Source organism: Peribacillus sp. NPDC097675 (genome assembly GCF_050277655.1).
In the GTDB taxonomy this organism is placed as follows: domain Bacteria; phylum Bacillota; class Bacilli; order Bacillales; family DSM-1321; genus Peribacillus.
Window position 1 is genome coordinate 171,120 of the sequence record NZ_JBNNSK010000004.1, and the last position, 57,671, is coordinate 228,790.

Genomic DNA, 57,671 nt, shown 5'->3' on the forward strand with positions numbered 1-57,671 from the left:
TTTTGAGGTTTGTTAACAGATTGGGAAGACGAAAGTGGATTTCCTTTTACTAATGGACTTAAAAATTATAAAAGCCATCATTTTGATAAAAATTTGGAAGAGTTTTTGAAGTATTCCTCAGAAATAAAAGAACAATTCCCTCATATTTACAGAGTTATTATTCATTCATTAATGCTACTAGATAAAAGAGATGGTTTTGAGGAGACTCTCCCAACTATCAATATTGAATTTTTTAAGATTATAAGAAAACAACTGTTTGGTAGTGAAATACAATGGTCAGACGATTTATATATAATTGCCTTTAGAGAAAAAAATATTGCTATTCTTTAGCTAAGTATCTGATATTAGTCTGTGAAGAATCATACTTAAACTAACGGGTGCGTTACTTCAACAACAGGGACAGCTAAACTATCGCTGTCCCTGTTTTATATAGCTGATAACAACAATCTTTACGAACAGAGCTATTTATTTTCAAGCAAGAAGAAAAGTTCTTGTCTATTAATAGATTCTTACTCTCTTTTATCCTTTTCAAGCAGCTCAATGATCTTATCAAGTTTTTGTTCTATGGAATTAGATTGGCGAGGTCTTGAAACGAGTGCCTGAACAAAAAAGTAAATGGCAAAAATCATCCCGAACAATAAAATAAAACTAGTTAGTTGAAAGAGTATATCTCCCAAAAAAATCCACCTTTCCTTTTGGAATCAACTGTAATACAGGATGTATAGCTGTACCGATAGCGCTTCTGTGCTTGACTCTTGGCACCAAGGTATATATTTACCCTATGTATTAAAGAATACGAGTTATCCGCGCTACCTGTTATAAAATTTTTGCCATATAGTACTCATTATAAGATTTTCCTTGGATGACAAGTGAGTTTCTTTTCGTTCCTTCTATATCAAAACCATACTTCTTATATAAAGCTACAGCTGTCTCATTTTGAGTCACTGCCGTTAATTCCAGCCGTGAAATTTGGTGTTGTGGAGCCCACTTCATCACGTTTTGGAATAAACTGTTCCCGATTCCTTTTCCTCTATGTTCCTTTAAAATGCCTATAACAAGATAAGCTGAATGAATTGTTTTCTTCGCTCTACCGCCCATAGCAATCAAGTAACCAATTAATTTCCCTTCTTCTTCGGCAACAAAAATCGTTGAATTCTCATGGTGTTCCATCGCTTCTAACTGCTTTCTTTGTTGTTCAGGTGTTGTCTGTCTTTCCCCTGGCTCCATAAGCATAAATTCAGATGTATTTTCAACATCCTTTACTAGACTTATAAAGTGCTCGGCATCTTCCACCCTTATTTCTCTTATTACCATGCTGATCCCCCTCTCCATTCCCCAATTGCTGATTCAGTGTAAAAGGCCTCACGTTTGGATAACCCTAATTTTAACATTTTTTCTAAATAAGGTATCATTTGAACGCAAAATAAAAAGAAACCATAAAAGTTTATGGTTTCTGCATCTTTACATTCATATATTTAGCTCGTAAGAAAGTCACACTCTATCGTCGACAGCCTGTGCCTCCTAAAAAAGGAATCCAAATATGTCTTTAACCATTACAATTAATACATACATTAAACCAAAGAGACTCAAAGCGGACCACACGATCCTACCTAAAAGTTTTATATGGCTAAAAATCACTTTTTTAAGTACTACTTTTAAATCATTTTCCACTATCATTCATTCAAAATGCTGCCTAATAATCCAAAAGATAAGGTAAAGTTAGAATAACCAACGCACTATTAAAACTAACCCTAATACTGCACCGGCAAAGTGAATTACCTTTTTCCCGACTTCTTTTATTGACTCTAAGAGTATGGCAACCTTTTCCAAGAAACTTTGCAAATCTCTTATCCATCTATTAAAAGATTTTATCTTTTGATGCATTTTATCCCCTTTTTCGTTTTTACTTATTTATACACGATAATTATACTACGATAGTAAGGGTTTTTATAGAGAAATTGCCAAAATAGTACTCTTATATGTATTACAACTCAGAAATTACAAATGCGTACGCAACAAAACTTTTCCACAAAAATATATCTACAAGACTGTAATTCAATTCAAAAAAACGGCAATTTCCACATCAGTGAATAGTGCCGCTCCTATCTATTTATTTTTTATCGACTACAATATAAGGTTGCAATTGGAATGGTTTTGGTGCGATGTTACGGTCATTCCATTGTCCAAACCAACGCTCTAATGGATAGAAGTAATAGCCATCTTGAGAGTGATCTGATGTATCGTATGGGTCAGCGAAGATCAATGTATCATCGCCAATGCCTGGTGTGCCGTTATTGTCATAACCGATAATCGATTGCCAGTGGCCATCCCAGTCTCCCCATTCAACCATGATGGGACGATCGTTTTTCAAATGATTCGTCAGCCATTTCACGAAATAGCTATCTTTCGCATCTTCTACAAAAGCTTCTGTCGTTTCACTGTTTTCTGAAGCATACAAGCTGTTCCAAGTGAAGGTGGCAGGCAGGTTGCCTACGTTGTTTTCCGTTACCTCTTTACTCGCTTGGATTAAATCTTCGTCCTTGTAATCTTCGCGATAGCTTGATTCGACAACCTCAAACCCTTTCAAGTTCTTGAAGAAATCATAAATTTGAGAAACATTCGTACCATATTCCGGGAAATTATTCGCGGTTCCTGGCAATGCGCCCTCAACATCTAAGTCTGTCATCGACTTCATCTTCTTCGCAATATCCATCTCCGTAAGCTCCGTGTACCCAAAATGATTCGCCACCATCAATGCTGTGGCAGGCCCACAAGACCATTCCGTAGTTTGTTGCATCGTTTGATAGTTTTCAATCAATACTACCTGATCATCTGACTTCATATGAAAGAAATCAGGTGCTTTATAATAACGAGAATCGGCATGATCTCCCTTGGATGCATAGGCATCCGCTCCGCCGTTTTCATCGTAATCTTTTCCTTTAATCGTAGCTGCTGCATCCGTTTCAGCTGACACTTTAGTATCAGTCTTAATAACTTCCGCTTCTTTTGAATTCGTCTCATCTGAGCACGCAGATAATAATAGCATTGAGGATGCCAAAGCTGCCATAAGAATCTTTTTCATTTATCCCCATCCTTTTCCTGGTTTTTTTCACAAGATTTGATTATAGTGGATGGAATTGTTGACGTCAAGAAGTTTTATAGTTTACTAAACCATCACAGAGTTAGATTGGAAAATAAAACTATGCGACGGCCGGATATCTCTAGTATTTGCTAATGTCCTGACAACATTACTTACTAGTATCTGATTTCAAAAATACTTAGTGAACTAAGCATCTGATCGTTCATTAATGACTTATTTAAGTGATCGTTTTTTGCGGTTTTTCACTAGTAAAATGATCGAACATAGCAGACTACCAATGAAACTGACCATTACATTGATTTGTACCTCTAACATCACAATTCCGTATGTTTCCGCATCAGGATGTAGAAGGACATTACCACCAAGATCATTTTGAAGAGTATAACCCCCAGCATCGAGTCCCCAGTTTAAGAAACCCAGCCCTATTCCAAGCACGCTACTAATCAGAATAAGGAAAAAATTAGGCGTAAAATAGGTTTTATCTTTTTTTACAGCCATCTTGTAATTCATTATCAATAGTAGGAAGGGGGTACATAGTTCAAATAACAATTGAATAAATGAAATATTACCAGAATCATTTAGTCTTGTATTTTGTGTGAAGAGAAAAAATAAAAAATGGATAATTACGACTGGAAGTAAATTAATCGATACGAGTTTAAGCATTTTCTTTGCATCGCCTCTGAGTTGTTTATTTTATATCTTCAGTAAAACACATTAGTTGATTAAATTATTCAGTGCTCCTACGATAATACATACTATGAGGATAGTCGGCCAGCCTACTTTTTTTGATACCGATTTCTGAAGAAATTTGATTTTAGACAAAATAGGATTCAAGCTAATAACTAGCACGGCCATAAACAACATAGAGATCCATATAGGAATTCTATCAAGATACGGACTAAGAAACAGGATTACCGTGAACATCGTAATACTATACGCAACATCTTCCAACTTCATTTTTTTACCACCTTATGTCATACAGCCTTATTGTTATATCTATTATAAACAAGTATCTTATTCACCCATATAGAATTTTTTCGTCTTATCTCCTTTTATCCTTTGAAAAATCACCTTTTCCCGTGAGTTTCATGAGAAAAAGAGCTGCGAAGGCAACTCTCTTTTTGAAATAAAGTACCAGTTGAAGAAATTCGAAATAAGAATTACTTTATCATCTTAATAAAGTATTTTGGTGATTCAGAATAGCCTTGGTGGGAATAAAATCTATGTGCATCGATTCTTTTTGAATGACAGTGAACCTCAAGTCTGTCACAGTTTCGCTTCTTAGCTAACTCAGTACAAAACTCTTCAATCTCATGTCCAATTCCCTTACCTCTACTTATTGAATCTACTGCAAAATAACTTATTCTAGCAAAATCACCTATCAACGCTATTTGGGGTATGTAATGCATTGAAATAAAAGCAATTACTCTTTCATTATCCTCATAAACCAATAATTCCTCATCAGGATGAGTGATGAGTCTTTCTATTTTATCTTTAATGAAGGTTTCAGTATCTAAATAATCCAACTGGCCTAGCAAATCCGTTATTGCCTTCCAATCTTTTATATTTGCTAATCTGATCCCCACTTAACTTCACTCCCTTAGAAAAATTTATATAGTATATTCATCATCTTTATTGAACTATCCTGTCCCATTAGCTCATAGTCTGAATAAAATTCGCCCGTCTCTGCTTTTTTATATGTATCGGGTCTTCCATTCGGCAATGTGACCGTTATTTCGGTATGATTATTATTCCATTCTAGCGTCAGAATAGATGTCTTGTTTGATTTCTTTTTAAATAGTATGCCGGTTAATTTAGATCCAGTAGATTCCGCTAACTAGAAGTGCTTTATCTTCTTATCTTTTCCCGCTTTAGTGAATTTTTTCTCCAGCCGTTGCCAACGCCATCCCAACCTCTCAGTATTCTATCCTGACCACAGTGGTAAACTATTTAGAACATTCAAAAATATTATTCAAACCATATTGTTTTTTTTCATCACTAATGTTATTTTATAAGTAATATTCCATATTGATCACATGTTACTGATTCGCTCAGGCAGGGTGGTACAGTTGAAAGAATTTTTGATTCTTTTGATTGGTTACTTCCGTGCCTTTTTTGTGTTTATCTAAAGTTAATTATTAGTAAACGAACTAAAATTAGGAACAAGGAGTGCCTCTAATGTTTTCAAAATTATTTAGGAAAAACCAAAAAACATCACCGTTTATTTATGCACCGATAAATGGAGAGATTCTTTCCATAGAAGATGTACCAGATCCAGTTTTCAATCAAAAAATGATGGGGGAAGGAGTGGCTATTATTCCGATTGATGGAAATGTAGCATCACCTATTGATGGAAAGGTTATACAAGTAGCTCCTACAAAGCATGCCATTGGTATAGAGACTGATGATGGAACTGAAATATTGATTCATATTGGTCTTGAAACAGTTGCTCTAAAAGGTGAGGGATTTGATGTAAAGGTAAACGTCGGAGATTCCATAAGTGTCGGGCAGTTATTACTGACATATAATTTACAGCTTATTAAAGAACAGGCAAAAAGCGATATGTTGATTATGGTTATTACCAACAGTCAAACGGATACACATAAATATGAAATGTCTTTGGATAAAGTTGCAAGAATGGGTGAAACGGTTGTTATGAAGGTGACGACTAAGTAAAAATTTCCTATGCCACCTGTTCGAGGAGGAATATTTAGGTGAAAATCAAAAAAATCTTGAATAATAACGCGGTAGTGGTTGAAGACGGTCAAACGGAGAAAATAGCCATTGGCACAGGCATTGCCTTTAATAAGCGAAGAAATGATCTTGTCAAAGCACAAAATGTTGAAAAGCTTTTTGTTATGGAGGAGACGGATAAGTTCCAGCAACTTATATTGAGAATTCCCGAAAAACATTTCGAAATATCAGAAGAAGTCATTTCCTATGCAGAAGAAAAGTTAGGTGTGAAATTAAGTGACCATATCCATATTGCCCTAACAGACCATCTGTCCTTTGCAATTGAAAGAGAACAAGAAGGCATTCACTTACAGAATAAGCTTCTTCAAGAAATTAAAGTGCTCTACAAAACTGAATATGATATCGGGATGTGGGCATTACAGCACATTGCAGAGAGGTTTCAAATTCAAATGCCAATAGATGAAGCTGGCTATATTGCACTTCATATCCATACGGCGAAACCAAAAAATGGAGATATGAAGGAAACCGTTAGACAGACAGCCATTATCAGTGATTTGATCCAAACGATTACTGAATATTTGGATATCAAGATCGATCATGATGATATTTCTTACCACCGATTAATTACACATCTTCGTCATTCCATCTCTAGAGTAAAGCATTTTGAACTTCATACCATGGATGAGGAAATGCTAGAAATGATAAAAAAGAAGTTTCCGGTTTCCTATAATTGCTCAAAGGAAGTAGCTAAAGTATTGCTGAACACTTATGAAATGGAACTTCCGGAATGTGAACTAGGCTACATCTCCCTCCATATAGAGAGATTAAAGCAGCGTTGGAGTGTAGAAGAGAAAATGTAAAGAATTATAGTGTTATAGAATTCATAAAAAATCGTTAGGGGGTCTTTTACATGAAGAAATATCTACAGAAAATCGGTCGCTCATTGATGTTACCAGTAGCAGTGTTGCCAGCTGCAGCCATTTTGATGGGGATCGGTTATTGGATAGATCCTTCGGGTTGGGGAGCAGATAATCCGATAGCAGCGTTCTTAATTAAAGCTGGATCATCCATTATTGATAACATGTCAATCTTATTTGCAGTCGGGGTAGCACTAGGTATGTCTAAAAACAAAGACGGATCAGCTGCATTGAGTGGGTTGGTCGCCTACCTAGTCGTTACCACTTTGCTTTCGACAGATTCAGTAGCTATGCTCCAAGGCATTGATGCAGATCATGTAAACCCTGCCTTTGAGAAAATAGAAAATCAATTTGTTGGGATACTTTCCGGAATAGTAGCCTCCATCATGTACAATCGTTTTAGTCATGTTCAATTGCCAGCTGCGCTATCCTTCTTTAGTGGAAAACGTTTGGTGCCCATCATGACAGCCGTTTCCATGCTGTTGGTTTCCGCGATATTATTCATTGCATGGCCAGTAATCTTTACAGGACTAGTATCTTTCGGTACAGCCATCAGTAAGTTAGATTTTGTTGGTGCAGGGTTATACGGATTCTTTAACAGACTTTTAATTCCAACAGGATTGCATCATGCCTTAAACTCCGTTTTTTGGTTTGATGTAGCTGGAATTAATGATATCGGAAATTTCTGGGCAGGAACCGGAACAAAGGGAACTACAGGGATGTATCAAGCAGGCTACTTCCCAATCATGATGTTCGGTCTACCAGCCGCTGCTTTAGCCATGTATCATACTGCTAAAACGAAAAGAAAAAAACAAGCGGCATCATTAATGTTAGCAGCAGGGTTTGCTTCTTTCTTTACAGGGGTTACAGAACCACTTGAATTTTCATTTATGTTTTTAGCTCCGGCCCTTTATGTAGTTCATGCAGCCTTAACAGGTATTTCTTTAGCCATTGCAGCATTTTTCCATTGGACAGCAGGATTTGGTTTTAGTGCAGGATTTGTCGACTTCGTGTTAAGTTCAAGACTACCACTGGCTAATCAGCCATATATGCTACTACTTCAAGGGTTAGTCTTTGCGGTGATTTACTATGTATTATTCCGTTTCTTAATTACGAAGTTCAACTTAGCCACTCCTGGTAGGGAAGCAGATACAGATGACGGTGTGGAGGTAGATGCAAGCCCTTCACCGGCCGAAAATAAATTCGCAGTCATGGCGTCCACAATTTACGATGGTCTAGGTGGAGACGCTAATGTGACGTCTATTGATAATTGTATTACACGCTTAAGAATTGAGGTCAAAAACATGGATGCGGTTGACCAAGATAAGATTAAATCAACAGGAATTCCAGGAATCAATATTGTTGGGCCACAAAGCATTCAAGTGATTGTTGGAACGCAGGTACAATTTGTAGCTGATGAAATGGAAAAAATCCGAAAATGAAGAAATGGGCCATCGAATAGCCGGGTCAATTAGAACTTAATAGATGAATAAAAAGTAGCTGTGAATCTGTTATAGGTCCACGGCTTTTTGTTTGCTTCTGTCATGTCCCTCCTCCCTATCATTTTTAAATTTTCAATGTACTCGATAAGAGATAAAATCCTTTCAACTCCCTTTCATCCTAAGTGGTGACAAGAATCTACTTCCTAGCTGCTCGTTTCTCCCCCACCGCTCCGTTTCAATATTTTACTAAGCCTCGATAAATCATTCATCTTCTAGAACATGGTCTTATCTTTATATCTTAAACTGACACACCCGCTAGTTTAGGCTTTAAATATGGTAGGTGAATTCTCACCATTTTGTTGATAATTCTTCTTCATCTCTTGATTTCTGTAGACTTTCTAATAAAGTAATTCCTATTTTTTCATCGTCATTCATACCTAATCTATAGTTAGCCAAAACTACCGAGGCAACTTTCTTTTCTTTATCAATCCCTAAAAAAGAACTAAAACAGCCTGTTCCACCACCATGCACAATAACATGATTATTTTTCTTTAAAAGCCACCATCCAAGGCCCATATCATACTTCTTATTTCCATTTCCATGCTTTTTATGACCTAGATACAAATATGGTTTCTCTTCTTCAATATTTATTTTCGCATATTCAAGTAAATCATAAGCAGTTGAACTTATTGCACCTGCAGGTGACATAAGATTGTCTTTTTTCCATTCCCAGTTTCCACAATCATTATTTTTTCTATCATAACCATGTAGATTATTATTTGATGCTCCTAAATAGGTATCGCTTAATCCAAGTTCACTTTGCACAAACTCATTCATCGTTTCCCAATAGCCCCTGCCTGATACATTTCCCAACACGTTTCCAATTAGTGCCATACCAAAATTCGAGTATTTCCATGAATACTCCTTATCTTTTAATTTATTTTTTTCCAATAGCATTTTCATTTTATTTAATTCCATTGTTATCGGGTTATTCTTACTCATATCACCACCGCCACTTATCAAACCCAAAATCAGGTTAAAATATTCCCGCTTATTTAATGGCAGTCTTGCTAAATATCCAGAAGAGTGAGTAGCAAGACGGAGCAATGTAGGATAATATTCGTCTTCCCTAAGTTCTTCAATATATCTTTGGATTGAATCGTTTAAGGACAACTTATTCTCAAATACATATTTTGATAGCAAAGATGCGGTAAAGGTCTTTGTAATAGAGCCAACTTCATAATGATATTTTGTAGTTGCATCAAGTTCGCCGTTTTCATTATAAATTTTCACTACGGAATTATTATCCGTTAAATAGCCAATCGTTAATTTTAAATGTTTTTTTCCTTTGCATGTCTTTTTAATTAATCTTAATGTCTTATCACTAATTTCAAACATAATATTTACTCTCCCATAGGTTATCCATTATTAATTCACCATCTATATTGATTTTTCAGTTTGGGAACTATTCATAAATTAACTCAAACAAAAGGATAAAACGCACAAAAGGACTGACTTTTTATTAAACGATGCATCCATATAACTTCAAGACTAAAAAGAATAATGCACTTCTGGACTTCACATGAAGCTAAAGCATCCGTTAAACATTGTCCATTACCAAATAAAGATTATAGATTTGTTTTATTTCAGAAACCTCAAGAAAAAAGAAAGACAATAATTATTATCATTCTTGTATTTCTTTTTCAATTCTCGTTGCATACATGTATATAAAGGTAATTCCTAATAGAAGTATAAAAACTGATAACATAATTGCTATTGTGATAGGGATTAAGGAGGTTAGTGCAATAAGTACACCAACTATAAGAAAGACAAAACCGGAATACCTCTGTGTTCTTTTCCAGATTGTTTCTTTGCTTAGGGTTGCAGCTATTCTCACGCCAATAAAATAGTTTTTCTTTATCTGGGGTAAATAATTACCAATCAGTACAAAAAACAAACCAATTAGAACGAATAAAAATCTTCCTGTTTGCAGAGATTCATCTTTAATGTTCAGCAAGAATAAAACGTTTAGAGCGCAACTGAAGATAATCATAAAAGTGGTAATTGGGGTATTAACTTTCTGTTTATTCTGATTATTTTTATCATAAACAACGAATAAATATGTTATCAATAAGAGAACGAAGCTTAATAACAAGAACATCGCCATTATGAAAAGTCTTCCTCCATATTGATCCGGATTACCATTAGAATCAAAGTGCATTGCTACTTCATTCGGTAAATAGTTATATGAAAATACCCATAGAAGTATTATTGAAATAAAAGAACTAAGCAAAGCCCAGAAATGTCTCATTTTCCATCCTCCTTGATATTAGTAAAATTAAAAACCCACCCTAATATTTCTTGGAAAACTGTTAAATTCAATGAGTAAATTACATATTTACCTTTTTTATATGAGCTGATTAAATTGGCACTTTTCAATATAGCAAGATGTTGAGAGATACTTGGTTGAGAAATTGTAAAAAATCCTGCAATTTCGCTTACAGTCATATCTTTTTCTTTTAAGAGATCTAATATTTTTCTTCGAGTTTCATCAGCTATCGCTTTATACACATCAAACAATCGCACGCCTCCCTTTCTAAATATCAACATATAGCTATATAACTATATGTTACCATTTTAATACATTTATGTAAATTTATAATGAACTTTCTAATATGTGATTATTGTAAGTAAAATCATCCATTAAAAGGCTACCAATTGGCAGCCTTTAATGGAGTTAACGCCCCGTATATTAGACAATAAATTTAGTAAACCACGCAATATACCCTGCCCCTGGAATAAAAAATACTTGGGCCAGAATCGTTCCTAATAAACGAGAAGTAACCATCATAAGGGAGACACCCTTGAGATTAAGATAACTTCCCTTTTGATTTATTACGTCATCAGCAAGAATAGATATTTTAGGGTCAATAAAAATGATAAGTAAAATGGTAGCTATTCCATTTATAAGACCCGATGCCATAATAGCTGTTGTTGCCCTTTCTGGAGCTATTAAAGCAGCATATAACGCAGATAGCACTCCGATTGTATAGATCGCAGTAATTACCATATTAATTAAAAACAATCTTATGGGAATATCTTTCAAGCTAATATCCTTTAAGTAAGAAAACTTTGGTAAATGAATGTGCTTTATCCCACGCTTAATGTATTCGAAAGTTATCCCCTTTTTAATCAAAGCTGGTATAGAACCTCTTTCTTCAGCTAAATGAACAATGGCTCTTGAAAAAATAGCAATAAAAGTAGGAAGTAAAAGAATACCCATTATGGTTCCTAACGTTGATGAACCAATAATGATCCTGTATTGGTGTTCAACAAACTCTAGTGTATTTACTTTTGGAGCATTATCAACCAGGCTCCCAGTAAATGGTTGCTGCATCATATTCGCTAATCGAGAAATCATAACCATCAAGTTAAATAAGGATAGAGCTGAAGCCAACAATCTTACTCTTGCACCAGATAATCTGACTGCATATGCAAGCGTTTCGATAGAATGGATAATAAATATAAATAGAGATATAAGAATTAATCTTTCTGTTAAGAGTTCCAATACAAATTACCCACTTCAATATTTTTCTTCCTATATTACCACAAATATTACAAGTTTGTATTTTAGAACCATCTTGTCCCTTTAGTTGAATAAGAATTTTTTTTATCAGGCTTTTGAACGTATGATTATACTAAGCTTCGTACATTCAAAATGGCTGCCAATTGGCAGCCATTCTCTTTTTTTCAGTTCACATAGCCCCTAATCTAGAAAGTTGACCATTTGTCGTTTTTTTAGTTGAATGGATAATTTGTGTAAGAATTATCCATTAAGAAGGCTCTCGTTAATACAATAATAATGATTAAAATTGCACACTAAATCCTTTGAATTTATGAATTCCAGTTCCGAATCTTACCTGATCTTTTTCTTTAAGCTCTTCAACTGCATTGTTCACTTCTTGTAAAAGACTTGCATCAAGACCAATTGTATTATGTCCACCATAAATCTTCGTTACATTGGGAATGTTGGATATTTTTTTTAATGATTTCGCTAAATCCACAGGATTGGTCGTTGGGAAAAAAGCATACACTGGAGTCCCGTCATAAAGCAAATCACCTGTAAATAGATAACCTTTACTATTATCTAAAATTGAAATATGACCCGGAGAATGTCCTGGAGTATGGTAGATAGTCAATTTTCTATCGCCTATATCTATTTCATCCCGATCATTTAACAAACCTGTAGGATTACCTTGAAAGGGTTTGTAAGTGTCTGGATTAAAGGTTTCCGGCGTGGGTATTGTAATATCACGACTTACATCTTTTCTGATTTGTTCGATAGAAAGTTTCTTAATACCACTGACTAGCCAATCTTCTTCATCTTTATGTACATAAATATTATTAAACTCACCGTGACTTCCAATATGATCCCAATGGACGTGTGTTGTTAGAACAATAATCGGTAAGTTTGTCAGCTGGTCTGTAATCCTCTTTATGTTATCAATCCCTAGACCCGTATCAATTAGTGCAGCTTTCTCTTCGCCAATTAATAAATAAGAGTGAACTTTTTCCCAATGTCCATACTCGCTAATAACGAAAGTTGTATTATCTATTTGATTTACTGTAAACCATGAGTCTTTAATTTTAACCAATATATTTAGTTCCCCTTTCTAAACTCTTATATTAGTAGTATTTCTCCCTTAATTTACTTAAAACCTCTTATAGTCACTCCTCAACTATCCCGCTAGTTTAACAAGGCTAATTTTTCACCTGAATTTGAATGTATGATTTTTTTAAGGATCATACATTGAAAAGACCGCCAATTGGCGGCCTTCTTATGGCGCTAACATTCCTGTTTGTTAAAGAATTACACTTATTTTTTCTCTTTTTCGAAATAGAAACCTGTCCCATTTTCTTGTGAAACAAACCCTTGTTGAGTTGAACTATTTTCTACCATATTTTGCTCTTCTACTGTTATAACCGTGTAAGCATCTTTTCCTTCAACTAACATACCTTCTCTACGTTCTTGTTCCTCTCTAGTAACATGTTTGTTTGTATCTGTTTGTTTTGAGGAAACTTCCGATGCTTCTGTCTTTTGCAGGTCTTTCGTAAAACCGATTGATACTGCTAAAACTCCCGCAAAACCAAGGGTTAAAATTAATTTTCCTTTCATCTAAAAACCTCCCAATAATTTAGCTGTCCTAATAACATATTTTACCACAATCAAAACTTATGTTATTTAAAATTTATTCCTTCAATTAAAGAGCCTATAGTTGAACAAGTGTATTTTTTCATTTGAATTGAATATATGATTGTGAGAATTCATTAATACCTTTCAATGAAGATTCTGTATATTTTTCTCAAGTTCAATTGTTGATAGGATTGAACCCCAATTATCATCCAAAATATCTTTTCTAATATTATTTACAAAGGCAATGGGTTTGATAGAATACTGCATTGGTTCCTTTTCCTCCTATACATAATTCTTTTACAAAAAACATTATTTCTCATAAGAAGCAGATTACCCAAAGGTAAATACAAGTCAATTATAAATATCCATAATTTTATCTCATTGAACTAACTTGCCCCGTTAATTCAATAAACAAAAAAGCCACCAAAGACAGTCCCGTTTCTCAATACGCATCCGTTAGTTCTATTAGACCGTTGAGCAATAAAAGCGAGAAAAATTAATACCCAAGAGATTTGTGTCACTGATGTGAGTTCTCCTGGGTATCAAAGTAGATTTTATTCATTGATCCCATATGTATATCAGAATACGATTGACCACCACTAAAATTGCGTAAATAATTGCTAGAGTTGGTTTTCCGGAAGAATATAAAGCTAATGTTGCTAAGCCAAAAATTAATAATTCTAGTAATGTTCGAAGAATTCCTTGGACTGGTATTGGGGCAGCAGGAGAACCAAATACACCCCATATAATTGCTATAAGCAGAGGTGAGCCTATACCTAATACCAACTTCATTAGGATACCTTGACTACTTTGAAATCCCCAATAAGTCAAAAAACCTAAGGCACATACTTCTAAAATAAAACGAAGTGTTATGTTAATTACCATCCAAACCATCCTTAAAATTTTCAGTTGTATTTCTTGTTAAAATATACTATCTCCTTGTTGAACTACCGCCACAGTGAGTTCAACAACAAACCCGTAATAATAAGAGATGGTATTGTGAAATCAATTAATTCAACATTTTTTCGTAACAATTACATTCGTATACTCTTTTAAACTTTTTCTTTATTTGTTCATTTTCTTCTCCAATGTAATGAGCGAAAGCCTGAATGGGAAAAAGGTCAGGTAACTCACTTTTAATTGCACCTTTAAGTTCACTATTGCCCTCAATAAACACTTGTAAATAGGATTCTACTTTCTTAAATCCACTATTTACATACCAGTTATTTACCCATTCATCATCTCGTGTCCACGCTTCAAAACGATTTAGCCCTTTAGTTATAGCTATTATTTCTGCTGCTTTTAGAAGTTGCGTACCAATACCCTTTCTCCTGAAATCAGGATGAACTGCAATATGCCATATCATTCCTCCAATACCCGTCCCCCTAGAACAAACAGTTCTCTCCTTAATTTCATATTCAATATCTAATAATCCTACAATTTGATTGTTCTCAACAGCTACTAATTCAATTGCTGGATTTTCGTATACCTCTTTATTCGGATAAACATTGTCAAAGTAGGCAGTATCTAAAAAAGATAAAACTCTACATCTAACCCACCCTATTTCATCTTCAACTTGATATTGTCTAATTTCCATCTATCTAGCTCCTTAAATTCAATGTTGTTTGTATGATAAACTTACAAAGCAAAAATTAAGCCACCGTAAGTGCTCACTAACCTTACCGTTAGTTGAAAAGCCCTCCAAAAACATAATATTCTCTCTTTTAAAAAGATAAGAATAAACAAAACCTTGTAGAACTAACCTGCTCCTTTTCCATTAGAAAAAGGATGCCTCAGCAACATTGAAGTAATGCACCCGAAAGTTCTATAAGACTTATCGCTGTGTTGACAAAAACTGTGAAGTAAGCAGTTTTGGAAATGCAGTCTATGATTCATTTAACGACTGCAACGAAAACTACTAGATAGGTACAACATTAAAAAAGAATTTTATTTAATCCTTAGAGTTTATATTTATTGTTTTATTATTAGTAGTTACAATAACATTTCTTCTTGAGAAAAAGATTAAAAATATACCGGTCAGCATGTAGATAATGTACCTTTCTTTTTTACTCATGGGTATAATCTCCATTCTAAACAAATTTTGGTTCCTGTTTATATTATACAAATATTAATAATGATTTAGAAGGTTGGTTTTATATAAGTTTAAAAAACGTTTCTTTCCATATGACTCAAAAAAGTTTTATACACTACGCATCTAGAACCATCCTGCCCCTTGAGTTCATTAAGCAAAAAGGCCACTAAATAGAAAATTCCCAACTACCGAACCTCGTAGTTGAGAATTTTCTATTTGGAATTTATGTAATAAACCAGATTATCAGTCCATTCACCAAATTCAAAGATAAATCCTTTTCTTATGCATTCAAACTCCATTCCTACATTCTCTGCTAACTTATAAGAAGGTGTGTTATCAACGTTTATATGAGCCTCAATTCGGTGAAAATTCAAGTTTTTAAAGGCGATATTAAGGGCTTCTTTTACTGCCTCCTTACAATAACCCATTCTCCAATATTGATTATGAATAGTGTAGCCTATCCTACCCCATTGAAAGTCATTTCTCTCTAAGGTTGAGAAATCTATCGTTCCAAGATGTGTACCGTCTTCTTTCCTAAAGACACCAAAAACATAGGCTATATCATTCGATGCTAATTCTTGATGTTTTTTCACTAAGTTGGTAAACCATTCCTCTGTACATTCACTCATATCGATCTGCCCTTGATCATACCTGTGTTGAGATGGAAGTCTATTTTTAAATTCGCTCAGCCAATTTTTAAAATCATCTTCTTTTAATGGTCTTATTACTAATCTATCTGTTTCTGAAATGCAGTCAAATTTGTTCAAATAAAAACAACCTTTCTATTTAGGTCTTTTCTTAACTCTTACAATCTCTCCATTTCAAAAACTTCAACTAACCTGCCTATTTCGTTCATTAAAAAAATGTTGCCGCAGCAACCTCCCTTGTTGAAGTAAAGCCCCTGATGTTACGTACAATTTTTCACAGTATGACTAGAGTGTCTCATCCAATTTCTGAATCTTTGAGCGGGAAATTAAATATACATTACCTAAAATGTCGATTTTGTCTCCCTTTACACGTATTGCGCAATCTTTGTTAGACGCATAAATATCAATTTCTTCCGATAAAGGAGACAGTTCGCCTTGAATCAATGCAATGTTATTTTCAAGATCAAAATGAGACAAGACGGAAAAATTGTCAAGGCCGATTCCATCGTAAACAGAGCTCATTTCAACTTTATAGCCGAAGCTTTTCGAACATAACCATTTAGCGGACATATTGATCGCACCAGCGCTTGCTCCCATCACAACGGCTCTGCTTTTTTTAATCGAATCCGACAATTCATATTCCATTAAAAACCTATTCTGTTCAAGAGTATTTCCACCCAACAAGAAAATAACGGAAGCATTTTGGATTAAGGTTTGGGCATCTTCCTTCTGTACGTGATAATTAATTAAATGATACTCATCAAACATAATGCCAGCCTGGTCAAACCACGAGCGTTCAGTAGCACCATCATCCTCAAAAAGTAATGGATTCGAGCTAATCATAGCAAGCGAGTTTCTATCAGTTATATCCCCCTGTAACACCCTGCCCAGATTATCCGGGAAAAAATTATCAAACCAACCTAAATAATAATGAGTACTCATAAGTTCCCCCACCGTAACAAAATGTAAATCATATTATTTCTCTGCGTTACTCATTCTGTTATCTTGTTACCAACACAATATTCACTATATGCCTCGTTTACCGTGCCGAATAAAAAAGTTTGTGACACAACTTCATCAAAATTTTTTAAACCGGTACTACTTTATTTTGATTCTACACCTACAAAGCCTCTATCATCACTTTAACATATATATCCATTTGTTCGTTCAACTATCTTACCCGTTAGTTAAAGAGATGGCAAAAACAGCGACAGAAGAGTATGAGTTAGGGAAGCTTGAGTAAAATATTTAAAACTATAAATAAAAACATTCCCGTAAAAAAGGGAATGTTAAAGAACTGTATATAATTCAACTTCATCATTATCTACCATTCGGAAGTTCTTATGTAATATCTTTATAAAACAGGCACCATATTGAATAAATTCAATAAAGTCGATTCGTATACCCTTCATTTAATTCCTGTTCTACCTGAACGGCAGTAACATTTGGTATTTTTGAGTGAGCTACCAACATTTGAGGAACTGAGGGGAGATCGTCTTTCTCTAACCATGAATCAGGCTTCCACAACTGTGAACGAATAAATGCTTTAGCACAGTGGGCATAGCATTCTTCTACTTCCACCAATATTCCGAATAAAGGAACCTTTCCGTTGACCATGCATTTTTCAAGAAGCTTAGGGTCACGACATATATAGGCCTTACCATTTATTCTTAATGTTTCTCCTAACCCAGGAATTAAAAAAAGCAATCCAATATTAGGGTTGGAAATAATGTTATGAGCAGAATCTATTCTTCGATTTCCTGGTCGTTCTGGAATAAACAAATGTTGTTCATCGAGAACCTGCACAAATCCAGGAGCGTCTCCCCTCGGTGTAACATCACATTGCCCTTGAGCATTAGAAGTTGCCAAGGATAAAAAGGGTGAATTTGAAATAAAATCAACACAATGCTCGTCGATAAATGAAATTACTTTATTACTCGCTCTTAAGCTTGGAGTTCCGATAGAAGAACGAAAACATTCAAATTCTTCTTTAGTAGAGATAATATCTGTGTATTTGGTTGTCACCTTAATCATCCTTTTATTTGAAATATAAGGTAATAGTATCATATTTATCCTATTTTAAATTCCTATATTGTATTTTTCTGAAAATGATTAAAGTAGGGGGAAAACCTATAAAGATTTGTTTCCTTTTATCTCAATATACCTCTGAGAGCTCCATATTGGCTTTATAAGGGGCTTGTTTTGATTTCCCCTTTGAAATAAGGCCACAACTTTAAATGAATTTAAAGGGTGATTTTAAGCGTCTACTAACTGTACTAATTGGTGTAATACAGTAATTTTACATGTAAGAGAATAGTTAACCTAAATCGGCACTAAAAAAGGATCTTCAGCTCTGGAAGATCCTTTTAGCTGCTTATTGTGAATTTATAAAGCAACATCTACTCTAGTAATATATACAATCTGAAGCGAAGGGAATAGTCTCTTCGCTTTTTATTTCGTTAAATCAACTGTAAATGGTTTTAATGCTATCGTTTCTGCATATACCCCAAAATCATAATAAAGATAATGTTTCCCGTCTAAAATCGTCGTTTCAACATTCACCTTCGGTAGCGTGACCTTAAAAATACTTTGCTTCTTATCCATAACTTCCGCTTTACTATTTGGGCCATTAATAATCTTAGTGGAGTTCATAAATACTTCATGTCCGTCATTACTATTAATTGTGGCAATTTCAAATCCGTATTGCATGTGACTTTGCAATTCACTAAAACTCATATCTTTTGGTGTATTGAAATTCTGAACAGTTAAAATTACTTCTTCTTCTGTTTCTTCAGCTTTTAAAAATTTAACTTTGGAAGAAGAAAGTGAAGTTACTAATGTAACACCTCTTTTCAATAAAATGGCCCTTGGTGTATTTTCTGTTTTTGTAACCGTTGGATAAAACGTAATCGATTTTGTATCACTAGTAACAGCGGCCAATTTATTCGTACTTATTTCCTTTACCTCGTTGCCATTACGCTTTTCCTTTGATTGAATAGTCTGGCTGTAATCATTACGTTCCTTCCCTGGTACGGAATACTCTCCTCCATTCACTTCCAAACCAGGATTATCTTGCGTAATGTTCATTGAATAGCTTGTATTATACTTTCCTTGAATAAAGTCTTTGACGTTAATATCAACACCGTACTCTGGATAATGAATGGTCTCGTTAACATTTAATTTCGTGATTGGCAGTTGTTTGACAGGTACATCAAACTTCCATGTACCTAACGTTAAGTTAGCGGCACGAATATTAATTGGTAAAGTAAAATCTTTGGCTAACTTCCCTCGTGGATTATCTAATGTAATTAAGAAATCTGCATGTGTTTTACTAGTGTTAGAAAACTGTGATTGTGCATTGCTTAACCACGGGTCTGAATCACCTTTTCCATCAAAAAAATTATAATCCAAATTATATTCGTCTTCTTCGCCTTTATTATATTTTAACTCCCCATCCATCGTCCCTGTAATTCCAATTTCGACACCATCATAATAAACACTCGTTAATTTGATTTTAATCCCGTTTGATTCAGCCGTTTGATTTAATGCCGTTACTGCTTTTTGCATAATTAATTTACGCCCTACCGTATCATAAAAATAGCGATACGCACTATTTAGCTCTGGTGATTTAGCTAGTGCATGGCTAATTTGATTCGGAAAATAGACAACTGAGAATAATAGACTTGCTGCGAGAAGTGGGATGGCCGCCCAAGTAATCCGTTTTTTCTTTTTCCGTTTTTGTTTGATTTGTTCAGCAGAAAGAATCCCTTTTTGAATCGCCCGCTTTATATCCTCTGTAGGAACTTCAATATTTTCACTCATGTTCTGAAATCGAGAATCCCTCATGACTAACCTCCTCTAAATTTTCACGTAACTTTTGCTTTGCTCTTCGTAAATATGTTTTCACCGTACTTTCCGGCCGACGCATAATGTCTGCAATTTCTTTAATAGAGTAATCCCGGAAATAATATAATCTAATAACCGTCTGATAATTTTCTCTCATACCTTTCAAACCAACCTCAATCATCATTCGATTATCACCAAAATCTGATAAAGTAGCGATACTATCCATTTCGTTATCCTTTAGATCTACTAGGTTAGGTTTTTTCTTACGCAATACTTTATAAGCTTCATTGATTAAGATTCGTGTTAACCAAGTACCAAAATATTCATTTTTGCGAAGCTTATTGATCGACAGATAAGCAATACACGCTGTTTCTTGAATAATATCTAAAGTATCTTCACGATTATGTACATATGAATAAGCTGTATGATAAAGCTGTTTGTTTTGTGCGGTAAATATTTGTTCAAACGCTTTTTGATCACCTTTTTTCGCTTGTTCAATAAGATTAAATTCGTTCATAATAACCTCCCTTCATAGTATTAGAGACAAAGGAACAGAAAAAAGTTTCAATATACAATTGTTGTTTTTTAAAATGTATGATTTTACATATTAGTTAACATAATCCGATTTTATCGGCATTGAAAAAAGATCTTCCAGACAGGAAGATCCTTTTATGCTATTTATGTTTATAATACTTAGCTAACTCAACTTGAATACCTTCTATTTCATCGCTAATTAAATGAGGTGCTGTTCCACCTATATTTGGTGCGTCTATTTTTAATACAACTCTGTCCATCTTAAAATTCTCATCCGGTTTTCGTTCACCGACCATGATAAACATATCTAGTTCAATCCAACCTTCATATGTATCCTTACCTTTAGTGGATTTAAGTTTATCCATAAAATAAACCTCGTTTACCTTCATAGGGTTAACAAACATTTCTCTCCCGTATTGATCTTTAACAATCTTGTTTAATTTCGGTTCAATAATAGCCGATAAAATGTCCTGTGTTGTGAAATACCCGTCTACTCTTTCTGGAATAGCTTCTTTTGCATTAGCAGTTACACTAGTAGAAATTATTGAGGATATAGATACAACGAACCTACCCGTTAATTGCATAAAGAAAATAAGAACTATTAAATATTACAACTTTAAATTCATGATATATTGCTCACCAATAATACCTATTTTTCTAATTCCTGTATCTTGAAATCCAACTTTTTGATACAGTTTTTGAGCAGCTATGTTTTTGTGATTAACAGCTAAAACAATTTCATTACAGTCAGGGAATTCATTTGCAACAAATTTCCTTAGTAATAACATAGCTTTCTGAGCATAACCTTTTCCTTGTTCAACTTGATTAATTGATAATGCTGTTAGTAACATAGCCTGTGGGTTGTTTGAGTAATCCTTCACTCGTTCAGTTGTGTGTAATAAGAAGAATCCAACTGGTTCCCTATTATTAAGTATAACCATTCGATACTGGCCTTCTATTATTTCTTTATAGTTTCTTGGCAATGATGTGAATTGAACTTGCTGTTTAGGAAGTTCAAAAGAATCCAGAATCTCCATATGTTCATTCGAGAAGTGCACTAACTCTAAATAATCAGTTTTATTCATTTGCTATTCCTCCTAAACTCATACTATGATGCTAACCTGCCCCTATAGTTCCATTAGTCAAAGGCTGCCTCAGCAACCTCTGTATGCATCCGTTAGTTCTATAAGCTCTTATTAAAGTCCACCATCTACCCCATCAATTTCTACTCCCCTACTAAAATCCCGAGTAATTTTTAATAGATTATCTTTAGTGGAGATAGTTAGCTCTCCTTCTTTATCATAAACTTTAGATGATTTCTCGTCATAAACCTTAATTTTTAAAGTATATTTGTAATCAATTGTACTATCATCATTTTTATTTTTTTCTTCAAGGTTAAGATCTTGTACCTCAATACTTTTATTAATTTCCTTGGCAACCATTGATGGTATGGAGTAATAACGGTTTGCTATTTGAGTATCATATTCATCTTTTGATAAATATTCTTTAACATTGTTTGCAATTTCATCTGAAGTCGGAGGATTAGAGGGGTTTTTAACGTTATATCGTTCCATACTGTAATCTCTAACGAATTTTTCTATATTAGCCTCTTTCGGCATATCTTTGTCACAAGCAACTACACCAATAAACAATACAAACAAAAACAATAAACTAAGAATTTTCTCCATGATAGTCACCTCATTTCTTTGAATGTACCTACACTCTACATATTCTACTTAAAAAGTAAATTACCCTCGTAGAACTAACCTGACCCTTTAGTTGTATAAAGAAAAAGCTGCCTTAATGACAGCTCTGATTTTTTACTGACGCACTCCTTATTCATTATGAGTAGGTTTTCGTTGTCAGTCCTTCGTAATCAGAAACCATCTGAAGGAATTTTTGTTTCTCTTCTAGATAAGGGAAGTGATTACTTTTTTCAAAAATATAAAGTTTTGAACTTTTTAAACCTGCCTTTATTTCTTCAGAAAAAACAAGAGGACATTGGGCATCGTATCTTCCACAATAAACAATGGCCGGGATAGTAACCTGATATAGTTCATGTTGGATGTCGTAGTTTAGCAAGTCGTTAAAGGAATAGTAATCTAGCCTTTTTTGCACAACTTTTCCACTGCTCGGTTTTTTAAAATATTCGTCCGTTCTTTCTATGTTATATAAAGACATATTAGTCCATTGTCTATTAGCCTCCCTTCGCTCTTCAATGGTAGAGTCAGGTGATTTTAGTACGGCAAAAATCTTTTTCAGTTTTTTATTTAGTGGACTACAAGGACTATACATACTGCCTTTGTGTTCCATATATTTATTAGTAGCGGTTGCTCCTCCAACTAATAGTTTTGTCAGAGATTTTGGAAACATTGTTGCATAAATTAAACCAAGCATTCCTCCAGTTGAATGCCCTGCAAAACACCATTTATCATGATTTAATGCATCTCTAATAGCCTCTAAATCCTTAGAGGATTCTTTCATACTTAATTCCTCATCTATACCTGCTTTGCAAGAGTTTCCTGCTTCTTTTAAGTTTATTAGGTAAACTTTAAATTGATCTACAAAAGCGTCGGCGAAATAATAACCTAATTCATTAAACTCACTATATAAATGGGTAATACACACTGGTTCTCCTTTTCCTTGGGTAAAGATCTCAAACCTACCACGAGATGTACTTATAAACATTCTCTCCCACATAACGGTTCCCCCTAAAAATAAAAATGTACATTATTGTAAATTCGGTATTTTCAGAGAGAATCCTTCAAGCTACTATTGAACCATCCTGGCCTTTTAGTTCCATAAAGAAAGAGCTGTCTTAAAGACAGCCCCGATCTTCTGCTAACGCCCGTTAGTTGAAGAAGAATTATCTATTCTTCGTATTCATAGATAATAAAATCAGTATTAGGTGGGAGTTTTTCTGAGGTTTTTGTAATCGTTGAAAATTGACTATCATTCGATATTGCAAAAAGATTATTACCATCAAAACTAACTCAAAACACACAGTCATTCTCAAATAAAGTAACTACTAGAATATTAATTGAGCCAATCGCTCAGCTCTTCAAGAAGCTATTGCCACGTTACTTTAAGTACAATAATTAACATTTATTACAACCAAAAGTGAAAATAAATAGAAATCCAGATAAATAAGTTTTACTTCATTGATTTATTATCAAGTTTTTAAATACCAACTTATCCATCAAATAAACAGCACAAAAAAATGAGCAGGAAATGAATCTCCAAGCTCAATGTATTTTCATGTCCGTGTTTTACTAAAGCACCCTTAGTCAGCAAGATTAGGAGTTCATAGGTTAGTTCATCCTTTTACCATGGTTATTTTGGGTTCTTCACAAGAAATAATATCAATCGTGTTATTTAAGCAGGGGATCTGATAATGAATGTAATTTTCATATGGACATATATCTTCTCGTTCATTCGTGGCTATTTTTATAAAATCCAAGTACCTTGACTTGGTATATATCCGAAATAGCTCTCCCTTTGATATTTCATAATTATCTATAGAATATGAAAAACATTCATCTATAACAGAATATGAAATAAATGATTGAAATTCTAATTGCACCATAGGTAAGTCGATGTTGAACGTAGATCTATTAATAAGCAATCGTAATGAGTGTTCTTTAGGTTCTAATATTTCTTCCAAATAAATATATCCTTTCCATTGCATCAAATCATTAAAATTCAACTTCATAATCACTCATTTCTTAATTTGACTATTTAATTTCCCAGACGTCTTGATGAATTAACCTTCCCCGTTAATTCAATAAGAAAAACAAGAGGTACATATGCACCTCAATGATCTTCAAGTAAAGCCCTGTATCTTTAGGCTTAATTGAATAATTTGCAACGCAACTAAATATAAATGAAACAAGAAAACCCAATAATGCTTTGTGCGTAAAAAGTAATCTCATTCTTACAAAGCCCGCTAATTATCAGTATTGTATAAAGAATATTGCTTCTTCATATAATTTGTTACTGTTATTTTATAATGCGACCTTTTCCATATGGTAAACACATGGGTGTACCAAAGATTGGATCTGCAATCATTTTACATTTCATTTCAAAAACATTCTCTACAAGATCTTCCAACATTATATCCTCTGGTTTCCCTTGTTTAAATACTGTGCGATTCTTTACTGTAATAATATGATCTGCATATCGACAGGCTAAATTAATATCATGCAATACCATAATGATTGTACGGTTTTGGGTTTCATTTAATTCGAACAATAAATCCAAAATTTCAATTTGATGCGTTAAATCCAAATAAGTTGTAGGTTCATCTAATAAAATGATATCTGTGTCTTGTGCCAAAGTCATCGCAATCCAAGCTCTTTGTCGTTGACCTCCTGATAATTCATCTACATTTTTATGTTGCAAATCAATCAGCCCTGTAGCCTTAATGGCATCAAGTACGATTTCCTCATCTTTTTCAGACCATTGTTTACGCCAAGATTGATGAGGGTATCGACCTTGTTTCACCAACTGTAGCACCGTTAAACCTTCTGGTGCGATTGGCGATTGTGGTAGGATGGATAGTTTTTTCGCAACATCCTTTGTCGACAATTCAAATATATTTTTCCCATCCAATAATACTGCTCCTTGCTTTGGTTTTAATAGGCGAGCGATCGAACGTAGTAGCGTCGATTTTCCACATCCATTTGCACCAATTAAAACACTAATCTCATTCATAGGTATGGTTAAACTTAAATCTTCTATAATAGGCTCTATGCCATAACTTAATGTAAGTGAATCAATCTTTAGCGACTCTGACATAACTTACAATCTCCCTTAATTCTTTGGTTTTTTTAGTAATAAATAAATGAAATAAGGTGCACCGATTGCTGCAGTAAATACACCTGCTGGCACTTCTAAAGGATTAAAGGCTGTTCTGCCAATAATATCAGCAACCATCACCAAAAATGCACCGATTGCTGCACTCGTTGGAATTAACAGCCCAAAAGCCGAGCCGACTAAACGCCTTGCAATATGAGGAGCTATCAAACCTACGAAACCAATTGCACCTGTAAACGCAATAGCACTCGCCACTAAGCTCGAACATAAAACTATTAAAGTAAATCGAAATTTTTGTACCGGTTGTCCTAAGCCCGTTGCCGTCTCATCCCCAAAATCTTGCACGTTCAAATGACGCACGAGGAAAGTTAATATACTAAGCAGAATTATTATGACCGGTACCATAATTTGAACTTCATGCCATTCAGCTGTTCGGACACTACCTATAATCCATTTTTGTGCTTCAGCTGCTAGATGTATCGGACCAACAATCATCAGTAGCGTCGTTAATGATTGTAAAAAGATAGAAACACCTAGTCCAATTAATACTAATCTTGATGGTGTAACACCATCTTTCCATGCTAGTAGATATACGAATAGTCCGACTATTGTTGCACCAATAAATCCTGCTAAAGGCATCCACTGAATGCTAACGGTCAATGAATGATTTAAATCACTAAATATAGCCAAGAAACCAACTACAGCAGCACCTCCACCCGCAGAAATCCCAATAATATCAGGAGATGCTAGTGGATTCTTAATCATACCTTGTAATACCGCACCGGCCACGGCAAGAGCTATTCCAGCAAACGCTGCTACGATGATTCTCGGTAATCTAAAATCATTAATGACCAACTGTGTATAATCATCACCGTATCCGAAAATTGCTTTCAATACATGTACTGGGCTTATGAACGATTCCCCAAAAGAACCACTCAAAAGAAACGCAAGCACTGCGATCATACAAATAATAGTAGCTCGTTTCGCAACATGTAAATCTACTAAATATGAAAATGTTCCATTAAATGAACGAATTGATTTTAATTTTTTCATGAGTTTTTCCCACCCTTTCTAGCCAAATAGATAAAGAATGGGGTTCCTATAAATGCCGTCATTACACCAACAGGCACTTCACTCGGCATAATAATATAACGCGCGCCGACATCCGCTACGAGCAAGAGTATTGCCCCAAGTAAAGCCGACATAGGAATCAACCAACGATGATCTGTACCTATTATTTTCCGTGCAAAATGAGGGATAATAATACCAATAAAGCCTATTGGGCCAGAAATGGCAACAGCTCCACCTGCAAGTAATATCGTAATACTACCAATAATAGATTTGAATAGCCCAATACGTAAACCAAGACCTTTAGCCACATCATCTCCAAGAGCAAGTACATTCATTTTCGATGAAATGGCCATTGCCATAACCCAACCTACTACTAAATAAGGTAAAACAGATAATAAAATTCCCATTTTTCTACCTTGCACTGACCCTGCCAACCAAAATAACACCTGGTCCATATTTGCTTCATTCATCGCTAATAACCCTTGTGTATATGAAGAAAATAATGCACTAATTGCCGCACCTGCAAGCGTGATTTTTAGAGGGGTTGAAGCTGTACCTCCTGAAGCACTTATTCCGAGTACTACAATCGTCGCTACTGCCGCCCCTAAAAATGCAATCCATGCAAATGCCTGTAAACTTGTTACATTAAAAAGCACTAATGCGAAAACAACCGCAAAGCCTGCACCTGCATTGATACCTAGAATGCCAGATGATGCTAAGGGATTCTTTGTTAATGTTTGTAGTAAAACACCCGTTATAGCCAATGAAGCACCCACACTAGCTGCTATTAACGCACGTGGAATCCGTACGTTTTGAATAATGATTTGCTCGTTCGAATGATCGAAATGCACAAAGGATTGTATCGTTGTATGCAATGAAGTATTAGCATATCCATATAAAATACTAATACATATAAAGAACAGCATGAGTAATAGTGCAAGTAACAAACCTACCACTTTACATTTGTTTTTTTCCAAAATCATCTATGTATGGCTCCTTCAAGAAAATATTGACATTACTATTATACCATTATATGATAATTACATAATTGAAAATGATTCTCATTTTCAAAATTTCAATCATATTTTACCATAGAAACTGGAGGAAAAAAAGTGTCTACATTCAAGAAAGTATTCGCCCTTCTACTGACATCTATTATGCTAATTGCATTAGCGGCTTGTGGAAATGACGACAAAGTAACAAGTGATACAAAAACAGAAACGGCTACAACGACAACGATTGAGCACGCTATGGGTACTACTGAAATCAAAGGTACTCCAAAACGCATAGTTGTCCTTTCAAATGAAGGAACAGAAGCTGCCCTTGCACTGGGTGTAACACCAGTGGGTGCTGCACAATCATATGAAGGCGACCCTTGGTATGATCATATAAAAGACCAAATGGGCGATGCGGTAGTAGTTGGTACAGAATCTGAAATAAGCATTGAAAAAGTTGCTTCATTAAAACCTGATTTGATTATCGGTACTAAAATTCGTCAAGAAAAAGACTACGCAAAATTAAGTAAAATTGCTCCAACAGTTTTCTCTGAAACACTACGCGGTGACTTCAAAAGTAATTTTGAGCTTTATTCACGTGCTTTAAACAAAGAAGCTGAAGGTAAAAAAATATTAAAAGCTTATGACGATAAGATTATAGCGACAAAAGAAGCACTAGGCGATAAAACAAAACAAGAGATTTCTGTCGTTCGTTTCATGACAGATAAGAGCCGTATTTATTATACAGATTCATTCTCAGGTGTTATTCTTGATCAACTTGGATTCCCGCGAGTTCCAGAGCAAGAAAAATTCTTCAAAGATAACAACAAACTAGGTAAATTAGCGGTTGATTTAGGTAAAGAAGCAATTCCTGATATGAACGGCGATGTTCTTTTCTACTTTACTTTCACACCAACAGGTGACGACAGTGCTTTAACTACTGAAAAAGAGTGGACAGCTGATCCACTTTGGAAGAACTTAGATGTAGTTAAAAAAGGCAATGTTCATAGAGTAGATGATGCAATCTGGAACACTTCTGGTGGTATCCTTTCTGCAAACATCGTACTAGATGAAATCAAAGAAATATTCTCTAAATAATAAGATTAGCACTTCATTCCGCTATGAGTGAAGTGCTTTTTTAAAATTATAATGTAAAGTTGGTGACATATGAATTTACAACAATACAAAGTAATACAACAATCAACTATTTCTTCAACTGCTATCCCTTTAAATTGGTTACAACAGCAGGACATACTCATGCCACTCATATATCAATATGCCAAAACACTTAACACAGATTCCATTGCTACAGCGGGTTCCTTATTTTTAAAGAAATTAGCGCTATTAACCGCATCTTCTTCTATCGATTACTTTGGTTTCCAAAACAAAAAAGACGATTGGTGGTCAGAAGCATATTTTGATTTGACAAACTTTCAATTGCTCCTGCCTTATAAGACATTTCCACCACTACAAATAGATTGGCGACATAGACTTTTAATTGATTTCTTTACACCCATCGTCAAAATTATTTGTAAAGCGTGTAAAATACCACAGAAAATACTCTGGGAAAACATCGTTATACGAATTAACCGTCCTTTTAGATATTATGCAACACAATTACCAACTGAAAAAATAGCACAAGTATTCCATTCTATTACTGAGTGCTGTGAAGAAGTGCGTCCGTATATGTCTTTGGATGAATTCAGTGGCACTCGACAAACGTGCTGCCGGTCTTACCTACTCCCTAACCAAACAAATGAAAAATCATACTGCTCAATCTGCCCCTTACTCACATAAAAAAACTCCTTTTTCAGATTCAATTCGAAAAGGAGTTTTCATTATTTCGCTTTCTTTGATGCCCTAGCTATAACTGTTGACTTGGAATAAGTTTTGATTAAAATATAGCTACAAATAATGTTTCTTATAGAAACCATAGCCCCTCTTTTGAACAAAGATTGATCATTTCGAAAACCAAATCTTTAACTAAATCACCCTTTAGTATCGTAAGAAAAAGAGTTGCCAATGCAACTCCCTTATTGAAGTAAAGTACCTGTTATTTGAAGATGGATTGTACTTTTAAAGCAACTTCTTTCGGTTTAACGTCAAGGAGTAACAGTTTTTCTATATCTACCCATATTGGCAAATACATACCCCTATCTCTATTTTTATAGGTGTATTCTTCACCTTGCCCAGTACCAAAAGTTCCTTCGATAATTTCAGCTAAGAAAAAGTATTGTGTACCGTTAAACTCAACCTTTGCAAAGCACTGAATAACGTTGACTTTTACACCTAATTCCTCAAAGGCTTCTCTTTTTGCCCCTGTTTCAGGATTTTCACCTTCTTCAATTCCACCACCGGGAAAAACATAGTAAACAGAACCGTTTCTAATTCTTTTAATCAGTCCAACCTTGTTATTTTCTACAAGTACAACCGAACCTCTATCTCTCACACATTATCCTCCCTTATTGCATGCACTTTAACCTACCCCTTTAGTTCCTTAAGAAAAAGAGTTCCCAATGCAACTCGCCTATTGAAGTAAGCACCCGTTAGCTTAAAAAAGTTATTTTAATTCATTGACTAAGAGGTCCTTATGATAATGGGATAAATCAAGCAGTTCAAAGCTTCTATTATTAATTAACTTAGTAAGGATGTTTACTTCATCCCAAGCTAAATCATAAAGGGATTTATCAATAATCCTATTAAAAAAAGCCTCTTCAAGCTCATCAGCATCTTTTTGTATTATTTCTCCAGAAGGTAACAAAATAATATCTAAATATAAATCATCCAAATAAGGAATATCATTATCTACTCCATTTCCAAGGCAAACATCAATATACCATTGAACTATATTCCCATTATTATCAAACATCGTTGTTACTGAATGCTTTTTTTCTAAGGGGAATTGTTGAAGCCACATGTAACCATCATCAACAATACATATATTCTTTTCCTCATACCGAACGGATAATGGTTCAGCAACTTTAATTGTATGTAATAAAGTTATATAGCCCTTAAATTCTTTAGTATCAAAAAACGCTTGTGCATATTTTCTATCCAAGACACGTTTCCACTCTAAACGATTTCCATATTTTCTCTTCAGCATTTTCATCCTCCAAATCGAAAAATATTTATCTAATGATAATCTTCTAATTTTAGTATTTTCCATAAAACGGGTGTTTTCTTTTTCCACTAACTTACCCCGTTTGTTGAAGAGGAGGAAGGAATATCTTTATTGATGTATGAATTATCGATTATCTTAAAGTAAGGGAGTAATATTCCTAATAAAGATACAGTACAAATTATTGATCCTATTAAAAAGTACAATGGTCGTATTCCCCAAATTTCACTCAAAAAACTACCTGCGAGCACACCTAATGGCATAACACCTCTAATAATAAAAAGTCGGACAGAGGATACTTTACCCATTAATTCATTTGGCACAGTTTGCTGAAAAATAGTTATATTATGTACACCAAAAAATGCCATTGCTATTCCGGCAATTATCTCAGTAATTATGGCAAAAACGATACTATGGTTAAAACCTAAAGAAATAAATGTTAGGCCTCCTATAACTAATGCTCCCAACATTAAAACTCTACGACTTTTAATTTTAATTTTCCCGACTAACATCGAACCAACTACATAGCCTAGAGGAAAACTTGCCATAAAATATCCATACTCTACATAACTACCTGATAATTCATTTGTTATATAAGGAAGATTTACAACCATTGTGACCCCTACTCCAAATTGAACAAAGGCCAAAAAGATTCCTAACCAAACAATAACCGGTTGTTTAAAGAAATAAGATATTCCTTCAATAAATTGTTCCAGCCAAGAATTTCGTACGATTTGAAAACTTCTTGTCTCCTGAATAAAAAGCAAAAGTGTACCATAATAATTGGAGGATAAGGGATGGTAAAAAATACAATAGCCACATACTGCCCAGTGCCATCGTGGAATTTGTAAGTTGATATATAAGAACTGAGTTACAAAAAGTACCGAAAGCCCCTCCTAATTCAGAGATAACATTACCTATCCATACAATAAGAAACTGACGGTTCTTTAATAAATTGTTACTCATCCATCATCACCCCCTTTATAGTCATCATAAATCCATTTATTAGGTCAACTGGTCGCAAACATTGCATTGTAACATCGGTTTATCATTTTTCTTATACAGCTAACCTGCCCTTTAGTTACATAAAGAAAAAGCTGCCTTAAAGACAGCCCCGATTTTCAGCTAATGCACCTGTTAGTTCGATTCGCTTCTCGTATATTCCGAAATATCACAGAGTGGACATTCCAGAATATTGCTTTTCCTTTGCTAGAATAAAGTAAATTCCAAGAATAAAAGTAATTATTAAAATGACACAAATGACCCAAAACATTAAAGGATATTGATAATGTACAGTTACTGTTGTAAATCCTGACATCATATCTGTTGTTGTTATTGTATTCTTAACAGGATCATAAAGCATGTCCATAATTAAGTATGTAAGTAAAGATGAAAGAGTAAGAAAAATTCCTATCGCACGTTTCATCTTTTCACCTCCTAAACCGTTAAACTGTATACAAATTAACGAAATATAAACAAAATCCTATTCCACTAACCTGCCGCTGCGCCCCGTTATTTCAATACGAAGCTTTAGATTGGCACAAAAATTAATAATTTTACCATATAACAAAAGAATTTTTTATCATATTCAAAAGGCTGCCAAATGATGGCCTTCACCATCTTTTATAAATAACAAAAAGATGAGAGTATCATCGATTTCTATTAAAGAGGTACATTAGAGTTATTTATCTTTAGACTAATTTTTTTGAAAATTTTCATCCATAGAAAATAACAGGCAACGCCAATAACAGATCCTATGGTATTTAAAATTACATCATCAATATCCGAACTTCTTCCCCTACCTATTTCAAAAATGGAGCTTAAGATACTTTGTAAGAACTGTATAAATTCAATCCCAACGGTACAGAGAAAAGAATACCAAATAGCTTGCTTATAACTGTTTACCCATTTGAAATAGAGTAGAGTAAATGCAAATGGTGTAAGCATTAATGCATTTCCAACGATTTGGAATAATGGAGAAGGATTATTATGAAGAACTTCATAAATCCCTTTCATAGGTATTAAATTTATGGAGTGAACGAAGAATTTTAAGTTTTCCAATGCGAAATGTACGTTATCAAAAAAGAATAGATATTCAACCGTATTATGATACAATACGCAAACATACACAGAAAAACAAATCCCAATTAACCAATCAAATGCGTTTTGTAATTTTGTTCTTTTTAATAGGAAAAACATACAAGCTGTTATAATAGAAATATTTAGCAACACTTGCGGAATGAACAATAAGAAAAAATGAAAATCACTTAAATAATTTAAAAAATTTTCTCCGTAAAAGATAACGGGAACCCCTAATAATATGTATTTCTTCATATTTTATCTCCTTATATCAATCATCTTTTAAATTATAACAATGTTTACTTATATTTCTATAAATTCATATAATTAAGTAATACTTATCTACCCTGATTGTTTTAAGAAGGGTATTTTTTACGTGAATATAAATGTATGATAAGTATATTTATCACACATTCAGAAGGCCGCCAATTGGCGGCCTTCTTATGGCGCGAATGCACCCGTTAGTTGCAAAGTTAGAGTGGTTTAAATTGGCAAACTCATAGTAATTGTTCTGATGTTGAATCCTAACTTTTCATACAGTTTAATTGCTTGGTTTCCTGCAAATGCACTTAGACGGACCTCTGAATATCCATCTTGTTTCAGATAATCAATACCTGCTCTCATTAACATTTTGGATATTCCTTTGCCTCTAAATTCTTTTAAAACAAATAGTTCATAAATAAATCCATTTGTCTTATCTGTAAATTGATCTTTGTTTGTTCCTATTAAAATCCAACCCATTAATTTATCATTTTCTATTGCAATTAAGTAATAGTTTCCCTTCTCTAATAGTGGTTCAATAAGTTGTTCAATTTTTTGATTAGTGGGTCTTACTTCTCCTAACGTACCCTCAAATACAGCTTGTGAAGAAAGTAATAAAACACTTTTGAGTTCCAAATCATTTGGTTTTCTAATATCCATTGGTTGAGTACAATCCTTTCAAAATTCTTTTTAGGAAATTATTCCATTTAAATTCTGGTTTATATTCTTTTCGATACTAAAAAAGGAAATCCTTCGTCCACTAATCAGCCCTTTTAGTTACATAAAGAAAAAGCTGCCTTAAAGACAGCCCTGATTTTCAGCTAACGCACTCATTAATATAAGAATATCTATTTCTTTAATGGCATAAAGAAGGAAGGGGTTAACTCCATACTTTCAATTACAATAGCAGTTAATCCTTTATCTGATTTCGTTTCATGCCATTCATCTTTCTCCCAAAAAACAGCATCTCCAGACTCAACTTTAAAATATTCTTCTTTATCATTACGAACGTATCCTTCTCCTACTATTACTACCAATAGTTGAGGTACTACTGCTTGATGATACCCCACCACTCCGTTTTCTTCCAAGTGCATACATCCTATATTTGCTGCTTTATCTGTTTGAATAACACGAGACATAATAAAATTTGAATTAAACTTTGAAATCCTCTTACCGCTATCTTTACTAAATGTATAAAACTCCATTATGTCCCCCCAAAGAATTAGTATATATAACAAGTATTCAACCACGTTAAACGAAAATCCTTTAATTCTTATTCAACTAAACTATCCCGTTAGTTGTATTAGATCGTTGACAAAAACTGTGGAGTAAAGGTGATGGAGAAAATTATGAATTAAAAAAGGAAGAGTAGCATATCACTCTTCCTTTTCCTCAATTTTATTCTTATCTAACTTTAAAGAAATCTCTCTAAGTAAAGAGTTTCTTTCCTTTTGCGTTTTGATAAAGCTGATTAAAAACCAAGCAATAAATACTATTGGAATCAAATAAAACAGTAATCCAGCAAATGTCATAAAGTCAAACCAATTCATTTTTTACCTCTCCAATCCTCTATTGGAAATTATAGCATAACCACCTTAAATAAAAATGCAAGAAAAAAATTGATGAACAGTTCGAATACATTTACCAGTAGGCCTGACGGTAAACCTCGCACCAAGGGGCTATATCACATCCAGAACGTCAATAACTATCACCGAAGACTGAGCGTTTTAACGGTGTGGCGAACAAATATCTGAACAATTACCTTGCGTGGTTTCAAGTATTAGAAAGCATCCATCATCAGAGAAATGAAGTTACGGTGAATGATATGATAATAGAAGAGAATTTAATTCCAGATACAGAAACATATGATACACATAGGTTATCTCTATTAAAGGGTATTTCTTTAATCGAGCAGTTTAACTGAATAAGATATGATAAAATAATGTTAAAAAGAGGGAAATATAGAGGAATCAACATGACTATTTTTATGTATATTTTTGCTGTTTTTTCATTTTTAAGCTTCATATTTTTTTCATTTAAAAATAAAGAATTTTATCAAAATGAAGATTTCGATATAGGTTCTTCAGAAATTGTAGGGGAGATAATATTATATATAATTAATTTATTACCTTGGTATTTAATAAAGCTATTTATGATGCTACTTTGCTTGGGGTTGTGCATATTTTGTGCATGTTATTTTATTTATGCGTAATGAATTATTAAGTGTGTCATTTAAAGAAATTATGAACACGACTCTTATGGAACTGTTGAGTTGGGGAATTTACGGAGCATCTGGATTTGAGTCAATATTTTGGACACAAAAAAGTTAAATCTTAAGCTGTATTTCTAATTTGATCTTCAATGGCTTGCGGGGTTTGGTACCCCAAACTACTATGAATCCTTTTTCTGTTATACCAACCCTCAATAAATTGGAATATCGCTAATTTTGCTGTTTGATAGTCTTGATATTGTACATGGTTTACTTCTTCTTTTTTTAATATGGCATGAAAGGATTCAATGCAGGCATTATCATATGGGCACCCTTTCTGGCTAAAGGACTGCTTAATATGATGATTTTGGATATGTTGAGTAAACTCAGCACTGGTATATTGTGAGCCAAGATCTGTATGAAGAACTAAGCCCTCTGCGGGCTTTTGTGATGTGTGTGCGTGATTGAAAGCTTTTATAACCAGTTCAGTCGTCATAGAACGTGAAAAGGAATAGCCTACTATTTTCTTAGAATGAAGATCCAATACAGAAGCTAAATAACACCATCCGTCGTTTAATGTATGAATATACGTGATATCGGCTGCCCATTTCTCATTAATAGTATCGGTCGTAAAATCACGTTTGAGCAAATTCTCTAACTGTATAACCTTTTCTTTAGATGGATAAGGACGGTATTTTTTCTTAGTGATAGAACGGATTCCCATCTTGCTCATTAAGCGCTGGACACGCTTTAGACTTAGGCTAAATCCTTTGGTTAATAAGATTTCATGTATCTTGGGAGCACCATAGCGACGCTCGCTTTCTAGGTGAATGTGATGAATTTCTTTCGTTAGTTCTTTGTTTTCCTGTTCGCGATTTGATACGACAAGTTGAAGAGACTGATAATGGCTACTTCTTGAGATTTCTAATACTTCACATATTTTCTTTACGGGATATTGGTTCTTGTGTTCCACGATAAATTCGGTGAGATCTGTCTCGGTTACTTTTTGGCGAATATGGCCATAGCCTTTTTTAGGATTTCAACTTCCTGCTTTAACCGAAGGTTTTCCTTCTGTATCGCAGCCAATTCCTTCGGAGTCATGTTATCTTCCCCTAAACCAATAGGGGTAAATTCTTTAACCCACTTATAAATCGTTACGTCAGATACGCCATATTCGCCACTTAATTCTCTTACTGAGTTACCCGAGTGATAAAGATCTACAATTGTCTTCTTAAACTCATTATTATATTTTTTGCCTGTATGCTTACGTTCCAATCCGAACACATCCTCTCAAAAATCATTGTAAGGATTTAACTAAAATGTGTCCATGAAACTATACTAACTCCAATCTGTGGATTGGGAAAAAAATAGTTCGCTTTCAGCAGAACAATATATAAAAAAAGCCTTGCCTTTTATAGTGCCGGATATAAAATTTTAAAGGATGATTAGTGATCATCCTTATTTTTAACTCTGCTTCCTTATATCAAAAAGCCTTGCTCCATTAAATGGCCTGATTGTTGAATACAAGTCAACCACCGCTCTTCAATTAAACTTCCTCGATAATCCCATCAGAAAAAGCTGCCTTTAAAGACAGCTTTTGCTTTTCAGCTAACGCACCGGTAGTTCACTAAGAATCGCTATTTACATTGAAGGTAGATATATTTTCCATTCATTCCAAGCTTTAAGATAGTCATTTAAGTCATGTGGGTGAACCCTAATACAAACGCCTATACGTGTGTATAATTGAAAAGTAACTTCCTCCAAAAGCCTTTCTTTACTAAAATGGACATCTTGAGTCAATGATGAGAAAGATGACAACAGCGTCTCTACATTTAAATCGTCTGGAGACGAGCAAAAAGCATACGTAAAATCATAAATTTTCGGACCGATTAAGGGCATAGGGTCAATAACCCCATTTAATGTGTTGTCTTTATATACAAAATTATGAACACCAGCATCTCCATGAAGGTAATACTTCTCTTCTTGATGTTCGTATGTTTTCAACTTATTAACCAATAACTCTACTTTTTTATGATCCTCATTTGGTAATACATCTCCTATATCTTCTTGGGCGAATTTTAAACTTGTTAGATTGAAGTCCGCCCAAGAATTTCTATGTATCCCATTCACTCTTCCCCAGTTTTCTTCGTTTACTTTTTTGTATTTATTTAATAGTTCCTTAATTAAGATATTCATCCATTCTATTTTAGAACCTCGATTAAAATGTGTTTCTCCAGGAATGTAAGAGTATACTATAAATTCCTTTTTCTCGTCTGTATAAAGGACATTAGGCAACAAATTTACATCTTTATAAGTAAGGAGAAAAGTCTCTGTTGCGGCTATTAGTTCAGGTTTGTCCAGTTTAATTACATATTTTAGAATTTTGTTAATATGTAGAGTATATAGAATTCCATTTGTAGTACCACTTTTTAATTTCTTTATATCTATATCATCATTCTTTATTATCCCTTGGTTTATAAGACCATAAACAATCTCATTTATTTTCTCCATTTATTTAGCCCTCTCAATTAATTTTGATAAGTCTTTATACTATGTAAGTTCGCCCCTCTTATGAAACTAACCTGCCAATATATTTGCTTAAGAAAAGGAGCTGTTGATTAGCTCCTAGTATTGATGTAGAGCACCCAATAGGTCTATATATTTCATTGACCTTGCAACTACCAAATTTTTTAAGACTTTTGTGACATTATTTCTAATGTGCTATGGAAGTGAGGTTGACCGTGCGAGATGTCCAAAGAGTATGATTGAGACAAGCTTATCGTTTTATAATCGGTAAAGAAGCTTTCTAACTCACTTCTTGTAAAATAATGAAGAAACATATTTGAACTTTCATTATAAAACGTATGCTCTGCTAATTGCTCATACTTCTCTGGCGCTTTCTTTCTACTTGGTTCATTATCATCAAAGGCATTAATATATACCAACCCATTTTTAATCAGCCCATTTTTCACCTTTTCGATAATAATTTTAATATCCTCATCAGGAAAAAAATTAAGTACATTAGAAAGTATAATTAAAGAATATTTACTTGGTTCAATCTCAAAAGAAGCAATATCTTGAACTTTAGCGTTAATATTCAAATTTTGTTCTTTCGAAAGTTTCAAACACCGTTCTACTGCTGTTTCAGAAATATCGATACCCTCAACAGCAAATCCCTGTTTAGCGAAAAAAAGGGCATTCCGTCCTTCTCCCATACCTAAGTCTAATACCTCTCCGTTTTCAGGAAGCATTACAACATATTGAGATAAGATACTATTAGGATTGAATCCCCATAAACTATCAACATCTTTATATTCTTTCTCCCATATATTTTGTTTGATTTTTGGCACCCTGCATTTAACCTCCCCAAGCCATTTTAAAAACAGAATCACCTATATATTACCATAGATTATATAGTATCCCTTTTAACTATCTTGACCCGTTAGTTGCATAAAAAAAAAGCTGCCTTTTAAAGACAGCTCCGATTTTCATCTAACGTCCCCGTTAGTTGAGAATTTACTTACATTATCATTTAATTATTATCACAAGAAACATCACCAACAAGAAAACTATAGAAATCCATACCGTACATTTTATGAATATTTCCGCCCAGAATTTCTTTCGCAAACCATAGTGAAGGACAATGAAATTAAATAAGAGACTGACTATTCCATTAAGAATATTACCACCCGCGAACTGTAAAGCTATATTAGCCAATCTAGAAACGATAAATAAAATGACATATACCCTATCAATCTTTTCTTTTTTGTGGATTTCGTGTTGTAGTTGATACATTACGTTTCACCTCTTGGTTGTTTTATTAACTGAACCCATCTTTCATTATCCTGTCCCGTTGGTTCCATAAGAAAAAGCCGCCTTAAAGACAGATCAGATCTTCAGCTAACGCACCAGTAAGTTCAATAACAAATGAAATGTTGAAGTATGTTTAATAAATGGTTTGCCAAAACCTATCACTTTTCATATCTTCAACTACTTTTTTAAATGTTTTTATAGACATTTACTTAAAATTGGTATTCTAACAGTATTACGTTTTAGAAAATAACCCTCCCTTGTACTCGTCCCGATATATCTTAAATTCATTATCGGAAGTGATAATGATTTTATTGTTATTTATTAATGTGATCTCAAGAGGAAATATAGCAGATCTTTTATTAGAAAATAACCATCTCCTCCCAGATTGAGCCAATATAATAAATATTCCATTCTTTCTTTCACCCATGAAATTAAGGGATTTTCTACTTATTGGATCATTGTCACGCTCGGTCAAACCCACTTCATTTAATTTTTCACTTACACTTATTGTGTCCTCTACTATCAAACCTATCTCACTTATGTTTAAAATACTTTTAGCAGAAAAAGACTCGATACTATCTTTAGCAATTTCATATCTTGAAATAAATTCTACTATATTACCAGAAGGATCATAGAAATAAAGAGCATGGGCAGGTAAATGAGCAAAATCCGCTTCATCTACCCCATCTTCTACAAGTAAACTTACTCTTTCTTTTACCCATGATTTTGCTTCATAAAATTTGTTAGCTGGTATATTAAAAGCAAAGTGATAATAGGGGTCATCTTCTACTTCTTTTGTTGTAAATTCAATTTCACCTGTACCAACAGCCATTCGAAAGCTATTCTTATCCTCATTAATTAGAGAAAAGCCTAACGTATTAATGTAGAAATTTTTCATTTCTATTAAACTGTTTGTCTGTAAAACAATCGATTTAATTTCCATTAATCACAACACCTTCCTGGTCTATCTAATTATGTAGTAGGTCTTTTATAAAACGTATCTAGTTAAAACTTAATTATCCATTTAATCTGATATAGGCTAATACTATCCTGACCCGTTAGTTGAAGGTCTCTAACTAAATCAAGCCGCCAATTATTTAACTGTTTTCCAAATTGTCCATCTATCTTTTTCAACGATGTTACTATCAGTGGAAAATGATTCATCTATATAATCTATCAGTAACTTTAATTCTTTATTGTCTAATTCGTGTAAAATACTTCTTCCTGTTCTTTCACTTAAGTCTTTTAATAATTGTATTTTATCATCATACACTCTTCTAGTTTCCCACAACTTAACTTCCTGAATTTCTCGAAACCCAACTTTTTTAAGAGTTTCTATTACAATTTGACTAGTGTGTCTGCGATTAGTATCTTTTTCAATTAATTTGGGGAATAGTTCAAAGAAGTACCCTCTAATATGAGTATTATCACCACTTAATAAACAATCTTCAGGCGTACGGTCTTGAATAATATAATATCCTTTATGATTCAACACTCTATATGCCTCTTGGAAGCACTTTTGCAAATCATCAACATCTATATGATGTATTAATGCTCTTTGAAGCAATAAATTAAAACTATTAATTTCTAAACCCGTATGAAAGGCATTTCCTTGCTTAAAAGATATATTTTGATATTCTTTACAGTTTTCTCTTGCACCTTCTAGTATTGCCTCGGAAAAATCGACACCAGTAACAGAAGTTATTCCCATATCAGACAGTGCCTTGGAATAGATACCACCACCACAACCTATATCCAATGCATTCGAAATATTTTCAATTGGTACAAGGTCTTTTATAGCATTACTCCACGAATTATCGGCGTTTCGAGTTGTATAGGAATTGCGATTTTTCTCGTTATGAAAATCTATCCCCACCTAACATCCCTCATTTCACTTTTCGTTAATTTCGCCAAGATTATTTAAGTAAGATTGATAATCGACTAACATCGGTCACTACTATACTTTCTGCCTTCATTATATACTAAATATTTCCATTATTTAATTCCGAAGAAATTATAAACAATCATAAGTTTTTCATATGATACTATCTTTGAAAAAATTTGATTGTTCAATTAACCTGCCCTTTACTACCATAAATCCTGCTCACTTCCCTCCAATTATGGAATTCAACAATCGGATATATAGAATAGTAGATTATAAATCAATCAATATTACTTTCACTTTTCTTATTTTCAGCTTTATTATCAATAAACGGAATAATTTTTAAATACTAGAAAACCTTCTTATAGGTGCTATCGTCTATATATCTAGGAAAGGAAGTGTGAACTGTTTTGGAGGAGTTTGTGTTGAAATGGTCTCAATTGAAAGATAATGAAGCCCTATTTGATGAAATGATGTCCCTTTATGGTCAGGATATTCTGCAATTGGTCTATTCCTATGTAAAGGATCCGGTTGTTGCAGAGGACCTGACACAGGAGATTTTCATTAAATCTTATAAAGCTTTGCCTACATATAACCAACAATCTAATATACGGACATGGCTTTGGAAAATTGCCATTAACCATTGTAAGGATTATCGGAAAAGCTGGTACTTCCGAAACGTTTCGACTGCGGATAAAGAGCAGGAATGGTCTTCCACCGACAATGTGGAAGACCAGGTCATTCAGCAGGATGAAGATAGAAAGCTTGCTGATGCAGTCATGGCCCTGCCCATTCAGTATCGCGAGCTCATATATCTTCATTATTTTCAGGAAATGAAGCTCAAGGAGATATCCGAAATTACCGGGGTCAAACTCGGCACGGTGAAGACCCGTATGCGCCAGGCGAAAAAAAGGTTAAAAACCTATTGGGAGGAATCTACCGATGGAAGATAAATTAACACGCTTGAAATCGGCCATGAATAAGCATACATTTCCTGAATTGAAGTTTACGGAAAACCTTAAAAGGTCCATCCATTCTTCTATCAAAAATCAGGAGGCAAGCAAAGAAGACATCATGATTGCCATTTTCAGATCATTGGATAAGGAGAAAAGTGGTTATCAAATTAATGAAGTGCTCTACCAGAAAGGTATTCGGAACTTTGAAGGGAATGAAGGCTCCTTGTATGCCACCTTGCATGAGCTTGAGAAGGAAGGCTGGCTCCAGACTTTTTGGGAAACGGAAGAAAGGAAACTCTATTCCTTGGATGAACGTGCGAAAAAGTGGCTAAAGAAAAAGGAATCGAAAAGTGGTTCTGCCTCGGCTCTTTGGAGGACAGCGTTTGAAGGAGGAAGAAACGATTGAGAAGCAATCAATTCTTAGATGAGGTTTCGTCGTATATCCGATCAAAAGAAGCCAAGAAATATATAGAAGCTGAATTAAAGAACCATTTGACTCAAACAAAAATCGAATGGATCAAAAAAGGATATCAAGAGGATGAAGCAGAGGAAATGGCTGTCCGGAATATGGGTAATCCCTCTGATATTGGCATGAAGATGGACAAGCTGCACAGACCAAAAATTGATTGGAAGCTCATGAGCATGTTTCTGTTCATGTCAGTTGCCGGCCTGTTTTTATTTTCCTTCTTATTAAAGGGTGGTCATACCTTTTCCGTGCAGAAGCATGTATTTTCTGTAACAGGAAGTGTCATTTTCGCCTGCCTCCTACTTTTTTTCGATTATCGAAAATTGCAAAGATGGGGTTGGGTTTTCTTTATGATGGGATGCCTGATTCTTATTCAGTTCCAATATTCCCATGTATATGTGTTCGGGCGTCCTCAAATGAATATTATGGGTTTTATGTCGGTCGATTCTCTTATAGCTCTGCCAATTTTCCTGCTTGCCTGGGCCGGAATGCTGCAATCAAAGAAAATGAATGTTTATTTGGCAGCCTTTTTATACATTTGTTCGGTCTATTTGTTTATGAATACCATCAACGTACAGGCGGTGGGGCTGTATACATTGATGGTATCGGTAATGGTCTGGAGAAGTGGCCTAAGTAAAAAGAAAATCCTGATCACGGCCGGGGTCCTGCTTACTACATGTGTTTCCGTTCTACTAATCTCCTTGAAAAATATAAGGGCTTATCAATTTGAAAGGATTTTAGCCTTCGTTTCGCCTGAAAAATACAGTGAGACATCGGGGTATACTTATATGAAATTAGAAAGGCTAATTGCGGATGCCGGATGGTTTGGCCATGGTGGTTCCCTTGAAGCGTTTGATTTGTCTACTGATATGATGACGGATTTTATCTTTGTTACGATTACCTATACACTTGGTTGGGCTGGGTCTCTGCTCATTGGTTTGCTGTTTTTATGGATGATTTGGCGAATTTCCCATATATTCAAAACGGTGAAAGACCCTTTTGGAAAAATCCTGATTTCTGGCTGTTTTGCCATATTCACTGCACAGGTAACAATCAGCATCGGAATGTCTCTCGGCCTACTACCGATCATAAGCCTATCCCTTCCATTTATGAGCTATGGTGCATTATCAGCGATGATCAACGCCTTCTTGTTCGGTTTAATTTTGAGTGTGTATCACAAAAAAGACCTCATACGGATAAAGGCCTGAAGTTTTAGAATCCTAATCAACGATTATAGTAGCGTAATTGAGAAGAACCCATTTTGTAGATTGATTCAAGTGGGTTTCTTTTTAATAGTTTTTTATCTTATTAAGATGGTCAGAACTTAGATAATACTTGGTTAAGGTTATTCCATTGGTATATCAGAAGATTCATTTCAGCACCTGCGATTGTTATTTTTTCTGATTTAAGTAGGTTTGCATCATAATACTCATAGAAATAACGGGTATTATTATCTTCCAATACTTCAACAAATACTCTATTGAAACCAAGTGCTTGGAATTGAAGAAATAGCTGTTTCAATAGTTGCTTTCCAATTCCTTTTCCTTGATACTCTTCAAGGAGATAAATAGAAGTTAAATCACCAGATTTAGTGACATTATTATTTTCTCTTTTACCGCAATCGGCAAAGCCTACGATTTTTCCTTCATTATTTTCTGCTACAAAGACATAATTGCCTTCTTTAGAAATATTACGGTTCCACAAGTCAGTCCGCTGATCATATGATAATTTCTTTAAAAACTCATCGGGAATGATGTTTTTATAAGTAGACCTCCAACTATCAACGTGTACCTTCGCAATATCTATCGCATCCGCTAATGTTGCTTTTCTTATAAACATTGAATTTCACCTCTTATGAAAAAATAATAATTAACGTATATATTCCATTGCCTCACCATTATTCCTTCTCTTATTTATATTTAACGCTTTTAATCCATTGAATCTAACACATTTATTTCGTAAAACAATAAATAAATACAAAATAAAAAGCAATCCTCCCTTACAGAGAATTGCTTATACGATGAACGGATTAAAGAACATTACTCATACTCATCCGTTATCAACTCGAACTTTTCTGGTATGATTTTTTGAAGGGAATCTATCGTTGAAAAATGTTCATCCTTAGAGAACGCGGTAATAAAGTCCCCATCATGCCCCACCCAAAACAGGATGGAACTGTTAGTTAAATCCATGATTGGGGCATTGGCTAGCCTCTTCCCTTTAACTAATCCGGTTCGGTCTTTTTTAGTCCTTAATTCAGGATAAGGAGGCTCATATTCCCTTTCCTCCACTCTGAATAGATCCTCTTTTATTGACCATAATGACAAGTTCAACATGCCACCATTCCCGTACAGATAGGGATAATATTCTTTAAATTGTTGCGGCCTCCGTATAATTGCCTTTACAAAGAACGTGCCTTTACGACTTCCCTTCATATATTCGAACTCTATATCTTGCCTTTTAAACAGCTCTTCGTACTCTTCTTGTTGAAAATCATAGATTTCCGCAAGTGAATAAATAGGATAATAATCGGGGCTATCCATCCAGTTACAAAAAAGTTCATCATGATGATAATCACCATCCCAACAAGAAAAATACACGATATATTGAACCTCACCATTCAGCTCAAAAGGGTAAGTGGCTTCTTCCACCGGCACAGTTATGATTTCTTCGGGAGGGACGTAGCTTATTTCAACCTTCATTTCATTCACCTCTCTTAAAAACTTATTATATTACTACATGATACCGTTGGATTCACTGGCTTGCTTTGTTGAACGATTCTGTCCCAACAGTAATCTCCTTATTGAAGTGAATCACCGTTACTTAAAGAAGGCTTTTTTCGTTGGTATAAAAGCATCTACCATAGAAACATTGGAAGGATTTTACTCATTTAAATAGAAAGGTAGTTAAAAGTAAAACTTTTGGAGGTAAAATAACTTGAAAAAAACTATTCTTTTGGCAGTTTTCTTAATATCCATTTCTTCAATTCTTTTTGCTTGTCAATCGAAAGAGAGCACTATTGAAATCTCTGCAAATCCAGCTACTAAATCGGAAAATGATAAAAAACTATCAATTAACACTGGCTTTAAAAACATTAGCATCTCAAAAATAAAAGGTTTTAATGAAATCACCTTTGATGACAAAGAAACCTTAAAAGCCTTTCAGGACATCTTTTCAAGTGCAATAAGAGAACCTGGTATAGTTGATATCGCTGACCCCGAATTTTATTTGGATGTCGTTTATGATAAGGACAATCCACAAAATTTATTTTTGTGGATAGGCGAAAAAGGACAAAGAAGCACATTTATGAAAACAGAAGATACAAATACTATCTATACCGTTTCAAATGATATGACCGATAAGTTAATTGAGTTAGTAGAAGCTCGATTTAATTAAGACTTCGAACGAAGTCTTTTTTTTATGCACTTTTGTTCAACTTTAGTATTATTGGATTTTTGGCAGGCTGCCGTTCAGTTCAGCAATTTTGGGCAGAGTATAACCTTCTACCATTAGTTCAATGTACTTAACTCATCTTTCAGGATAACGAGAACCTAAAAATGGTGTATTTGTCATATTGTTAAAGTTTACTACAATCAAGAAAGCAACAATTTATGCGAAAACAGCCTTAAAGAAAGACATACCTAATGAATGAATCTCCAGTTATATAAAGGAGCAATGCCCCAATGCCAATGAAAAATATTCGCCAGAACCAATAACTACTTATAAAAGATACTGATAAAATATTGATTTCTTCTTCCTCCAGCTTCTGTATACCCTTATACAACCACTTGTACTGAAACAAACCAAGCCACAGAAAAATAACTCCCATTTCATCAAACTATGATTAAAGACATCTATACCACGTTTTCGGACTTAACTAAAGACGAGCCAATTAAACTATTCAACCTTTTAAAAGAAGGCTTAATTGATAAGATAATGAAGATGCTGATATGAAAGATGCATACACAACATTAGAGAAACCCGGTTTATAGAGGGATTAGCCTGCATTCATTGTGGAAGTGTGAAGGTAAAGCGAAATGGTCAAGTCATTGCTCTAAAGGCTGGAAATGGTCGTGTAAAAGCAGAAGAAATTGACGCAGTTATCGGTAGCTATATTGAACCGTCTTCTTTGTTATGCACAGGTACAGCCACGAACTATAAGAAATTCGCCAAAATCAAGGCACTTAAACACGAGCCAATAAACCTGAGCAAAGAGGGGTATGTCAAAAAAGGCATCTACCATTTGCAAAACGTCAATAACTATCATAAACGTCTAAAAGGCTGGATGGATAGGTTCCAAGGAGTGGCTACAAAGTATTTGGATAATTATCTTTACTGGTTCAGCTTCCTTCAGCAAAGTAAGAAGTTGGCTGAAAAGGAGCAGATAAACCAAATGCTCCTCTATGCCTGTCTAAATTCAAATAGAATTACCGTCAATTTCTTACGTGAGGTATAAAAAACAGCCATTCCTATGTTGGAACGACTGTATTTCTTATTCAGTTAAAGCTAACCGTTAGCTTAACAAATATAATCAAAACTTTTAGGCTACTTTGCTCTCTGTTCCGTTTAGAATTCTCTTTATATTTTCTCGATGAAGAATGATTATTGATACGCTTATTAGTAGAGAAAGTCCTATGATAACTTTATCTTCAAATATTAGACTGTAAATAAATAATGTTATACCAGCCAACATTGAACTTAGTGATACATACTTAGTAAATAACAAAGTTAGTACAAATAAAACAAAACCAACCAAAACACCTAAAGGTGTCAAAAATAAAAAAACTCCTGTTGCTGTCGCAACAGCTTTTCCACCTTTAAAATTAGCAAATACAGAAAATATGTGTCCTAATATAGCCAATAAACCACAAGCAATAGGGTTAATCGTAGAACTGAGTATTAGTGGAAGTAAACAAGCAAGTGTACCTTTTAATATATCAGCAATTGCAACAATTACTCCTGCTTTTATACCTAACACTCTATAAGCATTAGTTGCTCCAAGATTTCCACTACCGTAATCACGAATATTTTTCTTATAAAACATTTTACCAACTATTAAAGCAAATGAAATAGAGCCTATTAAATAACTTAAAATCAGAGTTAAAATGTTCAAGGTAGTATTTATCTCCTCACTTAGTTTGTTATTTTAAGTATTTTTATTTTCTGTATATTTTTTCCTGCAAACCTTCTTGCGTTAAACTGAGTCGTTAGCTGAATAAGTCTCTCTTTTTATAATACCATAAAAGGTAAATTATCCCTTGTTATAATTTAAAGCAACAATCTTTACGAAAAGAGTCTATTTTAAAGATTTAATACTACACAAAAAAATGAGCTGGAAAATGTATCTCCAAGCTCATCGTATTCTGATTTCCGTATAGCCCCCGTTGGTTTAAGCACAACTCTTCACAAACTTTCTCCAATAAGAATTCGCCAGAAAAGGACATTAATCCTTCCCAGATCAATGTCCACAATAGTCGGAGTGTAATTATTGTAAAACCATCCATAATGGATATATAAATGTATTTTCTAATAATCTAGTTGTCTTAAGCTCAACAATAAACCATCATCCGAAATCTTTTTCACTTTATATAAATTCAATTTCTTATCTATTTCTTTATCCATTTTCTCTGCATTACTGAATAAATTTCTCACTGCATCTAAAGCATAAATAAGAATCGATATGACACCACCTCCACCTAACTCAACACCGAGACGTTCATTCTCTGATAAATGTGTATCCATTATCTTTTTGACTTCTTTGAAGTAATCTCCTTTAATGAGGATATAAGGAGATTTCGCCTCTAGTCCTGCTAATAATTCATTTGGATTACGAACTTCATACGTTTCAAAAAAATTCATACTACCACTCCTAGTTTCCGTGCAATAACATATCTCATCCTCTTTGGAGAATATAAAAATCATCCTTTTAATATCCCACACTTTACGACTATCCTTATCTCAAGAAAATAGGAATAAAAGTCCTCTTGGAGAGTGTTAAGCCCAAAAGTTTAACTTTTGGGCTTACCCTTTCTACGAATTCATTATGATTCAGGTTAATATTTTTATGGTTTTACAAAGACGGTTTTAATAGATGTGTAAAACTCTTTTGCCGCTTCTCCTTGCTCACGGGAATGGGAGCTGGATTGCTTCATTCCCCCGAATGGGGCTTGCAGTTCAACTCCGGCAGATTCAGCGTTAATGCGTACGAGTCCAGCATCCATCTCATTAATGAAGGAAAGCATGTGACCGATATTTTTAGTGAAAATAGAAGCACTCAGTCCGAATTTCACGTCGTTTGCCAGGTGTACGGCTTCTTCCAACGTCTCCACTTTAATTAGGGCAAGCACGGGTCCGAAAATTTCCTCTTGGGCAATGGTCATGCTGTTACTAACGTTATCAAAGACAGTCGGTTCCATGAAGAATCCATCGGCTAATTCCCCATCCTCTATACGTTTACCGCCATGAATCAATGTTGCGCCCTCTTCTATACCTTTCTCCACATACGAAAGGACGGTATTAAGCTGATTCTCACTTGCACATGGTCCCATCCATACATCATCTTTCATGCCGTTTCCAACTTTTATGTCCTTTATCTTTTCAATCAGTTTATGTTTAAACTCCTCATACACTTCACTTTGTATGATTACCCGGCTTGTAGCTGTACATTTCTGTCCCGTGGATCGGAGACCCCCGCTAATCGTTGCTTCCACAGCCTGTGTTAAGTCGGCGTCATTGGCCACGATAACAGGGTTCTTCCCGCCCATTTCCAACTGATATTTGGCACCACGCTTGAGAGCTCCTAATCCAATCGTTTTACCGACTGAGTCAGATCCCGTGAATGAAATGGCTTGAATGTCCGGATGATCGGTAATCGCCTGACCAATGACAGACCCCGGTCCTGTTACCATATTGATCGTACCGACCGGAAGCCCGGCCTCGTCAAAACACTCCAGTACTTTGGCTGCGGTTACCGCGGCTTCTTGAGCTGGTTTCAGGATCACGGCATTTCCATAGATAAGTGCCGGCGCCATTTTCCAGATGGGGATGGCCACAGGGAAATTCCAAGGTGTGATGACCCCTACAACGCCAAGGGGAACACGAGTGGTGAACATCAGGGCTTCGGAATCCGAAGGAGGAATCACATCTCCTACTTTCCTCATTCCCTCTCCTGCATAATAACGGAGGATAGCGACACCTCTAGCTGTTTCCCCTTTCGCTTCGGGAAACGTTTTTCCCATTTCACGCGTCATCGTTTCGGCAATCTCATCCATACGTCGCTCAATTGCGTTCGCTACCTTATACAAATACTCACCACGAGCAGCACCGGATAATTTCCTCCAGTACACTTGTGCCTCTTTCGCAGCAAGAACCGCATCATCCAAATCTTCTTTCCCTGATTGTTGTACATAGCCGACGACTTCATGACGATTGGCAGGATTAATACTCGTATCGACCTTTTGAATAGAAGCAGGTACCCATTTACCATTGATATAGTTCAAATACGTTTTTTCTTCAGTTTTAATGTTCATCTTACATACCCCCATATTCTTGTAATGGTTAATTTCACGAATAATTAGATAATTACGATTGAACCAGTATTCTACTACAAAATGAATACACAATCTGATTTGCTTAAACTAAAATGTTATTCGGTAACTTTACCCTATTTTTCAAAACACCAATGCCAGAGATTTCAATTTCAATCTGATCGCCATCCAATAGAGTGAAGTCATTATCTGGAATGATGCACGTACCCGTCAACAATACGGTCCCGTCAAAAATTTCATTATCACGAGTGAGGAACGAAACTAATTCATGATATTTTCTTTTTAACTGACTGGTATTCGCTTGTCCCTCTACTTTAAGCTCACCATTCCGGTAGATTCTACAAGTGATGTCAAAGTCATAAGGATCATTCACGGACTCGGCAAGGAGAATGGCTGGACCGATGGAACATGAATTTTTCCATATTTTCGCTTGTGGTAGATAAAGAGGATTCTCCCCTTCGATGTCACGACAGCTCATATCATTCCCAATCGTATATCCAAGAATCTCGCCACCCCGATTGATAACAAGGCCTAGTTCGGGCTCGGGAATTTGCCAATTGGAATCACTGCGTAAATAGACTTCCTGCCCAGGACCAACTGTGCGAGCAGCCGTTGACTTAAAGAAAATCTCCGGACGTTCCGCTTCATAGATCTTGTCATAGAAAGTGGTCGCATCAAGCTTTCCAGCTGTCGCTTCATAGTTACGGGCATCAAGACTACGTTCATAGGTAACGCCAGACGCCCATACTTCTTCCGCTACAATAGGAACGAGTAACGATAAATCTTCTAAAGAGTTTTGAATAGGCATGGATTTAGAAAGGAAATTCTCTATGAAAGAGAGTGGGGACACGTTTTGTTCGTTTGCCTCTTGGATTAATTCAATCAATCCTTCTTGAGGAAGGGGGTATACTTCCCCTTCATTGGTAACAGCTGCTAGCGTTGCTTTTGAATGTTCATCGATATATCGGATAATACGCATGGAATAGCCTCCTTTTGTTTTATAATATAAAACACAGTTTTTATATATAGACAATAGAGGAGGGAACCACTCTATGAAATTGGTATCCCATTCCCCATTTGTTCTGATAATTCATAAGTTGCCTGTTTCAGTTGTTCAACGAAAACGTCTAGCTGGGCGTCATCTATACGACCAACCAGTGTCGAAAGGCTAATCGCTGCAATCACTTTGTTCTCATGATTTCGAATGGGTGCTGCAATACAGCGAACACCAGGCTCGTTTTCCTGATTATCGATGGCGTACCCTTGAGATCGAACCTCTTGTAACTCACGCATGAAATGATCTTCATCTACAATGGTGAACTCCGTTTGCTTTAAATAGCTATATTCATGGAGAATCTTTTTTATTTCTTCCGGATCTTTAAATGCGATTAACGCTTTACCAACCGCGGAGCAGTGAAGTGGAATTCGTTTTCCTATTTTTGAATAAAGAATAACAGCCATAGGTCCTTCCACTTTATCAATATAGACCCCTTCTTTGCCGTCCAGGATAACCAAGTGGGCCGTCTGTCCGGTTTTCACCGATAAATCCATTAAGTATTTTTTTGATAAATCCCTGACGTCCAAAGATTGGATGACATAGTTCCCTCTTTCAAAAAGCTTCATTCCCAATCCATACTTCCCATTTTCAGGGTTTTGACTGATATAGCCATGATTTAAAAGCGTTTTCAATAAAGAATGGATGGTACTTTTGTGAAGCCCTAATTGATTGCTGATATCTGTTATCTTCAATTCTGTTGTATGTTCGTCAAACAAATCGAGAATGCGAAGAGCTCGATCCACTGATTGAATAACAGGCATGAATGTCACCTACTTGTTTTAAATTATGAAACTTGGATTTACAATAACAAAATTTTCCCACAATTCAATATAATACTAGTTTTTTTAAAATGTCAAGGCACATGATTTACTACAAAATGAACCTATCGGGATAGAACTTTTTTTAGATTCACCCTCCCCTTTTTACTTTCATTTAGAAAACGAATTAGTATCCGGATAAAATTTCTTCTGAAAATCATGATACCTTATCGATAATTCGCACTATAAAATGGATTGACTTTCATGTAAATATATGGTTATTTTAGATTACAACTTAAGTTCTTTATAGATGAACGTTGTTTTATAATGTAAAACAAAAGGGGGGTTTACCGAGAACTTCATAGATAGATATAGTTCTTAGGTTTAAATGTGACTGAATATTTCGTTATTAATAGACCATGAAATAGAAAATCTGATTACGGAGGTAAAAACATGTCATTTCAATCGATATTTGGCGAAGAAGATGTCTCTCTATACAAAATTCAAACGCATGCAAAAGGGGCAGATGGTTCCCTCCCGCTCACCCCAAACATGTTGTTGGAATCACCCAGCGGTGACCTTTTTGGATTATCTCAGAATGTTGGAATGGGTTGGTCCGCTTCAAACCTCCTTGGAAAACAAGTCCTCATCCTCGGTACACAAGGGGGCATTAGGGATCATGATGGTTCGCCCATTGCATTAGGCTATCATACTGGCCATTGGGAAATCGGGTTATTAATGAAGGCGTCAGCCGAAGAGATCAGTAAACAAGGGGGCGTCCCTTTTGCAGGATTCGTAAGCGATCCCTGTGATGGCCGTACACAAGGTACGACTGGCATGTTCGATTCGCTTCCATATCGAAACGACGCAGCCATCGTTTACCGGAGATTAATACGCTCGTTGCCTACGCGCCGGGCAGTTATTGGGGTCGCTACATGTGATAAAGGCCTTCCAGCCATGATGGTCGCACTAGCTTCCATGCACGATTTGCCGACTGTCATCGTTCCTGGAGGCGTGACGCTTCCACCTACCGATGGAGAAGACGCAGGCAAGATTCAAACCATCGGGGCAAGATACGCAAATAACGAAATCACGTTACAAGAAGCTGCCGATCTAGGATGTCGTGCATGCGCTACACCAGGGGGCGGTTGTCAATTCCTTGGTACAGCTGGTACCTCCCAAGTCGTGGCAGAGGCCCTTGGAATGGCATTACCTCATTCTGCACTAGCCCCTTCAGGTCAACCAGTATGGGTGGAGATGGCGAAGCAATCAGCACGTGCAGCTTTAGTAATGGAGCAGAAAAAGATATCCACCAAGGATATTCTTACGGATAAAGCAATCGAAAACGCGATGGTGATTCACGCAGCTTTCGGAGGTTCAACGAACTTATTGCTTCATATCCCGGCCATTGCCCATGCAGCCAAATGCAAGTTACCAACCGTTGAAGACTGGACCAGGATCAACAAGAAAGTCCCTCGCCTAGTCGACGTACTGCCAAATGGTCCAACTGGCCATACAACCGTAAAGGTATTCCTGGCAGGTGGGGTCCCGGAAGTGATGCTTCACTTAAGAAGATTAGGAGTCTTGCATGAAGATGTACTAACCGTTACCGGAGAAACCCTTGGTGCCAATCTCGATTGGTGGGAACAATCGGAAAGACGCACACTGATGAAAAAACAATTGATGGAAAATGACGGTATCAATCCTGATGATATTATCATGGACCCCGTCACCGCAAAAGAAAAGGGTCTAACTTCGACGGTTACATTCCCAAAAGGAAACATTGCTCCTGAAGGATCCGTCATTAAATCGACTTCCATTGATTCATCTGTTGTGGGAGAAGACGGAGTATATCGCCACACCGGAATAGCTAAAGTGTTCACGTCAGAAAAGTCAGCGATTAAAGCCATCAAAACGGGAGGCATCCAGGCAGGAGATATCATGGTGGTCATGGGCGGTGGTCCATCGGGAACCGGCATGGAGGAAACCTATCAACTTACCTCGGCCTTAAAACATCTCTCTTACGGAAAACATGTCTCCTTACTTACTGATGCACGCTTCTCAGGAGTTTCTACTGGCGCATGCATTGGACATATTGGACCAGAGGCCTTGGCTGGCGGAGCCATTGGAAAATTGCGTGACGGAGATCTCATTGAAATCATTGTGGATCGGATCCAATTGGCCGGTTCGGTCAATTTCGTCGGCACGGAGAATAAGAGACTTCCTTTAGAAGAAGCAACGGCAGTCTTGGAAGGACGTGATTCTCATCCGGACCTTAGACCGGATCCTAAACTTCCAGATGATACTCGTTTATGGGCGGCCCTTCAAGCAGTAAGTGGCGGAACTTGGCGCGGGAATATCTATGATACCGATCGAATCATTGAAGTGCTACAAGCCGGAGTTAAAGCATTAGGTGAAGAAAAACCGCTCGTCCAAAATTAATGAGTGTACTTCCCAATCTGGGAATCGATTATGAGCATGAGATTTTTTTGGAATTTAATGTAAGCGTTTTCTATCTTTTTCAAAAAACCACAACTCATACCTAGTAAACAAGACAGCATAAGCCAACCTAGAGTCTATTTCAGTGAGTGAAGCAAACGGAAATAATTCAATTATTTTATAGGGGGTTTATTATGCCATTACTTATCGTAGCGTTTGGTATTATCTTGTTGCTCATTCTGATTACTGGATTCAAGTTAAATACATTCGTTTCATTGATTGTAGTATCTTTCGTCGTCTCTTTAGCACTAGGGACGCCTTTAAAGGATATCGTAACAACCATTGAAGGCGGATTAGGCGGTACACTTGGTCACATCGCTTTAATCTTTGGGCTTGGAGCCATGCTCGGTAGGTTAATTGCTGATGCAGGAGGAGCCCAGCGAATTGCCATGACCTTGATTAACAAATTTGGCGAAGATAAGATTCAATGGGCTGTTGTGGTTGCTTCTTTTATCGTCGGGATCGCCCTCTTCTTTGAAGTAGGATTGGTGTTATTAATTCCGATTGTATTCACCATGGCCAAAGAACTGAAAGTATCGATTCTGCACCTAGGTATTCCCATGGCTGCAGCCCTGTTAGCCACACATAGTTTCTTACCCCCACATCCAGGGCCAACCGTCATAGCCGGTGAATATGGTGCAGATATTGGATTGGTTTTACTTTATGGAATCATTGTTGCCATACCAACCGTCATCCTTGCAGGTCCCCTCTATACGAAGTTCGCTAAAAAAATTGTACCGGATGCATTCAAGAAAACGGGGAATATCGCTTCTTTAGGCGAACAAAAAACATTCAAGCTGGAAGAAACACCTGGTTTCGGAATAAGTGTCTTGACTGCCATGTTCCCTGTTATATTAATGGCCATCGCTACCATCCTTGATATGGTTCAAAAATCAGTAGGATTTGAAGATAATACCTTAATAGAAATCGTTCGTCTGATAGGAAACGCTTCGACGGCCATGTTATTATCTTTATTCCTTGCCTTCTATACAATGGGAATCGCAAGAAAGACTCCAATCAAAGATGTCATGGCTTCCTGTACCTCGTCCATTGCCGCAATCGGGATGATGCTTCTAATCATTGGCGGAGGCGGTGCGTTCAAGCAAGTACTCATCACAGGGGGAGTTGGAGATTACGTAGCCGAATTATTCAAAGGCAGTGCCATGTCGCCGATCATCCTTGCCTGGTTAGTTGCGGCAATCTTACGGGTTTCCCTAGGATCAGCCACAGTGGCCGCTATCTCCACTGCAGGATTAGTTATCCCGATCTTGGCACAATACGACGTGAACCTAGCCTTGGTAACACTCGCAACTGGAGCCGGCAGTGCGATCTGCTCCCATGTGAATGACGCAGGATTCTGGATGATTAAAGAATACTTTGGATTAAGCATGAAAGAAACATTCTCCACATGGACCGTATTATCCACCATCGCTTCCATATCAGGATTAGGATTCATTTTATTATTAAATACGTCCTTCACTCTCGCAGGAATCATCATTGTTATCATTATAATCGGAGCCACCTATTTCAGTATGATGGACCGATCGAAGGACAAACGAAACACAATCGGTATATAAAGAGTTAAATAGTTACTACTATAGGAAAAAAGAGAAGTGGATATTCTACTAGTGTGTAGAGGGATCCACTTCTCTTTTATTTTTTATTCCTCATCTAATAAGTAAAAGCCACTCAATTATTATTAGAATGGCTAATGAACCGGACTTTTTTGGATTATTTCATGTCATCATTAAGGCAGTCGCTTTATATACGGGCCGTTTAAAGATAGTTCGATGAGCGTCTTGGCCATATCGATTGCCGAAGATTCATAATTGGTTTTAATCCACCATCTCACACTTTCCAAGTAGGCCCCTGCAACATAAGCAACGATAAGCTCCTCATTTACATTAATTAAATATGGACGAGTTTGCGAAAAATAAATCCCGTCTCTTACATATTCTTTTAACATATCCTGAATACCGTTGATAAATAATGCATCAGGTTGATAAATTAGCAACGTCTCATATGCAATGTGATTTTTTTGAATATGCTCAAAAAGCAAAATTAAGTTCTCTGGCATATCATCTTTAGCTATGACATTAAGTGGCTTTGGATTTTGAATGGTTAAAGCTTCTTTTAATTCCATAAGCAGCTTTTCTATTAAATCCTTACGCAACTCATATATATCCTTATATAGTTTATAAAAAGTCGGTCTTGTTACCTCTGCTTTTTGGCATACTTGCTGAATGGATAATTGGTCATGTCCCTCAATTATCAATGACAAATATGCTTCATGTAATTTTTCTTTTGATCTCACCTGTCGCGGATCTAGTTTCATTATTATCACCTACTGCCTAATAGTAGCATGAAAAGCGTAAGTGTATAAATATTATTACAATGAAGTCCATCCACCATCAATGACTAATTCCGCACCAGTCATGAAACGCGATTCATCGGATGCTAAGAAAAGCACACCGTTTGCTACGTCTTCAGGTTCACCCATATAAGGTAATTGTGTATGCATTGAATAGAATGGCATACCTGCTTCCATCGTGTGAGCAGTCATTGGTGTTACGATAATACCCGGGTGTACAGAGTTTACACGAATTTTATCTTTTCCATATTCTACTGCCGCTGATTTTGATAATGCTCGTAAAGCACCTTTAGCAGCTGTATAGGGGCTTGAACCAGCCATTCCTACAATACCACCGATTGATGAGATATTAATTACAGAGCCACCGCCTGCTTTTTGCATTTCAGGAATCGCATACTTCATGCCTAGAACACATCCATTTAAGTTGATGTCCATTACCCAATTCCATTCAGACATCTCCATCGTTGCGAAGTTTTTGTTAGTAGCAACACCTGCATTGTTTACTAATACGTCAACTTTACCATATGTATCAACGGCTTTTGCAACAACAGCTTTCCATTCTTCTTCAGATGTCACATCATGCTTCATCGCCAATATATCACCACCTGCTGCTTTAATCTCTTCAGCAATCTCCATTAGCTTTTCTTCATTTACATCAGTCGCTACAACCTTTGCACCTTCTCTTGCGAATATTTTCGCTTCAGCTGCACCCATACCGTTTGCTGCACCTGTAATAATCGCTACTTTATCTTGTAATCTCATGTATCTCTCTCCCTTTAATATAATGCGTTACCGTCAACATTAACAAATTACGATTCATATGAAGCCAATTGCCTGTTGCACTTACTAAAATATTCATTCACCAAATGATTCAATAGCTGTGCCCAGTATGGTTTGCCAATCTGTAATGGAAATACGCACCACATGATACGGCAATTGCTTGACCACCACGCACCTAGAATTTCAAGATACAAAATAACCGTGCCGCTTCTGCACCTTGTCCGCATGCTTCACCTGTAAGAATTATTATGTCTTTTAGTCGCTGGTTTATGACCCCCTCTAAATAATCTTTTAATTTACAAAGTGTAAATAAGTTCGTATAATAAGATAGCAAAACAATTATTTGAATGCAATTATAATGACTTCTTCATAAAAAAATTTAATGAGGTGCTTATTAATGAATCGTTTAAAAGACAAAGTAGCCATCGTAACTGGCGCTGCATCTGGTATGGGAGAAGCAACTGTAAAGCTATTTGCTGCTCAGGGCGCAAAAGTTGTAGCTGCAGACATTAACGTCGCTGGATTAGA

Annotated in this window: 61 protein-coding genes and 4 pseudogenes (1 of these 65 only partly in view); 15 read left to right on the forward strand and 50 right to left on the reverse strand. The window is 35.5% G+C overall.

Annotated features, from left to right (window positions below; all coding sequences use genetic code 11):
- The first annotated feature begins 9 nt into the window (after positions 1–9).
- Complete coding sequence (locus ACQKL5_RS08195) at positions 10–330, forward strand: hypothetical protein (protein WP_427607844.1); 321 nt, start codon at positions 10–12, stop codon at positions 328–330.
- 179 nt (positions 331–509) lie between these two features.
- On the opposite strand, the gene ACQKL5_RS08200 is transcribed toward ACQKL5_RS08195, so the two are convergent.
- The 7 genes from ACQKL5_RS08200 to ACQKL5_RS08230 form a co-directional block, all read right to left on the reverse strand.
- Positions 510–677, reverse strand: coding sequence for a DUF4083 family protein (locus tag ACQKL5_RS08200; protein WP_427607846.1), 168 nt, complete (start codon positions 675–677; stop codon positions 510–512).
- A gap of 139 nt (positions 678–816) precedes the next feature.
- Positions 817–1,314: an N-acetyltransferase family protein gene (locus ACQKL5_RS08205; RefSeq protein WP_427607848.1), complete on the reverse strand. Its 498-nt coding sequence runs from the start codon at positions 1,312–1,314 to the stop codon at positions 817–819.
- A gap of 405 nt (positions 1,315–1,719) precedes the next feature.
- Positions 1,720–1,884, reverse strand: a complete 165-nt coding sequence (locus ACQKL5_RS08210) for a hypothetical protein (RefSeq protein WP_427607849.1) — start codon at positions 1,882–1,884, stop codon at positions 1,720–1,722.
- A 226-nt stretch (positions 1,885–2,110) separates the two neighbouring features.
- Positions 2,111–3,082 (reverse strand): C39 family peptidase, encoded by a 972-nt coding sequence (locus ACQKL5_RS08215; RefSeq protein WP_427607851.1) that lies wholly within the window; start codon positions 3,080–3,082, stop codon positions 2,111–2,113.
- A gap of 231 nt (positions 3,083–3,313) precedes the next feature.
- Positions 3,314–3,598 carry a hypothetical protein gene (locus tag ACQKL5_RS08220; RefSeq protein WP_427607853.1) on the reverse strand — a complete coding sequence of 95 codons (285 nt, stop codon included), beginning with the start codon at positions 3,596–3,598 and terminating at the stop codon, positions 3,314–3,316.
- A gap of 216 nt (positions 3,599–3,814) precedes the next feature.
- Positions 3,815–4,057 (reverse strand): hypothetical protein, encoded by a 243-nt coding sequence (locus ACQKL5_RS08225; RefSeq protein ID WP_427607854.1) that lies wholly within the window; start codon positions 4,055–4,057, stop codon positions 3,815–3,817.
- 203 nt (positions 4,058–4,260) lie between these two features.
- Entirely contained in the window at positions 4,261–4,686 is a 426-nt protein-coding gene (locus ACQKL5_RS08230; protein ID WP_427607856.1) for a GNAT family N-acetyltransferase, read from the reverse strand.
- A gap of 592 nt (positions 4,687–5,278) precedes the next feature.
- Between ACQKL5_RS08230 and ACQKL5_RS08235 the strand changes: the two genes are divergently transcribed.
- From ACQKL5_RS08235 to nagE, 3 genes are read left to right on the forward strand one after another with little or no spacing between them, the layout of a single operon-like run.
- Positions 5,279–5,776, forward strand: a complete 498-nt coding sequence (locus tag ACQKL5_RS08235) for a PTS sugar transporter subunit IIA (protein WP_427607858.1) — start codon at positions 5,279–5,281, stop codon at positions 5,774–5,776.
- A 38-nt stretch (positions 5,777–5,814) separates the two neighbouring features.
- Positions 5,815–6,654, forward strand: coding sequence for a PRD domain-containing protein (locus tag ACQKL5_RS08240; protein WP_427607859.1), 840 nt, complete (start codon positions 5,815–5,817; stop codon positions 6,652–6,654).
- A gap of 50 nt (positions 6,655–6,704) precedes the next feature.
- Positions 6,705–8,153 carry an N-acetylglucosamine-specific PTS transporter subunit IIBC gene (gene nagE / locus ACQKL5_RS08245; protein WP_427607861.1) on the forward strand — a complete coding sequence of 483 codons (1,449 nt, stop codon included), beginning with the start codon at positions 6,705–6,707 and terminating at the stop codon, positions 8,151–8,153.
- A 348-nt stretch (positions 8,154–8,501) separates the two neighbouring features.
- On the opposite strand, the gene ACQKL5_RS08250 is transcribed toward nagE, so the two are convergent.
- From ACQKL5_RS08250 to ACQKL5_RS08345, 20 genes are all read right to left on the reverse strand, one after another.
- Positions 8,502–9,551 carry a serine hydrolase domain-containing protein gene (locus tag ACQKL5_RS08250; protein ID WP_427607863.1) on the reverse strand — a complete coding sequence of 350 codons (1,050 nt, stop codon included), beginning with the start codon at positions 9,549–9,551 and terminating at the stop codon, positions 8,502–8,504.
- A 286-nt stretch (positions 9,552–9,837) separates the two neighbouring features.
- On the reverse strand, positions 9,838–10,464 hold the full coding sequence (locus tag ACQKL5_RS08255; RefSeq protein WP_427607865.1) for an SdpI family protein: 627 nt from the start codon (positions 10,462–10,464) through the stop codon (positions 9,838–9,840).
- The gene (locus ACQKL5_RS08260; RefSeq protein WP_427607866.1) at positions 10,461–10,733 is read right to left on the reverse strand and encodes an autorepressor SdpR family transcription factor; all 273 of its coding nucleotides are present in this window, start codon (positions 10,731–10,733) and stop codon (positions 10,461–10,463) included. The genes ACQKL5_RS08255 and ACQKL5_RS08260 overlap by 4 nt, the downstream gene beginning before the upstream one ends.
- A 172-nt stretch (positions 10,734–10,905) precedes the next feature.
- Complete coding sequence (locus ACQKL5_RS08265; protein ID WP_427607868.1) at positions 10,906–11,721, reverse strand: lipid II flippase Amj family protein; 816 nt, start codon at positions 11,719–11,721, stop codon at positions 10,906–10,908.
- A 298-nt stretch (positions 11,722–12,019) separates the two neighbouring features.
- The gene (locus ACQKL5_RS08270) at positions 12,020–12,808 is read right to left on the reverse strand and encodes an MBL fold metallo-hydrolase (RefSeq protein ID WP_427607870.1); all 789 of its coding nucleotides are present in this window, start codon (positions 12,806–12,808) and stop codon (positions 12,020–12,022) included.
- 221 nt (positions 12,809–13,029) lie between these two features.
- Complete coding sequence (locus ACQKL5_RS08275; RefSeq protein ID WP_427607872.1) at positions 13,030–13,329, reverse strand: hypothetical protein; 300 nt, start codon at positions 13,327–13,329, stop codon at positions 13,030–13,032.
- 576 nt (positions 13,330–13,905) lie between these two features.
- On the reverse strand, positions 13,906–14,232 hold the full coding sequence (locus ACQKL5_RS08280) for a YrdB family protein (RefSeq protein ID WP_427607874.1): 327 nt from the start codon (positions 14,230–14,232) through the stop codon (positions 13,906–13,908).
- A 124-nt stretch (positions 14,233–14,356) separates the two neighbouring features.
- Positions 14,357–14,944: a GNAT family N-acetyltransferase gene (locus ACQKL5_RS08285; RefSeq protein WP_427607876.1), complete on the reverse strand. Its 588-nt coding sequence runs from the start codon at positions 14,942–14,944 to the stop codon at positions 14,357–14,359.
- A 707-nt stretch (positions 14,945–15,651) separates the two neighbouring features.
- Complete coding sequence (locus ACQKL5_RS08290) at positions 15,652–16,206, reverse strand: GNAT family N-acetyltransferase (protein WP_427607878.1); 555 nt, start codon at positions 16,204–16,206, stop codon at positions 15,652–15,654.
- 165 nt (positions 16,207–16,371) lie between these two features.
- Positions 16,372–17,028, reverse strand: a complete 657-nt coding sequence (locus ACQKL5_RS08295) for a Type 1 glutamine amidotransferase-like domain-containing protein (RefSeq protein WP_427607880.1) — start codon at positions 17,026–17,028, stop codon at positions 16,372–16,374.
- 441 nt (positions 17,029–17,469) lie between these two features.
- Positions 17,470–18,120, reverse strand: coding sequence for a pyridoxamine 5'-phosphate oxidase family protein (locus ACQKL5_RS08300; RefSeq protein ID WP_427607881.1), 651 nt, complete (start codon positions 18,118–18,120; stop codon positions 17,470–17,472).
- A gap of 417 nt (positions 18,121–18,537) precedes the next feature.
- Positions 18,538–19,932 (reverse strand): DUF4179 domain-containing protein, encoded by a 1,395-nt coding sequence (locus ACQKL5_RS08305; RefSeq protein WP_427607883.1) that lies wholly within the window; start codon positions 19,930–19,932, stop codon positions 18,538–18,540.
- The gene (locus ACQKL5_RS08310) at positions 19,901–20,449 is read right to left on the reverse strand and encodes a sigma-70 family RNA polymerase sigma factor (RefSeq protein ID WP_427607884.1); all 549 of its coding nucleotides are present in this window, start codon (positions 20,447–20,449) and stop codon (positions 19,901–19,903) included. Before ACQKL5_RS08310 ends, ACQKL5_RS08305 begins: the two co-directional genes overlap by 32 nt.
- 157 nt (positions 20,450–20,606) lie before the next feature.
- Positions 20,607–21,050: a hypothetical protein gene (locus ACQKL5_RS08315; RefSeq protein ID WP_427607885.1), complete on the reverse strand. Its 444-nt coding sequence runs from the start codon at positions 21,048–21,050 to the stop codon at positions 20,607–20,609.
- A 24-nt stretch (positions 21,051–21,074) separates the two neighbouring features.
- Positions 21,075–21,551, reverse strand: coding sequence for a GNAT family N-acetyltransferase (locus ACQKL5_RS08320; protein ID WP_427607887.1), 477 nt, complete (start codon positions 21,549–21,551; stop codon positions 21,075–21,077).
- 111 nt (positions 21,552–21,662) lie between these two features.
- Positions 21,663–22,154: a hypothetical protein gene (locus ACQKL5_RS08325; RefSeq protein ID WP_427607888.1), complete on the reverse strand. Its 492-nt coding sequence runs from the start codon at positions 22,152–22,154 to the stop codon at positions 21,663–21,665.
- 154 nt (positions 22,155–22,308) lie between these two features.
- Entirely contained in the window at positions 22,309–23,166 is an 858-nt protein-coding gene (locus ACQKL5_RS08330) for an alpha/beta fold hydrolase (RefSeq protein WP_427607890.1), read from the reverse strand.
- Between the two features lie 1,299 nt (positions 23,167–24,465).
- Positions 24,466–25,263, reverse strand: coding sequence for an ABC transporter ATP-binding protein (locus ACQKL5_RS08335; protein ID WP_427607891.1), 798 nt, complete (start codon positions 25,261–25,263; stop codon positions 24,466–24,468).
- 15 nt (positions 25,264–25,278) lie between these two features.
- The gene (locus tag ACQKL5_RS08340; RefSeq protein ID WP_427607893.1) at positions 25,279–26,244 is read right to left on the reverse strand and encodes a FecCD family ABC transporter permease; all 966 of its coding nucleotides are present in this window, start codon (positions 26,242–26,244) and stop codon (positions 25,279–25,281) included.
- Positions 26,245–26,330: 86 nt separating this feature from the next.
- Positions 26,331–27,335, reverse strand: a complete 1,005-nt coding sequence (locus ACQKL5_RS08345) for a FecCD family ABC transporter permease (protein WP_427607894.1) — start codon at positions 27,333–27,335, stop codon at positions 26,331–26,333.
- 129 nt (positions 27,336–27,464) lie between these two features.
- Between ACQKL5_RS08345 and ACQKL5_RS08350 the strand changes: the two genes are divergently transcribed.
- Both ACQKL5_RS08350 and ACQKL5_RS08355 read left to right on the forward strand, forming a co-directional pair.
- On the forward strand, positions 27,465–28,445 hold the full coding sequence (locus tag ACQKL5_RS08350) for an ABC transporter substrate-binding protein (protein ID WP_427607896.1): 981 nt from the start codon (positions 27,465–27,467) through the stop codon (positions 28,443–28,445).
- A gap of 69 nt (positions 28,446–28,514) precedes the next feature.
- The gene (locus ACQKL5_RS08355) at positions 28,515–29,144 is read left to right on the forward strand and encodes a hypothetical protein (RefSeq protein ID WP_427607898.1); all 630 of its coding nucleotides are present in this window, start codon (positions 28,515–28,517) and stop codon (positions 29,142–29,144) included.
- Positions 29,145–29,400: 256 nt separating this feature from the next.
- Here ACQKL5_RS08355 and ACQKL5_RS08360 read toward each other — a convergent pair whose 3' ends face one another.
- From ACQKL5_RS08360 to ACQKL5_RS08395, 8 genes and pseudogenes are all read right to left on the reverse strand, one after another.
- Positions 29,401–29,796 carry an NUDIX hydrolase gene (locus ACQKL5_RS08360; protein ID WP_427607900.1) on the reverse strand — a complete coding sequence of 132 codons (396 nt, stop codon included), beginning with the start codon at positions 29,794–29,796 and terminating at the stop codon, positions 29,401–29,403.
- A gap of 111 nt (positions 29,797–29,907) precedes the next feature.
- Complete coding sequence (locus ACQKL5_RS08365; protein ID WP_427607901.1) at positions 29,908–30,537, reverse strand: DUF402 domain-containing protein; 630 nt, start codon at positions 30,535–30,537, stop codon at positions 29,908–29,910.
- Positions 30,537–31,431: pseudogene (locus ACQKL5_RS08370) on the reverse strand (MFS transporter). Before ACQKL5_RS08370 ends, ACQKL5_RS08365 begins: the two are co-directional and overlap by 1 nt.
- Before the next feature lie 205 nt (positions 31,432–31,636).
- Complete coding sequence (locus ACQKL5_RS08375; protein ID WP_427607903.1) at positions 31,637–31,891, reverse strand: hypothetical protein; 255 nt, start codon at positions 31,889–31,891, stop codon at positions 31,637–31,639.
- Positions 31,892–32,127: 236 nt separating this feature from the next.
- The gene (locus ACQKL5_RS08380; protein WP_427607904.1) at positions 32,128–32,799 is read right to left on the reverse strand and encodes a VanZ family protein; all 672 of its coding nucleotides are present in this window, start codon (positions 32,797–32,799) and stop codon (positions 32,128–32,130) included.
- A 228-nt stretch (positions 32,800–33,027) separates the two neighbouring features.
- Positions 33,028–33,465 (reverse strand): N-acetyltransferase family protein, encoded by a 438-nt coding sequence (locus ACQKL5_RS08385; protein WP_427607906.1) that lies wholly within the window; start codon positions 33,463–33,465, stop codon positions 33,028–33,030.
- 188 nt (positions 33,466–33,653) lie between these two features.
- Positions 33,654–34,010, reverse strand: a complete 357-nt coding sequence (locus ACQKL5_RS08390; protein ID WP_427607907.1) for a cupin — start codon at positions 34,008–34,010, stop codon at positions 33,654–33,656.
- A gap of 171 nt (positions 34,011–34,181) precedes the next feature.
- Positions 34,182–34,355, reverse strand: a complete 174-nt coding sequence (locus ACQKL5_RS08395; RefSeq protein WP_427607909.1) for a hypothetical protein — start codon at positions 34,353–34,355, stop codon at positions 34,182–34,184.
- A gap of 99 nt (positions 34,356–34,454) precedes the next feature.
- Between ACQKL5_RS08395 and ACQKL5_RS08400 the strand changes: the two are divergent.
- Positions 34,455–34,729, forward strand: a pseudogene (locus ACQKL5_RS08400) (hypothetical protein); the annotation flags it as partial.
- Positions 34,730–35,138: 409 nt separating this feature from the next.
- On the opposite strand, the gene ACQKL5_RS08405 reads toward ACQKL5_RS08400, so the two are convergent.
- The 5 genes from ACQKL5_RS08405 to ACQKL5_RS08425 form a co-directional block, all read right to left on the reverse strand.
- Positions 35,139–36,289 (reverse strand): IS3 family transposase gene (locus tag ACQKL5_RS08405; protein ID WP_427607910.1). Its coding sequence is split into 2 segments (ribosomal slippage): positions 35,139–36,040 and positions 36,040–36,289, totalling 1,152 coding nucleotides; the frame shifts between segments, so codons are not numbered across the junction.
- 366 nt (positions 36,290–36,655) lie between these two features.
- Positions 36,656–37,525, reverse strand: coding sequence for a phosphotransferase (locus ACQKL5_RS08410; protein WP_427607912.1), 870 nt, complete (start codon positions 37,523–37,525; stop codon positions 36,656–36,658).
- A 179-nt stretch (positions 37,526–37,704) separates the two neighbouring features.
- Positions 37,705–38,364: a class I SAM-dependent methyltransferase gene (locus ACQKL5_RS08415; RefSeq protein ID WP_427607914.1), complete on the reverse strand. Its 660-nt coding sequence runs from the start codon at positions 38,362–38,364 to the stop codon at positions 37,705–37,707.
- 695 nt (positions 38,365–39,059) lie between these two features.
- Complete coding sequence (locus tag ACQKL5_RS08420) at positions 39,060–39,770, reverse strand: VOC family protein (RefSeq protein ID WP_427607916.1); 711 nt, start codon at positions 39,768–39,770, stop codon at positions 39,060–39,062.
- A gap of 150 nt (positions 39,771–39,920) precedes the next feature.
- Positions 39,921–40,703, reverse strand: a complete 783-nt coding sequence (locus ACQKL5_RS08425; RefSeq protein ID WP_427607918.1) for a class I SAM-dependent methyltransferase — start codon at positions 40,701–40,703, stop codon at positions 39,921–39,923.
- Positions 40,704–41,119: 416 nt separating this feature from the next.
- Here ACQKL5_RS08425 and ACQKL5_RS08430 point away from each other — a divergent pair, with 416 nt between their 5' ends.
- Genes ACQKL5_RS08430 through ACQKL5_RS08440 form a run of 3 tightly spaced genes read left to right on the forward strand, consistent with a single transcriptional unit; the run spans position 41,120 to position 43,339 of the window.
- Positions 41,120–41,662: a sigma-70 family RNA polymerase sigma factor gene (locus ACQKL5_RS08430; RefSeq protein ID WP_427607919.1), complete on the forward strand. Its 543-nt coding sequence runs from the start codon at positions 41,120–41,122 to the stop codon at positions 41,660–41,662.
- A complete protein-coding gene (locus ACQKL5_RS08435; RefSeq protein ID WP_427607921.1) occupies positions 41,652–42,071 on the forward strand; it encodes a PadR family transcriptional regulator in 420 nt (139 codons plus the stop codon). Before ACQKL5_RS08430 ends, ACQKL5_RS08435 begins: the two co-directional genes overlap by 11 nt.
- Complete coding sequence (locus ACQKL5_RS08440) at positions 42,068–43,339, forward strand: FtsW/RodA/SpoVE family cell cycle protein (protein WP_427607923.1); 1,272 nt, start codon at positions 42,068–42,070, stop codon at positions 43,337–43,339. The genes ACQKL5_RS08435 and ACQKL5_RS08440 overlap by 4 nt, the downstream gene beginning before the upstream one ends.
- Before the next feature lie 109 nt (positions 43,340–43,448).
- On the opposite strand, the gene ACQKL5_RS08445 is transcribed toward ACQKL5_RS08440, so the two are convergent.
- Together ACQKL5_RS08445 and ACQKL5_RS08450 are read right to left on the reverse strand one after the other, a co-directional pair.
- On the reverse strand, positions 43,449–43,970 hold the full coding sequence (locus ACQKL5_RS08445) for an N-acetyltransferase family protein (RefSeq protein ID WP_427607925.1): 522 nt from the start codon (positions 43,968–43,970) through the stop codon (positions 43,449–43,451).
- Between the two features lie 200 nt (positions 43,971–44,170).
- Positions 44,171–44,833, reverse strand: coding sequence for a hypothetical protein (locus tag ACQKL5_RS08450; protein ID WP_427607927.1), 663 nt, complete (start codon positions 44,831–44,833; stop codon positions 44,171–44,173).
- 235 nt (positions 44,834–45,068) lie between these two features.
- On the opposite strand from ACQKL5_RS08450, the gene ACQKL5_RS08455 reads away from it, so the two are divergent.
- Complete coding sequence (locus ACQKL5_RS08455) at positions 45,069–45,527, forward strand: hypothetical protein (protein WP_427607928.1); 459 nt, start codon at positions 45,069–45,071, stop codon at positions 45,525–45,527.
- Between the two features lie 78 nt (positions 45,528–45,605).
- Here ACQKL5_RS08455 and ACQKL5_RS08460 read toward each other — a convergent pair.
- Positions 45,606–45,716, reverse strand: a pseudogene (locus ACQKL5_RS08460) (IS1595 family transposase); the annotation flags it as partial.
- A 255-nt stretch (positions 45,717–45,971) separates the two neighbouring features.
- Here ACQKL5_RS08460 and ACQKL5_RS08465 point away from each other — a divergent pair.
- A pseudogene (locus ACQKL5_RS08465) lies at positions 45,972–46,587 on the forward strand (IS1595 family transposase).
- 84 nt (positions 46,588–46,671) lie between these two features.
- Here ACQKL5_RS08465 and plsY read toward each other — a convergent pair.
- The 5 genes from plsY to ACQKL5_RS08490 all read right to left on the reverse strand — a co-directional run bounded on the left by plsY (position 46,672) and on the right by ACQKL5_RS08490 (position 51,496).
- Positions 46,672–47,244, reverse strand: a complete 573-nt coding sequence (gene plsY / locus ACQKL5_RS08470; protein ID WP_427607929.1) for a glycerol-3-phosphate 1-O-acyltransferase PlsY — start codon at positions 47,242–47,244, stop codon at positions 46,672–46,674.
- Positions 47,245–47,657: 413 nt separating this feature from the next.
- Positions 47,658–47,990, reverse strand: a complete 333-nt coding sequence (locus ACQKL5_RS08475) for a hypothetical protein (protein WP_427607931.1) — start codon at positions 47,988–47,990, stop codon at positions 47,658–47,660.
- 203 nt (positions 47,991–48,193) lie between these two features.
- The gene (gucD, locus tag ACQKL5_RS08480) at positions 48,194–49,660 is read right to left on the reverse strand and encodes an alpha-ketoglutaric semialdehyde dehydrogenase GucD (protein WP_427607932.1); all 1,467 of its coding nucleotides are present in this window, start codon (positions 49,658–49,660) and stop codon (positions 48,194–48,196) included.
- Positions 49,661–49,763: 103 nt separating this feature from the next.
- The gene (locus tag ACQKL5_RS08485; RefSeq protein ID WP_427607934.1) at positions 49,764–50,657 is read right to left on the reverse strand and encodes a fumarylacetoacetate hydrolase family protein; all 894 of its coding nucleotides are present in this window, start codon (positions 50,655–50,657) and stop codon (positions 49,764–49,766) included.
- A 71-nt stretch (positions 50,658–50,728) separates the two neighbouring features.
- Positions 50,729–51,496 (reverse strand): IclR family transcriptional regulator, encoded by a 768-nt coding sequence (locus ACQKL5_RS08490; RefSeq protein ID WP_427607936.1) that lies wholly within the window; start codon positions 51,494–51,496, stop codon positions 50,729–50,731.
- A gap of 450 nt (positions 51,497–51,946) precedes the next feature.
- Here ACQKL5_RS08490 and ACQKL5_RS08495 point away from each other — a divergent pair, with 450 nt between their 5' ends.
- Both ACQKL5_RS08495 and ACQKL5_RS08500 read left to right on the forward strand, forming a co-directional pair.
- A complete protein-coding gene (locus tag ACQKL5_RS08495) occupies positions 51,947–53,935 on the forward strand; it encodes a YjhG/YagF family D-xylonate dehydratase (protein WP_427607938.1) in 1,989 nt (662 codons plus the stop codon).
- 191 nt (positions 53,936–54,126) lie between these two features.
- Positions 54,127–55,569, forward strand: a complete 1,443-nt coding sequence (locus tag ACQKL5_RS08500; RefSeq protein WP_427607940.1) for a GntP family permease — start codon at positions 54,127–54,129, stop codon at positions 55,567–55,569.
- A 170-nt stretch (positions 55,570–55,739) separates the two neighbouring features.
- Here ACQKL5_RS08500 and ACQKL5_RS08505 read toward each other — a convergent pair whose 3' ends face one another.
- Both ACQKL5_RS08505 and ACQKL5_RS08510 read right to left on the reverse strand, forming a co-directional pair.
- Positions 55,740–56,327 (reverse strand): TetR/AcrR family transcriptional regulator, encoded by a 588-nt coding sequence (locus ACQKL5_RS08505; RefSeq protein WP_427607942.1) that lies wholly within the window; start codon positions 56,325–56,327, stop codon positions 55,740–55,742.
- Positions 56,328–56,381: 54 nt separating this feature from the next.
- Complete coding sequence (locus tag ACQKL5_RS08510; protein ID WP_427607944.1) at positions 56,382–57,125, reverse strand: SDR family NAD(P)-dependent oxidoreductase; 744 nt, start codon at positions 57,123–57,125, stop codon at positions 56,382–56,384.
- A gap of 415 nt (positions 57,126–57,540) precedes the next feature.
- Here ACQKL5_RS08510 and ACQKL5_RS08515 point away from each other — a divergent pair, with 415 nt between their 5' ends.
- A protein-coding gene (locus tag ACQKL5_RS08515) for an SDR family NAD(P)-dependent oxidoreductase (protein ID WP_427607945.1) crosses the window boundary here: on the forward strand, positions 57,541–57,671 show its start. Its footprint extends 679 nt past the window's final position; only the first 131 of its 810 coding nucleotides appear in the window; its start codon is at positions 57,541–57,543; the stop codon falls past the right edge of the window.

What these genes read in the sequence shown, in the direction of transcription:
- ACQKL5_RS08280 (WP_427607874.1), bottom strand. Translation starts at nt 14,232, where the DNA reads ATGGTAATTAACATAACACTTCGTTTTATTTTAGAAGTATGTGCCTTA.
- ACQKL5_RS08300 (WP_427607881.1), bottom strand. Translation starts at nt 18,120, where the DNA reads ATGATTAAGGTGACAACCAAATACACAGATATTATCTCTACTAAAGAA.
- ACQKL5_RS08275 (WP_427607872.1), bottom strand. Translation starts at nt 13,329, where the DNA reads ATGAAAGGAAAATTAATTTTAACCCTTGGTTTTGCGGGAGTTTTAGCA.
- ACQKL5_RS08215 (WP_427607851.1), bottom strand. Translation starts at nt 3,082, where the DNA reads ATGAAAAAGATTCTTATGGCAGCTTTGGCATCCTCAATGCTATTATTA.
- ACQKL5_RS08475 (WP_427607931.1), bottom strand. Translation starts at nt 47,990, where the DNA reads ATGAATTTTTTTGAAACGTATGAAGTTCGTAATCCAAATGAATTATTA.
- ACQKL5_RS08435 (WP_427607921.1), top strand. Translation starts at nt 41,652, where the DNA reads ATGGAAGATAAATTAACACGCTTGAAATCGGCCATGAATAAGCATACA.
- ACQKL5_RS08410 (WP_427607912.1), bottom strand. Translation starts at nt 37,525, where the DNA reads ATGGAGAAAATAAATGAGATTGTTTATGGTCTTATAAACCAAGGGATA.
- ACQKL5_RS08420 (WP_427607916.1), bottom strand. Translation starts at nt 39,770, where the DNA reads ATGGAAATTAAATCGATTGTTTTACAGACAAACAGTTTAATAGAAATG.
- ACQKL5_RS08505 (WP_427607942.1), bottom strand. Translation starts at nt 56,327, where the DNA reads ATGAAACTAGATCCGCGACAGGTGAGATCAAAAGAAAAATTACATGAA.
- ACQKL5_RS08510 (WP_427607944.1), bottom strand. Translation starts at nt 57,125, where the DNA reads ATGAGATTACAAGATAAAGTAGCGATTATTACAGGTGCAGCAAACGGT.
- ACQKL5_RS08345 (WP_427607894.1), bottom strand. Translation starts at nt 27,335, where the DNA reads ATGATTTTGGAAAAAAACAAATGTAAAGTGGTAGGTTTGTTACTTGCA.
- ACQKL5_RS08445 (WP_427607925.1), bottom strand. Translation starts at nt 43,970, where the DNA reads ATGTTTATAAGAAAAGCAACATTAGCGGATGCGATAGATATTGCGAAG.
- ACQKL5_RS08355 (WP_427607898.1), top strand. Translation starts at nt 28,515, where the DNA reads ATGAATTTACAACAATACAAAGTAATACAACAATCAACTATTTCTTCA.
- ACQKL5_RS08395 (WP_427607909.1), bottom strand. Translation starts at nt 34,355, where the DNA reads ATGAATTGGTTTGACTTTATGACATTTGCTGGATTACTGTTTTATTTG.
- ACQKL5_RS08310 (WP_427607884.1), bottom strand. Translation starts at nt 20,449, where the DNA reads ATGAACGAATTTAATCTTATTGAACAAGCGAAAAAAGGTGATCAAAAA.
- ACQKL5_RS08485 (WP_427607934.1), bottom strand. Translation starts at nt 50,657, where the DNA reads ATGCGTATTATCCGATATATCGATGAACATTCAAAAGCAACGCTAGCA.
- ACQKL5_RS08305 (WP_427607883.1), bottom strand. Translation starts at nt 19,932, where the DNA reads ATGAGGGATTCTCGATTTCAGAACATGAGTGAAAATATTGAAGTTCCT.
- ACQKL5_RS08390 (WP_427607907.1), bottom strand. Translation starts at nt 34,010, where the DNA reads ATGGAGTTTTATACATTTAGTAAAGATAGCGGTAAGAGGATTTCAAAG.
- ACQKL5_RS08295 (WP_427607880.1), bottom strand. Translation starts at nt 17,028, where the DNA reads ATGAGTACTCATTATTATTTAGGTTGGTTTGATAATTTTTTCCCGGAT.
- ACQKL5_RS08205 (WP_427607848.1), bottom strand. Translation starts at nt 1,314, where the DNA reads ATGGTAATAAGAGAAATAAGGGTGGAAGATGCCGAGCACTTTATAAGT.
- ACQKL5_RS08340 (WP_427607893.1), bottom strand. Translation starts at nt 26,244, where the DNA reads ATGATCGCAGTGCTTGCGTTTCTTTTGAGTGGTTCTTTTGGGGAATCG.
- ACQKL5_RS08495 (WP_427607938.1), top strand. Translation starts at nt 51,947, where the DNA reads ATGTCATTTCAATCGATATTTGGCGAAGAAGATGTCTCTCTATACAAA.
- ACQKL5_RS08490 (WP_427607936.1), bottom strand. Translation starts at nt 51,496, where the DNA reads ATGCCTGTTATTCAATCAGTGGATCGAGCTCTTCGCATTCTCGATTTG.
- ACQKL5_RS08320 (WP_427607887.1), bottom strand. Translation starts at nt 21,551, where the DNA reads ATGAATAAAACTGATTATTTAGAGTTAGTGCACTTCTCGAATGAACAT.
- ACQKL5_RS08285 (WP_427607876.1), bottom strand. Translation starts at nt 14,944, where the DNA reads ATGGAAATTAGACAATATCAAGTTGAAGATGAAATAGGGTGGGTTAGA.
- gucD (WP_427607932.1), bottom strand. Translation starts at nt 49,660, where the DNA reads ATGAACATTAAAACTGAAGAAAAAACGTATTTGAACTATATCAATGGT.
- ACQKL5_RS08315 (WP_427607885.1), bottom strand. Translation starts at nt 21,050, where the DNA reads ATGCAATTAACGGGTAGGTTCGTTGTATCTATATCCTCAATAATTTCT.
- ACQKL5_RS08375 (WP_427607903.1), bottom strand. Translation starts at nt 31,891, where the DNA reads ATGAAACGTGCGATAGGAATTTTTCTTACTCTTTCATCTTTACTTACA.
- ACQKL5_RS08335 (WP_427607891.1), bottom strand. Translation starts at nt 25,263, where the DNA reads ATGTCAGAGTCGCTAAAGATTGATTCACTTACATTAAGTTATGGCATA.
- ACQKL5_RS08500 (WP_427607940.1), top strand. Translation starts at nt 54,127, where the DNA reads ATGCCATTACTTATCGTAGCGTTTGGTATTATCTTGTTGCTCATTCTG.
- ACQKL5_RS08380 (WP_427607904.1), bottom strand. Translation starts at nt 32,799, where the DNA reads ATGAAGAAATACATATTATTAGGGGTTCCCGTTATCTTTTACGGAGAA.
- nagE (WP_427607861.1), top strand. Translation starts at nt 6,705, where the DNA reads ATGAAGAAATATCTACAGAAAATCGGTCGCTCATTGATGTTACCAGTA.
- ACQKL5_RS08385 (WP_427607906.1), bottom strand. Translation starts at nt 33,465, where the DNA reads ATGGATATTAGAAAACCAAATGATTTGGAACTCAAAAGTGTTTTATTA.
- ACQKL5_RS08325 (WP_427607888.1), bottom strand. Translation starts at nt 22,154, where the DNA reads ATGGAGAAAATTCTTAGTTTATTGTTTTTGTTTGTATTGTTTATTGGT.
- ACQKL5_RS08225 (WP_427607854.1), bottom strand. Translation starts at nt 4,057, where the DNA reads ATGAAGTTGGAAGATGTTGCGTATAGTATTACGATGTTCACGGTAATC.
- ACQKL5_RS08210 (WP_427607849.1), bottom strand. Translation starts at nt 1,884, where the DNA reads ATGCATCAAAAGATAAAATCTTTTAATAGATGGATAAGAGATTTGCAA.
- ACQKL5_RS08235 (WP_427607858.1), top strand. Translation starts at nt 5,279, where the DNA reads ATGTTTTCAAAATTATTTAGGAAAAACCAAAAAACATCACCGTTTATT.
- ACQKL5_RS08330 (WP_427607890.1), bottom strand. Translation starts at nt 23,166, where the DNA reads ATGTGGGAGAGAATGTTTATAAGTACATCTCGTGGTAGGTTTGAGATC.
- ACQKL5_RS08255 (WP_427607865.1), bottom strand. Translation starts at nt 10,464, where the DNA reads ATGAGACATTTCTGGGCTTTGCTTAGTTCTTTTATTTCAATAATACTT.
- ACQKL5_RS08250 (WP_427607863.1), bottom strand. Translation starts at nt 9,551, where the DNA reads ATGTTTGAAATTAGTGATAAGACATTAAGATTAATTAAAAAGACATGC.
- ACQKL5_RS08220 (WP_427607853.1), bottom strand. Translation starts at nt 3,598, where the DNA reads ATGGCTGTAAAAAAAGATAAAACCTATTTTACGCCTAATTTTTTCCTT.
- ACQKL5_RS08450 (WP_427607927.1), bottom strand. Translation starts at nt 44,833, where the DNA reads ATGAAGGTTGAAATAAGCTACGTCCCTCCCGAAGAAATCATAACTGTG.